This is a genomic window from Massilia sp. UYP32 (assembly GCF_050434365.1).
Classification (GTDB): Bacteria; Pseudomonadota; Gammaproteobacteria; order Burkholderiales; family Burkholderiaceae_D; genus Telluria; species Telluria timonae.
Genome location: NZ_JBNDIK010000003.1, coordinates 56,995 through 113,005, shown reverse-complemented (window position 1 = coordinate 113,005; position 56,011 = coordinate 56,995). Strand labels below are relative to the sequence as shown.

The 56,011-nt window shown below is 64.6% G+C and carries 52 protein-coding genes (2 of these 52 running past the window's edge); 15 read left to right on the top strand and 37 right to left on the bottom strand.

The window, feature by feature from the left end:
- The 11 genes from fliP to fliF all read right to left on the bottom strand — a co-directional run.
- Positions 1–281, bottom strand: partial view of a flagellar type III secretion system pore protein FliP gene (gene fliP / locus ABIB42_RS03360; protein ID WP_005665868.1) — the beginning only. It extends 457 nt beyond the left edge of the window; the window shows 281 of its 738 coding nt (coding positions 1–281); its start codon is at positions 279–281; the stop codon falls past the left edge of the window.
- Positions 271–1,068 carry a flagellar biosynthetic protein FliO gene (gene fliO, locus ABIB42_RS03355; protein WP_229520513.1) on the bottom strand — a complete coding sequence of 266 codons (798 nt, stop codon included), beginning with the start codon at positions 1,066–1,068 and terminating at the stop codon, positions 271–273. The genes fliP and fliO overlap by 11 nt, the downstream gene beginning before the upstream one ends.
- A gap of 83 nt (positions 1,069–1,151) precedes the next feature.
- Positions 1,152–1,595, bottom strand: a complete 444-nt coding sequence (gene fliN, locus ABIB42_RS03350) for a flagellar motor switch protein FliN (protein WP_005665870.1) — start codon at positions 1,593–1,595, stop codon at positions 1,152–1,154.
- A 61-nt stretch (positions 1,596–1,656) separates the two neighbouring features.
- Entirely contained in the window at positions 1,657–2,640 is a 984-nt protein-coding gene (gene fliM, locus ABIB42_RS03345) for a flagellar motor switch protein FliM (RefSeq protein WP_005665871.1), read from the bottom strand.
- 23 nt (positions 2,641–2,663) lie between these two features.
- The gene (gene fliL / locus ABIB42_RS03340) at positions 2,664–3,188 is read right to left on the bottom strand and encodes a flagellar basal body-associated protein FliL (RefSeq protein ID WP_219864980.1); all 525 of its coding nucleotides are present in this window, start codon (positions 3,186–3,188) and stop codon (positions 2,664–2,666) included.
- Positions 3,189–3,387: 199 nt separating this feature from the next.
- Positions 3,388–4,662, bottom strand: a complete 1,275-nt coding sequence (locus ABIB42_RS03335) for a flagellar hook-length control protein FliK (protein ID WP_219864979.1) — start codon at positions 4,660–4,662, stop codon at positions 3,388–3,390.
- Positions 4,663–4,669: 7 nt separating this feature from the next.
- Complete coding sequence (gene fliJ, locus ABIB42_RS03330) at positions 4,670–5,113, bottom strand: flagellar export protein FliJ (RefSeq protein ID WP_219864978.1); 444 nt, start codon at positions 5,111–5,113, stop codon at positions 4,670–4,672.
- A gap of 36 nt (positions 5,114–5,149) precedes the next feature.
- Positions 5,150–6,574, bottom strand: coding sequence for a flagellar protein export ATPase FliI (gene fliI / locus ABIB42_RS03325; RefSeq protein ID WP_184239149.1), 1,425 nt, complete (start codon positions 6,572–6,574; stop codon positions 5,150–5,152).
- Positions 6,574–7,314: a flagellar assembly protein FliH gene (locus ABIB42_RS03320; protein WP_005665877.1), complete on the bottom strand. Its 741-nt coding sequence runs from the start codon at positions 7,312–7,314 to the stop codon at positions 6,574–6,576. The genes fliI and ABIB42_RS03320 overlap by 1 nt, the downstream gene beginning before the upstream one ends.
- A complete protein-coding gene (fliG, locus tag ABIB42_RS03315) occupies positions 7,314–8,318 on the bottom strand; it encodes a flagellar motor switch protein FliG (protein WP_005665878.1) in 1,005 nt (334 codons plus the stop codon). Before fliG ends, ABIB42_RS03320 begins: the two co-directional genes overlap by 1 nt.
- The gene (fliF, locus tag ABIB42_RS03310; protein ID WP_219864977.1) at positions 8,311–10,011 is read right to left on the bottom strand and encodes a flagellar basal-body MS-ring/collar protein FliF; all 1,701 of its coding nucleotides are present in this window, start codon (positions 10,009–10,011) and stop codon (positions 8,311–8,313) included. Before fliF ends, fliG begins: the two co-directional genes overlap by 8 nt.
- A gap of 189 nt (positions 10,012–10,200) precedes the next feature.
- Between fliF and fliE the strand changes: the two genes are divergently transcribed.
- Positions 10,201–10,578: a flagellar hook-basal body complex protein FliE gene (gene fliE, locus ABIB42_RS03305; protein WP_005665880.1), complete on the top strand. Its 378-nt coding sequence runs from the start codon at positions 10,201–10,203 to the stop codon at positions 10,576–10,578.
- Positions 10,579–10,692: 114 nt separating this feature from the next.
- Here the strand turns inward: fliE and ABIB42_RS03300 are convergent, their stop codons facing one another.
- Together ABIB42_RS03300 and ABIB42_RS03295 are read right to left on the bottom strand one after the other, a co-directional pair.
- Entirely contained in the window at positions 10,693–10,920 is a 228-nt protein-coding gene (locus tag ABIB42_RS03300; protein WP_184239002.1) for a hypothetical protein, read from the bottom strand.
- A 62-nt stretch (positions 10,921–10,982) separates the two neighbouring features.
- Complete coding sequence (locus ABIB42_RS03295; protein ID WP_219864976.1) at positions 10,983–12,344, bottom strand: hypothetical protein; 1,362 nt, start codon at positions 12,342–12,344, stop codon at positions 10,983–10,985.
- Positions 12,345–12,652: 308 nt separating this feature from the next.
- Between ABIB42_RS03295 and ABIB42_RS03290 the strand changes: the two genes are divergently transcribed.
- Positions 12,653–14,164 carry a sigma 54-interacting transcriptional regulator gene (locus tag ABIB42_RS03290; RefSeq protein WP_429247894.1) on the top strand — a complete coding sequence of 504 codons (1,512 nt, stop codon included), beginning with the start codon at positions 12,653–12,655 and terminating at the stop codon, positions 14,162–14,164.
- Here the strand turns inward: ABIB42_RS03290 and ABIB42_RS03285 are convergent.
- The 3 genes from ABIB42_RS03285 to sugE all read right to left on the bottom strand — a co-directional run bounded on the left by ABIB42_RS03285 (position 14,138) and on the right by sugE (position 17,423).
- A complete protein-coding gene (locus tag ABIB42_RS03285) occupies positions 14,138–14,548 on the bottom strand; it encodes a hypothetical protein (RefSeq protein WP_219864974.1) in 411 nt (136 codons plus the stop codon). The two genes, ABIB42_RS03290 and ABIB42_RS03285, sit on opposite strands and share 27 nt — an antisense overlap.
- Before the next feature lie 50 nt (positions 14,549–14,598).
- Positions 14,599–16,710, bottom strand: coding sequence for a protein kinase domain-containing protein (locus tag ABIB42_RS03280; RefSeq protein WP_219864973.1), 2,112 nt, complete (start codon positions 16,708–16,710; stop codon positions 14,599–14,601).
- A gap of 392 nt (positions 16,711–17,102) precedes the next feature.
- Positions 17,103–17,423: a quaternary ammonium compound efflux SMR transporter SugE gene (gene sugE, locus ABIB42_RS03275; RefSeq protein WP_184238993.1), complete on the bottom strand. Its 321-nt coding sequence runs from the start codon at positions 17,421–17,423 to the stop codon at positions 17,103–17,105.
- Between the two features lie 106 nt (positions 17,424–17,529).
- Here sugE and ABIB42_RS03270 point away from each other — a divergent pair, with 106 nt between their 5' ends.
- On the top strand, positions 17,530–18,432 hold the full coding sequence (locus ABIB42_RS03270; RefSeq protein WP_005665889.1) for a LysR family transcriptional regulator: 903 nt from the start codon (positions 17,530–17,532) through the stop codon (positions 18,430–18,432).
- A 37-nt stretch (positions 18,433–18,469) separates the two neighbouring features.
- Here ABIB42_RS03270 and ABIB42_RS03265 read toward each other — a convergent pair whose 3' ends face one another.
- Complete coding sequence (locus ABIB42_RS03265; protein WP_005665891.1) at positions 18,470–18,919, bottom strand: RrF2 family transcriptional regulator; 450 nt, start codon at positions 18,917–18,919, stop codon at positions 18,470–18,472.
- 159 nt (positions 18,920–19,078) lie between these two features.
- Here ABIB42_RS03265 and ABIB42_RS03260 point away from each other — a divergent pair, with 159 nt between their 5' ends.
- A complete protein-coding gene (locus ABIB42_RS03260) occupies positions 19,079–19,705 on the top strand; it encodes a response regulator transcription factor (RefSeq protein WP_219864971.1) in 627 nt (208 codons plus the stop codon).
- 57 nt (positions 19,706–19,762) lie between these two features.
- On the opposite strand, the gene ABIB42_RS03255 is transcribed toward ABIB42_RS03260, so the two are convergent.
- From ABIB42_RS03255 to ABIB42_RS03195, 13 genes are all read right to left on the bottom strand, one after another.
- Positions 19,763–21,310, bottom strand: a complete 1,548-nt coding sequence (locus ABIB42_RS03255) for an HD domain-containing phosphohydrolase (RefSeq protein ID WP_429247925.1) — start codon at positions 21,308–21,310, stop codon at positions 19,763–19,765.
- Positions 21,311–21,392: 82 nt separating this feature from the next.
- Entirely contained in the window at positions 21,393–22,142 is a 750-nt protein-coding gene (locus tag ABIB42_RS03250) for a flagellar brake protein (protein WP_429247893.1), read from the bottom strand.
- Positions 22,135–22,494: an EscU/YscU/HrcU family type III secretion system export apparatus switch protein gene (locus ABIB42_RS03245; protein WP_429247892.1), complete on the bottom strand. Its 360-nt coding sequence runs from the start codon at positions 22,492–22,494 to the stop codon at positions 22,135–22,137. Before ABIB42_RS03245 ends, ABIB42_RS03250 begins: the two co-directional genes overlap by 8 nt.
- Positions 22,487–23,617: a flagellar hook-length control protein FliK gene (locus ABIB42_RS03240; RefSeq protein WP_005665899.1), complete on the bottom strand. Its 1,131-nt coding sequence runs from the start codon at positions 23,615–23,617 to the stop codon at positions 22,487–22,489. The genes ABIB42_RS03245 and ABIB42_RS03240 overlap by 8 nt, the downstream gene beginning before the upstream one ends.
- 15 nt (positions 23,618–23,632) lie before the next feature.
- On the bottom strand, positions 23,633–23,971 hold the full coding sequence (locus tag ABIB42_RS03235; protein ID WP_229409760.1) for a flagellar protein FliT: 339 nt from the start codon (positions 23,969–23,971) through the stop codon (positions 23,633–23,635).
- A gap of 5 nt (positions 23,972–23,976) precedes the next feature.
- Positions 23,977–24,429: a flagellar export chaperone FliS gene (gene fliS / locus ABIB42_RS03230; RefSeq protein WP_005665903.1), complete on the bottom strand. Its 453-nt coding sequence runs from the start codon at positions 24,427–24,429 to the stop codon at positions 23,977–23,979.
- A 22-nt stretch (positions 24,430–24,451) separates the two neighbouring features.
- Complete coding sequence (fliD, locus tag ABIB42_RS03225) at positions 24,452–27,091, bottom strand: flagellar filament capping protein FliD (RefSeq protein ID WP_219864968.1); 2,640 nt, start codon at positions 27,089–27,091, stop codon at positions 24,452–24,454.
- Positions 27,092–27,270: 179 nt separating this feature from the next.
- A complete protein-coding gene (locus ABIB42_RS03220; protein WP_005665907.1) occupies positions 27,271–27,618 on the bottom strand; it encodes a flagellar protein FlaG in 348 nt (115 codons plus the stop codon).
- Between the two features lie 85 nt (positions 27,619–27,703).
- Positions 27,704–29,155: a flagellin gene (locus ABIB42_RS03215; protein ID WP_005665909.1), complete on the bottom strand. Its 1,452-nt coding sequence runs from the start codon at positions 29,153–29,155 to the stop codon at positions 27,704–27,706.
- Positions 29,156–29,476: 321 nt separating this feature from the next.
- Positions 29,477–30,709 carry a flagellin lysine-N-methylase gene (gene fliB / locus ABIB42_RS03210; protein ID WP_005665911.1) on the bottom strand — a complete coding sequence of 411 codons (1,233 nt, stop codon included), beginning with the start codon at positions 30,707–30,709 and terminating at the stop codon, positions 29,477–29,479.
- A gap of 62 nt (positions 30,710–30,771) precedes the next feature.
- On the bottom strand, positions 30,772–32,400 hold the full coding sequence (locus ABIB42_RS03205; RefSeq protein WP_429247891.1) for a GGDEF domain-containing protein: 1,629 nt from the start codon (positions 32,398–32,400) through the stop codon (positions 30,772–30,774).
- A 134-nt stretch (positions 32,401–32,534) separates the two neighbouring features.
- Positions 32,535–33,182, bottom strand: coding sequence for a response regulator (locus ABIB42_RS03200; RefSeq protein ID WP_005665914.1), 648 nt, complete (start codon positions 33,180–33,182; stop codon positions 32,535–32,537).
- Positions 33,179–34,294: an ATP-binding protein gene (locus ABIB42_RS03195; protein ID WP_429247890.1), complete on the bottom strand. Its 1,116-nt coding sequence runs from the start codon at positions 34,292–34,294 to the stop codon at positions 33,179–33,181. Before ABIB42_RS03195 ends, ABIB42_RS03200 begins: the two co-directional genes overlap by 4 nt.
- Before the next feature lie 111 nt (positions 34,295–34,405).
- Here ABIB42_RS03195 and greB point away from each other — a divergent pair, with 111 nt between their 5' ends.
- Positions 34,406–34,972 carry a transcription elongation factor GreB gene (greB, locus tag ABIB42_RS03190; protein WP_184238970.1) on the top strand — a complete coding sequence of 189 codons (567 nt, stop codon included), beginning with the start codon at positions 34,406–34,408 and terminating at the stop codon, positions 34,970–34,972.
- Positions 34,973–35,000: 28 nt separating this feature from the next.
- Positions 35,001–35,591 (top strand): biliverdin-producing heme oxygenase, encoded by a 591-nt coding sequence (locus ABIB42_RS03185; protein WP_429247889.1) that lies wholly within the window; start codon positions 35,001–35,003, stop codon positions 35,589–35,591.
- Between the two features lie 156 nt (positions 35,592–35,747).
- On the opposite strand, the gene ABIB42_RS03180 is transcribed toward ABIB42_RS03185, so the two are convergent.
- From ABIB42_RS03180 to ABIB42_RS03165, 4 genes are all read right to left on the bottom strand, one after another.
- Positions 35,748–37,991, bottom strand: a complete 2,244-nt coding sequence (locus ABIB42_RS03180; RefSeq protein ID WP_005665921.1) for a RelA/SpoT family protein — start codon at positions 37,989–37,991, stop codon at positions 35,748–35,750.
- Positions 37,992–38,070: 79 nt separating this feature from the next.
- Positions 38,071–38,274: a DNA-directed RNA polymerase subunit omega gene (rpoZ, locus tag ABIB42_RS03175; RefSeq protein WP_005665923.1), complete on the bottom strand. Its 204-nt coding sequence runs from the start codon at positions 38,272–38,274 to the stop codon at positions 38,071–38,073.
- 82 nt (positions 38,275–38,356) lie between these two features.
- Positions 38,357–39,004, bottom strand: coding sequence for a guanylate kinase (gene gmk, locus ABIB42_RS03170; RefSeq protein WP_005665925.1), 648 nt, complete (start codon positions 39,002–39,004; stop codon positions 38,357–38,359).
- A gap of 163 nt (positions 39,005–39,167) precedes the next feature.
- Entirely contained in the window at positions 39,168–40,055 is an 888-nt protein-coding gene (locus ABIB42_RS03165; protein ID WP_005665927.1) for a YicC/YloC family endoribonuclease, read from the bottom strand.
- 94 nt (positions 40,056–40,149) lie between these two features.
- Here ABIB42_RS03165 and ABIB42_RS03160 point away from each other — a divergent pair, with 94 nt between their 5' ends.
- The 5 genes from ABIB42_RS03160 (at position 40,150) to hemW (ending at position 44,723) form a co-directional block, all read left to right on the top strand.
- Entirely contained in the window at positions 40,150–41,148 is a 999-nt protein-coding gene (locus ABIB42_RS03160; protein WP_184238963.1) for a serine/threonine-protein kinase, read from the top strand.
- A 2-nt stretch (positions 41,149–41,150) separates the two neighbouring features.
- Complete coding sequence (locus ABIB42_RS03155; RefSeq protein ID WP_219864964.1) at positions 41,151–42,077, top strand: PP2C family protein-serine/threonine phosphatase; 927 nt, start codon at positions 41,151–41,153, stop codon at positions 42,075–42,077.
- Between the two features lie 25 nt (positions 42,078–42,102).
- Positions 42,103–42,834 carry a ribonuclease PH gene (rph, locus tag ABIB42_RS03150; protein WP_005665932.1) on the top strand — a complete coding sequence of 244 codons (732 nt, stop codon included), beginning with the start codon at positions 42,103–42,105 and terminating at the stop codon, positions 42,832–42,834.
- A gap of 61 nt (positions 42,835–42,895) precedes the next feature.
- Positions 42,896–43,486: an RdgB/HAM1 family non-canonical purine NTP pyrophosphatase gene (rdgB, locus tag ABIB42_RS03145; RefSeq protein ID WP_005665933.1), complete on the top strand. Its 591-nt coding sequence runs from the start codon at positions 42,896–42,898 to the stop codon at positions 43,484–43,486.
- Between the two features lies 1 nt (position 43,487).
- On the top strand, positions 43,488–44,723 hold the full coding sequence (gene hemW / locus ABIB42_RS03140) for a radical SAM family heme chaperone HemW (RefSeq protein ID WP_312485378.1): 1,236 nt from the start codon (positions 43,488–43,490) through the stop codon (positions 44,721–44,723).
- A 3-nt stretch (positions 44,724–44,726) separates the two neighbouring features.
- Here the strand turns inward: hemW and ABIB42_RS03135 are convergent, their stop codons facing one another.
- On the bottom strand, positions 44,727–45,569 hold the full coding sequence (locus ABIB42_RS03135; RefSeq protein WP_219864962.1) for a hypothetical protein: 843 nt from the start codon (positions 45,567–45,569) through the stop codon (positions 44,727–44,729).
- 267 nt (positions 45,570–45,836) lie between these two features.
- Between ABIB42_RS03135 and ABIB42_RS03130 the strand changes: the two genes are divergently transcribed.
- From ABIB42_RS03130 to ABIB42_RS03115, 4 genes are read left to right on the top strand one after another with little or no spacing between them, the layout of a single operon-like run.
- A complete protein-coding gene (locus ABIB42_RS03130) occupies positions 45,837–48,581 on the top strand; it encodes a type VI secretion system Vgr family protein (protein ID WP_229520511.1) in 2,745 nt (914 codons plus the stop codon).
- Positions 48,582–48,604: 23 nt separating this feature from the next.
- Positions 48,605–50,344: an esterase/lipase family protein gene (locus tag ABIB42_RS03125; protein ID WP_219864961.1), complete on the top strand. Its 1,740-nt coding sequence runs from the start codon at positions 48,605–48,607 to the stop codon at positions 50,342–50,344.
- Positions 50,341–51,741, top strand: coding sequence for a T6SS immunity protein Tli4 family protein (locus tag ABIB42_RS03120; RefSeq protein WP_219864960.1), 1,401 nt, complete (start codon positions 50,341–50,343; stop codon positions 51,739–51,741). The genes ABIB42_RS03125 and ABIB42_RS03120 overlap by 4 nt, the downstream gene beginning before the upstream one ends.
- Positions 51,734–51,994 (top strand): PAAR domain-containing protein, encoded by a 261-nt coding sequence (locus ABIB42_RS03115; protein ID WP_081589879.1) that lies wholly within the window; start codon positions 51,734–51,736, stop codon positions 51,992–51,994. Before ABIB42_RS03120 ends, ABIB42_RS03115 begins: the two co-directional genes overlap by 8 nt.
- A gap of 113 nt (positions 51,995–52,107) precedes the next feature.
- On the opposite strand, the gene ABIB42_RS03110 is transcribed toward ABIB42_RS03115, so the two are convergent.
- Together ABIB42_RS03110 and ABIB42_RS03105 are read right to left on the bottom strand one after the other, a co-directional pair.
- Positions 52,108–53,556, bottom strand: a complete 1,449-nt coding sequence (locus ABIB42_RS03110) for an efflux transporter outer membrane subunit (RefSeq protein ID WP_005665946.1) — start codon at positions 53,554–53,556, stop codon at positions 52,108–52,110.
- Positions 53,553–56,011, bottom strand: partial view of an efflux RND transporter permease subunit gene (locus ABIB42_RS03105; protein WP_005665948.1) — the 3' portion only. The gene runs 700 nt beyond the window's last position; the window shows 2,459 of its 3,159 coding nt (coding positions 701–3,159); its start codon lies beyond the right edge, outside the window; the stop codon is at positions 53,553–53,555. The genes ABIB42_RS03110 and ABIB42_RS03105 overlap by 4 nt, the downstream gene beginning before the upstream one ends.

Genomic DNA, 56,011 nt, shown 5'->3' with positions numbered 1-56,011 from the left:
GCCAGCCCCACCATCACCTGGTTCGGCGGCGCGGTCTGGGTGCCCAGCGCCTGGCGCAGCAGCGACAGCACGATGATGATGCGGGTGAACGCCGTCATCATCAGCAGCGCGGCCGGCAGGAAGGTGAGTGAGGTCAGCAGCAGCAGGGTCTGGACCGGCAGCGAGTACGACGTGCCGCCGCCCGGCGCCGGGCTGCTCTGGAATGCCGGGATGCCGGGCTGGGCCGCCGCGATCAGCGGCAGGGCCAGTGCGCCGGCCAACAAAAGGTGTTTAGCTCGCATTGCGTTTGTCGATCGTCTTCTTGAGCCAGTCCGAGAAGTGAGTGGCCGGGAGTGCGCCGTGGGCGGCGGTCGGGGCCAGTTCGCCTTCCTGGCGCGGCATGGTATGCAGGGCGTTGACGCGGCCCGGCGCGGCGCCGACCACGATCCACTGGTCGCCGACTTCGACCACCATGATGCGTTCGCGACCGCCCAGGTTCAGGGCGCCGACCACGCGCAGGTTGGCGCTGCCGCCGCCCATCCTGGGACCGAAGCGTTTCATCATCCAGGCCAGGCCGGCCAGCAGGCCGAGCACCAGCGTCAAGGCCATGATGGTCTTGAGCAGGCCGCCCGCGCCGGGGCTGGCGGTGGACGAGGTGGGCATCGGGGCGGGCATCGACACACGCGGGGCTTCGCTCAGCGGCGCGGGGGACGTGGGCGACACGGGCGCAGTGGCGACCGGCGGGGTGGTATCGGTGGTCGCGGCGGCATCGCCCGGCAGCGGGGCGGTCGGCGGGGCTGTCGCGGTGGGCGTGGTCGCCGGGGCCGGCACGGCCGGCGCAGGTGGACGGCCGGTGGTAGTTTCGCCGGGACGGCGCGGGGTTTCGGCGTCCTCGTGGGCGGCCGGGGCCGGCGCGGTCGAGGTGCCGGCCATGCTGGCCGGCGTCGCCGGCTTCGAGGTGGTGTCGGTGGTTTGCTGGGCGAAGGCCAGGCAGGGGGCGAGCAATAACGAGGCGGTGAAGGCTCGTAGGGTGGGCGGCTTCGCCGCCCACGCGTCCAGCCAGCGCACGCACAGCCCCTTGTGTGGCAAGAAGACGTTCGTTGAACGCGTGGACGGCAAAGCCGTCCACCCCACGGCAGGGAAGTGATCAGAGGCAGGGGCGCGCGGCAGGGTCATTTATTCAGTTTGCGAATCCGTTCAGATGGCGTGATGATATCAGTGAGTCGGATCCCGAACTTGTCATTCACGACCACCACCTCGCCCTGGGCGATCAGGCAGCCGTTGACCAGCACGTCCATCGGCTCGCCGGCCAGGCCGTCCAGCTCGACCACCGAGCCCTGCGCCAGTTGCAGCAGGTTCTTGATGGCGATCTTGGTGCGGCCCAGTTCCACCGTCAATTGCACCGGGATGTCGAGAATGAAGTCGATGTCGTTCGGCGTCTCGTTGCGCGCGCCCTTGTTCGAGAAATCCTTGAACACGGCGGCAGCCGCGGCCGGGGCGGTCGCCTGCTGCTGTTGCTGGCGCTCGAGCGCCGCGGCTTCTGCCGCGGCCTGCTCGGCGATCGCCGCGCCCCAATCGTCGTCGATGTGGTCCTGGTCTTCCTGGTTGTCCGACATGGTGTTCTCCTGTATTGCTTCTTGCTTCGGCCGGCGCCCTGCGCCTGGCCAATCATATCGATTACTTGCTGAAGGTGTCGCTATTGGCGAGCAGCTTCTCGACCTTCAGCGCATATTGCCCGTTGTGCACGCCGTAACTGCAATCCATCACCGGCACGCCGTCGACCGTGGCTTGCAGCATGTCGGGCACCACGATCGGGATCACGTCGCCGATCTTCATGTTCAGGATCTCGTCGAAGTTCGCCTTGCCGTTGCCCAGCACCGCGACCAGCTCGACCTCGGCGACCTGGATCTGTTGCGTCAGCAGGCGCACCCAGCGCTTGTCGACTTCCAGCGCTTCGCCCTGGATGCTCGAGGTCAGCGCGTCGCGGATCGGCTCGATCATCGAGTAGGGCATGCAGAAGTGGATCTGGCCCGACACCGAGCCCAGCTCGACCGTGAAGGTGCAGGACACCACGACTTCGTTCGGGGTCGCGATGTTGGCGAACTGCGTGTTCATCTCGGAGCGGATGTACTCGAACTCGATCGGATACACCGGCTCCCACGACTTGCCGTAGGCCTCGAACACGATGTCGAGGATGCGCATGATGATGCGCTGCTCGGTCTGGGTAAAGTCGCGGCCCTCGACGCGGGTATGGAAGCGCCCGTCGCCGCCGAACAGGTTGTCCACCAACAGGAACACCAGGCCCGGATCGAACACCATCAGGGCGGTGCCGCGCAGCGGCTTCATGTGGATCAGGTTCAGGTTGGTCGGGACCACCAGGTTGCGGATGAACTCGCTGTACTTGGAGACCCGCACCGAGCCGACCGAGACCTCGGCGCTGCGGCGCAGGAAGTTGAACAGGCCGACCCGCAGATACCTGGCGAAACGCTCGTTGATGATCTCGAGCGTCGGCATGCGGCCGCGCACGATGCGCTCCTGCGTTGCCAGGTTATAGGTGCGTACCCCCGAGGTGTCTTCAGGCGTCGCAATGTCGTCCTGATCGCCGTTGACCCCTTTTAAGAGGGCATCGACTTCTTCCTGTGAGAGGAAATTATCGGCCATGTTTCTTCGTGTTTACTGAATGCTTACTGGATGATGAACGAAGTGAATAATACGTCGGACACTTCCTGTTCGTCGCCATGTTTCTCGAACGGCTCGGTGATCGCCGCCTGGATGTCGGACGCCAGTTGCTGCTTGCCCTCTACCGTATTGATTTCGGACGCTTTTTTGCTCGACAACAGGAGCAGCACGCGGTTGCGCACGATCGCCATATTGTCTTTTACCATGGTCGCCTGTTCGGCGCCGTCGACCTGCAGGGTGAACTGTACCTGCAAATACTGCTCGCCGTTCTCGGGCTGCAGATTGACGGTGAAGGCCTCGATCGGCACGTATTCCGGCTTGGAGTCCGGATCTTTCTTTTTCTTCTTCCTGGTTTCCTTGGCCGGGGCTTCTTCTTCGCCATGGGCGGCCGAGGACTGGCTGAAATACCAGCCGCCGCCGGCGCCCGCGCCAAGCACGAGGATCGCGGCGAGGATCATGATGATGAGCTTTTTCTTCGAGCCGGCCGGCGCCGCTGCTGCAGCCGCGTCCGCTTTCGGATCAGCCTTCATTTTCGGATTCGCTTTCAAAATAGGTCTTCAGTGCTGGTTAATGGGTACAACATTATGGCATTGTCGCGGAAAGATGCACCCGGGCAAGCCTAGAAAAGAGGGAGGAAGAGGCAGTAAATCCGGAATTGTTGCAGGCGCGCGATGACGGAATGGAAAAGGGCGGCCGTCGGGCCGCCCCTTGCGCGCCGTCCCGGCCGGATTACGCGAACAGGTCGACCATTCCGCGCTCGCCCAGGCCCACGGTGCGGGTGCGTGGCGCGACTTCGTTCACTGCGGGCTCGCCCTCGTTGCCGGCGCCAGCGCCGGCCAGGTTGCCATTGGCGCCCGTGCCGCCGGACGCACGGCGTTGGTCATCCTGTTGCTGCTGGCGTGCGCCGGCGTCGACCGTCGCGTTATTCAGGGCGATGCCGCTCTCGCTCATCATCTCGCGCAGGCGCGGGAGGGCGTTTTCCAGGGCCTGGCGCACTTCCAGCTGCTCGGCCGAGAAGGCCACGCTGGCCTGGTCGTTGCTCACGTTGAGCACGATCTGGACCGGGCCCAGGTCGGGCGGGTTCAGGGTCAGGGTGGCGGCCTGCTCCTTGCCGACCATGTAGACGATGCGCTGGCTGACCTGGTTGTCCCAGGCCTGGCTGCCCACCCGGGCCGGGATGCGGTCGCCCGGCACGGCGGCCGGGTTGCCGACCGCGTCCGCCATCTTGGCGGCCTGGGCCTGCAGCTGGGCCAGCGGGGCCGGGGCTTCCTCGACCGCCGTTGCCAGTTGCTGCTGGCTTTCGCGCAGCTGGGTCTGGAACTGGGCGGCATCCTGCTGACCTTCCGGCAGGGCGCCGGCCTGGACCTGGGGCGCGTTCGGGTCGACCGGGGCACGCTGCACGCCGGCGGCCAGCGAGACGCCTTTGCCGAGCTCGTCGGTGACGGCGGCGCCGGCCGCGGCGTCACCGGCCGCGCTGCCGGCCGCGCCGGTCATGTGCTCCAGCGCGCTTTCCAGCGCCTTCGATTGCAGGTCGCCGGCAGCGGCCGCGTCGAGCGGCACGGCAGCGGCGTCGGCGCTTGCGGGCCTGGTCAGGCTGGCCATGAAGGCCAGCATGTCGGTGACCGGCGTCGTGGCCGCGGCGGCGGCTTCGGCCGCGCCGGATTCTTCCGCGCCCTCGGCGGACGCGGTCTTCGCTTCGCCTTCGTGGCTGGCCGGCTTGACGCCGGACTTGGCCTGTTCGCGCACCGGCTCGCGGTTGGTGGGCTTGTCGGCGGCATTCGGTTTCGATTGCTGCTGCGCGGCCGGCTTCGGCTGCTGGGCAGCCGGGGTCGGCGCCTGCGGCTGCGGCGCCTGCTGGCGCGCCGCCAGTTCGCGCGACAGGGTGGCGCCGAAGGCGCCATTGTTGCGTGCGCTGTCGGCCAGCCGGTCCTGACTCGCACTGCGTGGCGCGCTGGCATTGGCGCCCGTGGTCTGGAACAGGAGATTCGTGGTCTGCGTCGTCATGATTCGCTCAGCGTTGTTTGTAGCGGGCGCCACGCGCCGCGTGGTCGTCCATCAGTTTCTGGTCGCGCTTGTTCTGCACCTTGAGCGCTTCGCTCGCGGCGCGTTCGTTCAGCGTGCGATACGACAAGCGCTTGCGTTCGCTTTCCTGCAAAGTCTTGCGCTCGGATTCCGCCTTGAATTGGGCATGCTTCAACACGTCGCGCTGGCCATTCAAGGCACTGTCCAGCTTGCCAATAAAGGCAACGAAGTTGTGGTACGCGAAAGGCGTGATGCCGGCCACCTGGGCGGCATCGAGCTTGCGCGCATATTCGTCGCGGTAGCCGACCAGCATTTCCAGCTTCTGTTCGGCTTCCTCGACCAGTTTGTTGGCCGCGCCCAGGCGCTTGGCGGCAGCATCGGAATCCTTCTGCGCCAGGTCGATCAGTGTTTCAAGTGCGGATAATTGGGCCATGGTGCAGCGATTTTAACGCTGGACAATTCTCGCCGATCAGTTGAATAGCGAGGAAAGTTGCCCCAAGCTCTGGGGAAGCGTGGCGTTGTCGTGGATTTCCTGGCACAGGAATTCTTCGATGGCCCCATGCTTCGCGATGGCCTGGTCGAGCACCGGATCGCTGCCGGCGGCATAGGCGCCGACATTGATCAGGTCGCGCGAGCGTTGATAGCGCGAATACAATTGTTTGAGCTTGCGCGCCGCCAGCTGGTGTTCGTGCGTCGTGATCGAGTGCATCGCGCGCGAAATCGACTGCTCGATGTCGATCGCCGGATAATGCCCGGCCTCGGCCAGGTGGCGGTTGAGCACGATGTGGCCGTCGAGAATACCGCGCGCCGCATCGGCGATCGGATCCTGCTGGTCATCGCCCTCGGACAGCACGGTATAGAAAGCCGTGATCGAGCCGCCGCCTTCCAGGCCGTTTCCGGCCCGTTCCACCAGCACCGGCAGCTTGGCGAACACCGATGGGGGATAACCCTTGGTGGCCGGCGGCTCGCCGATCGCCAGCGCGATCTCGCGCTGCGCCATCGCGTAGCGGGTCAGCGAATCCATGATCAGCATCACGTTCTTGCCCTGGTCGCGGAAATGTTCGGCGATCGCCGTGGCGTAGGCCGCCCCCTGCAGGCGCAGCAGCGGCGGCGAGTCGGCCGGGGCCGCCACGACGGCCGAGCGGGCGCGGCCTTCGGGGCCCAGGATCTGGTCGATGAATTCCTTGACCTCGCGGCCACGTTCGCCGATGAGTCCGACCACGATGACGTCGGCTTCGGTATACCGTGCGATCATCCCGAGCAGCACCGATTTGCCGACGCCGGTGCCCGCGAACAGGCCCAGGCGCTGGCCACGGCCCACGGTCAGCATCGCATTGATGGCGCGCACGCCGACGTCGAGCGTGTCCTTGATCGGCGCGCGGTCGAGCGGATTGACCGGCCGCGCATTGAGCGGTCCCACCTCGCTCGTGCCGAGCGGGCCGAGGCCGTCGAGCGGGCGGCCGGCGCCATCGACCACGCGGCCCAGCAGCTGCATGCCGACCGGCAGGTGGCGCGCGCGGTCTTGCGGACGCCGGCGCCCGTGCGGCACGGTGCCCGGCGGCGGCAGCACGCTCTCGACCGGGAAGACGCGCGAACCGGGCACCACGCCTTCGGTATCGCTTTGCGGCATCAGGAACAGGCGTTCGCCCTCGAAGCCGACCACTTCGGCCTCGATGAAGCCGCTGGCGGTGGGGATCGTGGCGGCGGCGCCGACCGCGAGGCGCAGGCCGACGCATTCCATCACCAGCCCGGCCACGCGCGTGACGCGGCCCGACACTTGCAGCGGATCGGCGAAGCTGACCAGGGTGTCGCAATCGCGCAGGAAGGATTTCCAGCGCCCGGTGTGCGGGTCGCCGCTGCCAGTGCCTTCCTGGTGGTGCTGGTGGTCGTCCATCAGTCGCCCAGCCATTCGACGTTGGCGCCCAGCGCGTGGGTCAGGCGGTTCCAGCGCGCCGCGGCTTGGGCGTCGATCTGGTTAGTAGCGGTCTCGACCTTGCAGCCGCCGCGCGCGATGGAACCGTTCTCGACGATGCGCCAGCCGCCCTTGCTCAATTCCTCGGCCATGCCATGGCGCACCAGTTCGGCATCCAGCGGGTTCAGGGTGAGCACGGCCGGCTGTTGCAGCACGGGCAACTGGTCGATGGCGTCGCGCACCACCGACAGGATCAGTTCGGGACGCACGTCGAAACCGGTGCGCACCATACCGCGCGCCAGGCGCAGGGCCAGTTCCAATACGTCGCGCGCGATGGTCTCGTCGGCCTGGGCGATGGCGTCGCCGAAGCTGGCGGCCACCTGGCGCAACTGCGCCAGCTCGGCCGCGGCTTCGCGCTGGCCGGCCTCAGCGCCTTCGGCGTAACCTTGTGCGCGGCCCTCGTGATGGCCCTGGGCGCGGCCTTCTTCCAGCCCTTGCGCGAAGCCTTCCTGGCGCGCCGCTTCGCGCATCGCTTCCAGTTCTTCGACGCTCGGCAGGGAAAATCCCGGCGGCAGGGCGGGCGTGGCGTCAGCAGAAGGGGAGGCGCTGGACGCGGCCGCGGCCTCGGCCGCGCGGCGTGCGAGCGTGCTGGGACGATCGTCGCCGAACGACGCCATTTCCCAGCGCTGGTAGGCGCTCTGCTGTTCTTTCGGTATTGCCATCAGACGAACGAATCCTCACCTTTTCCGCCCAGCACGATCTGGCCTTCGTCCGCCAGGCGGCGCACGATCTGCAGGATCTGCTTCTGCTGCGATTCTACTTCGGACAGGCGCACCGGACCCTTCGATTCCAGGTCTTCGCGCATCATTTCGCTGGCACGCTGCGACATATTCTTGAAGATCTTCTCGCGCAAGTCCTGCGAGGCGCCCTTGAGCGCGATGATCAGCATCTCGGACTGCACTTCACGCAACAGCAACTGGATGCCGCGGTCGTCGATGTCGATGATGTTGTCGAACACGAACATCTCGTCCATGATCTTCTGCGCCATGTCGTTGTCGTAGTTCTTGATATTGTCCATCACGGCTTGCTCTTGCTCGCCGCTCATGAAGTTCAGGATCTCGGCCGCGGTACGCACGCCGCCCAGCGAGGACTTCTTGATGTGTTCATTACCCGACAACAGCTTGGTCAGCACGTCGTTCAGCTCGCGCAGGGCGGCCGGCTGCACGCCGTCCAGCGTGGCGATGCGCAGCACGACGTCGTTGCGCAGTCGTTCGGTAAAGTTTGCCAGAATTTCGCAGGCCTGGTCGCGTTCGAGGTGGACCAGGATGGTGGCGATGATCTGCGGGTGCTCGTTGCGGATCAGCTCGGCCACCGAGACCGAGTCCATCCACTTCAGGCTCTCGATGCCCGAGGCGTCCTTGCCGCCGAGAATGCGGTTCAGCAAGACTGCCGCCTTGTCGTCGCCCAGCGCCTTGGTCAGCACCTGGCGGATGTACTCGTCCGAATCGAGGCCGACGGTCGAGTGCAGATTGGTCTCTTCGACGAACTCTTCGAGCACCGTGACCACCTGGCCGTGCTGCACCGCCTTCATCTGCGCCATCGCGGCGCCCAGCTTGAGCACTTCGCGCGGGCCGAGGAACTTCATCACCTCGGCCGCTTCGGCTTCACCCAGGGCCAGCATCAGGATTGCCGCCTTGTTCGTGCCGTCCTTGTCTTTATCACTCATTTGAACCCAACCATGCCTTGATGACGTTTGCGACGATGCGCGGATCTTCGTTTGCCAGGTCTTTCGCCAACTTCAGGTTGGCGCGGTAACCCATGTCCCGGCGAATCTTCTCTTCTTCCTCGAGGTCTTCCTCGTCTTCTTCGGCTTCCTCTTCGCCTTCCCCGCCTTCGGTCTTCTCGTCTTCCTTCGGCTCTTCCGGGATGGCGGTGGCTTCGTCGAACTTCTTGATCGCCGGACGCAGCAGCGGTCGCAGGAAGCGGTAGTACAGGAAGGCGATCACGGCGAACACGAAAGCGTAGCGGGCCAGGTCCTTGAACAGCGGCATATTCGCCGGGTCACGCCACCAGTCCGGTTCTACCACCGGATCGGCCGGCTTGTCCACACCGTCGAACGGTGCGTTGGTCACGTTCAGGGTGTCGCCGCGGGCCTGGCTGTAACCCATCGCCTGCTTGACCAGCTCGTTGATCTGGGCCACTTCGTTGGCCGCGAGCGGACGCACGGTGACCTTGCCGGTGGCCGGGTCGACGATGCGGCGGTAGTTCACCACCACGCCGACCGTCAGGCGCTTGATGCCGCCCATCGGACGCTGTTCGTAGCGGATGGTCTTGTCGACTTCGAAGTTGGTGGTTGAATTCTTGGTGCTCGGGCCGGTCGCGGCAGGCGCTTCGGCCGGCGGCTCGCCGTCGATCGGCGCGGTGTTCACGCCCGGCGGCTGGTTCGACAGCGCGCCCGGGATGCCCGACGGGCCGGCGCCGGCGCCTTGGGTTTCCGAGGTCTGCTGGCTGCGGATGGCCTGCGGCTCGGGCGGCGAGTTCGGCTTGTACATCTCGGCCGCGGTATCGACCTGGGCGAAGTCCACCTCGGCGGTCGCTTCGGCGCGCACATTGCCCTCGCCGACCAGTGGCTTGATGATCGATTCGACCTGCTTGATGATGTTCTGCTGGACCTGGTCGACGTATTTCAGCTGGGTCGGGTCCAGGGTCTTGCCGCCCGCGCCCTTGTTGGCCTGCTCGGACAGCAGGGTGCCGTTCTGGTCGACCACGGTCACGTTGCCGATGGTCAGTTCAGGCACGCTGGACGCGACCAGGTGCGAGATGGCGCTGACCTGGCCCTGGTCCAGGGCGCGGCCCGGCTGCAGGTTGAGCAGCACCGAGGCAGTCGGCTTTTGCTGGTCGCGCACGAACACGGACGGCTTCGGCAGCGCCAGGTGGACGCGCGCGGCGCTCACCGAGCCCAGCGACTGGATCGAACGCGCCAGCTCGCCTTCGAGCGAGCGCTGGTAATTGACCTGTTCCAGGAACTGGGACACGCCCAGCTTCTGGTTTTCCATCAGCTCGAAGCCGACATTGCCGCCCTTCGGCAGGCCTTGCGCGGCCAGCTTCAGGCGCAGGTCGTGGATCTGCTCGGCCGGCACCAGGATCGCGCTGCCGCCTTCGGAAAACTTGTACTGCACCCCCATCTGGTCGAGCGAGGCGGTGATGGCGCCACCGTCGCGGTCGCTGTAATTGGAGAACAGCACGCGATACTCGGGCGCCTGGCTCCACATCCAGACAGCGATCATCAGCGCCAGAATCAGCGCGATGCCGCCGCCGATGGCGACGCGCTTGCCCATGGTCGTCTGGAAAAACGACGGGGGCGCAGCCGGGGGCTGGCCCTGGGTGGTGTCGAGAAGGTCTTCCGCAGTTGCTGCCATGTTCGATGGATTCAGGTGAATGGGTGGGGACAGGCAGCATTATGGAGCCCTGGGGCAACATTCAAACCCCGAAATAGGGGGCGTTTACCGCTTTAACTCGTACGTGAAATGGGCGCCCGCGCTGCTATTCTGCTTTCCTGAGTGCATTTGTAGATGATTCTACAAGGCAATAACATGCAGGAGGGTAACATGAGTATTGGCGGTATCGGCGGCATCGACAGCAGCCGCATCCAGGCCATGATGGAGCAGTTGAAGGCGGCGGCCACCAAGCCGGAGTCGGCGGGACCGGTCGCCCCTGGTGGGCTCGGCAATGCCAGCGCGGTGGGCGGCAAGTCCGCGGTCAAGCTCGACTTCGCGGAAGCCTTGCACAATTCCCTGCAGGGCGTGAGCAACCGCTCGGCCGAGGCGCAGGCGCTGAGCCGGCGCTTCACCATGGGCGACGACACGGTCAGCCTGTCGGACACCATGGTCGCGATGCAGAAATCGAGCATCGCCTTCCAGGCGACGGTGCAGGTGCGTAACAAGCTGGTGTCGGCCTATCACGACATCATGAACATGCAGGTGTGATGCCGGCGGCGGGACGTCGAGCCAGGCCAGTCATGGCCGACCGTCCCATGGTGCCGGAGGCGCCGGGAGACTTCTGCGAGCAGGTCTCCGGGCGTCCTCCAGCGGTGCTGCTTCCTAGATCTGCTCGACGTTCCCGCCGGTGGGAACGCCCTGGCCGGACTTGTAGGCCCCCAGTTCCACGTCCCCGACGGGCACCCGGTTGGTGGTCGCATAAGCCACCTGGGCCGCCTGGGTGAAGGCGCCGCTCTCGACGTGCGACACGTGCGGCTGGGTCTGGCGCCGGTAGTAGGTGATTGCCGGCAGGGTGCCGGAACTGGTTTTCTGGGTCATGTAAAGAGGCATGTCATCTCCATAATGCCTGAAGAGCGAAGGGGTTGAAGGAAGCGCCGTGGCCGATGGCGTGCTCAGGCGCTTTTACCCATGGTGATCGGCACCACGGCGATGACCTTGGGCGAGTTGGTGTTGTCGGTGATGGTGATCGAGGTCTTGTCGGCGGACATCGTCACATCCTGGCTGAAGCTGCTGGCGCCTTGCGACATATTGGCCTGGGCGCTCCAGCAGAAGCCGCCGATGGAAATGCTGCTCGCGCTGTTCTGCGACATCTTCGAGAACAGCGCCTGGATGCTCTGGGTGTCCGACGTCAGGGTCACCGAGGGCTTGAGCACCACCAGCAGCTTGCCGGCGCGCAGGTTCAGAATGCCATCGGGGCCGAACAGCTGCTTGTTGGCCAGGGCCGAGGTCGGCGAAACCTGGTCGTAGAAGTCGGCCACGATGCTCGAATCGAACCAGGCCCCGGGGACGATCGAAAACAGCTGGGCAGCCTGCGCGGTATAGGTCATGGTCATGCCCTGGACCAGGCTCGTGTAATCCTGGGCGTCGCTCGATTGCGAATACGAGGTCGAGGCCGAACCGCCCCAGAAGAATGCGTCGTAGGTGCCGGACGCCGAGACGTCCAGGAAGCTGCTGACCACCAGGTTGCTGCTGTTGGAATCGTCGAGCTTGATGGTCATCGAGATCTGCGGCGGCGCGCTGCTGGCCAGCGTCTGGAGTGCGCTCACGTACCAGTCGTTGAGGCCGGGTGTGATGACATACGCCGGCTGCAGATTGCCGGATGGATCGGCGATGCCGTTGCCCGCCGCGGGGCTCAGCACCACCTTGGCCTGGGCGGCGGAAATGGTCTGGTAGTCCGGGCCGCCGACCTGCTCCAGGGCCTGGTTGTACAGGGTAACCTGGGCGGAGACCGCGTTCTGGGCACTGGTGATCACCTGGTTCCAGCCGTTCTGCTGATACCACTGGGTATAGGTGGACTGGGCCGACGGCGGCAGGCTGGACTGGGCCGTGTTGAAGGCGACCCAGGCGGTCATGCAATTGGTGGTCGTCGTCGACAGCGCCTTCTGGGCAGCGATGACCTTGGCCCCATAGCCGTCGGCGATCTGCTGCAGGGCCGGATTCCCGCCCTTGAGGGCGATGGCGAACAGGAAGGCCTTGTACTGGTCGTAGAAATTCATCGACGACGGCGCGTACGACGGCGACCATGCCGGCATGACGTTGGCCCAGTTCTCCAGCCCGCTTACCACGGTGCTGCCCGGCACCGGCGGGGTGCCGGCGGCAGCCGGCAGGCCGGTCACGTCCATGTACTGCCAGTCGGCGTTGGTGAGCCCGCCGGTAGGCATCAAGGTTTTCGGGTCGAGGCCGGCCCCGGCGCTCGACGAGTTCAGTCCCTGGACGAATTTTTGCCACATGATGCTTGCTTGATTGACAGCCATGATCGTTCTCCAGAAAGTTGCGAGGACTTCGTGTGTTCCCCAGTGGTTGGAATGGACCGGCGTCAAGCTGCCGGCCGGTGCGGCCGCCAGCGCGGTCCGCAGGCCATCTATCGCAAGGGGTGTGCCAGCGCCGTACGCAAGGCTGTCGCGCGCATGAAGAGGCGATTTCATGCGCGGCGCATGCGAACAGGGCGTTATGTGGCTGGTTTACCGCTTTCGGCATTGTCAAGGGAGTGTAAAATTGACTTCCTGTTTCCACGACATATACATCGCCAGGGACCCGGACATGGCCGCTGTGAGGACCGCGCATGCATGACCTCAATGACGCCCGTACGCTGACCGCGCCGTTGATGCACGCGGACGGCGCCGCCAGCCGTTTGCTGACCCTGACCATCCTCTGGCATCCGGACGCCGCCCGCATCGGCGAGCAGTGCATCGCCAGCGCGCCCGGCGGCGTGCTGGAACTGAGCCGCTACGCGCCGCTGTTCAGCCGTCCCGGCGCCGCAGGCCTGCCGCTCGGGCATGGCGCCATCTCGCGCGAGCCGCTGCGCATCGTGCGCGTCGACGACGGCGTCTCGCTGCAGGCGCCGCTGAGCCGCATGACCACCGAATTGAATGGCCGCGAGATCGGCGCCGGCGTGGCGCTGGACCATGCCGACCTCGAACGCGGCCAGGTAATCGCGCTGGGACGGACCGTGCTGCTGTGCCTGCACTGGAGTACGGTGCTGCCGAAAGCGAACGAGGTGCGCGGCCTGCACGGCGTCGGCAGCGCCGCCGTCATGCTGCGCGACCAGGTCCGCATGGTGGCCCGCAGCGATCTGCCGGTGCTGTTGCTGGGGGAAACCGGGACCGGCAAGGAAGTGGTGGCGCGCGCCATTCATGCGCTCGGCGCACGCGCCGACGCCAGGCTGGTGACGGTCAATATGGCGGCCCTGAACGAGTCGCTGGCCGCGGCTGAACTGTTCGGCGCGGTCAAGGGCGCCTACACCGGCGCCCAGGGCGAGCGCAAGGGGCTGTTCGGCGAAGCCAACGGGGCGACCCTGTTCCTCGATGAAATCGGCAACGCCCCCGCCTGCGTCCAGCCGATGCTGCTGCGAGTGCTGGAGGGCGGCGACTATCGGCCGCTGGGATCGGTGCAAGAACTGCGCTCGACCGCGCGCATCCTGGCGGCGACCGACCAGCGCCTGGACGGCTCGCACTTCAACCAGGCCTTGCTGCGCCGCCTGGAAGGCGTGGTCATCCAGTTGGCGCCGCTGCGCAGCCGGCGCGAGGACATCGGCGTGCTGATCCGGCAGCTGTATCCGGCCGACGATGGGCGCGTGGACCTGCCGTGTTCACTGGTGGCCGAACTGGCGTGCTACGACTGGCCGGGCAATGTGCGCCAGCTGGCGCGCGTCCTGCAGCGCGCCGCGCTGATGGTCAGGAGCGGCGTCACGCCGCGCTTCGACCAGCTGGTGCAAGAGCCGCCCGCGGCCGATGCCGGCAAGCTCGCGGGGGCGCGCGCGGCGCGCCGCAAGCCCTCCGCGCTGAGCGACGATGAACTGGTCGCGGCGCTGTCGCGCCACGGCTGGATCCTGCGTAGCACCGCCGAATCGCTCGGCATCTCCCGCCCCAGCCTGTACAAGCTGCTCGACCGGCACCCGTTGATCCGGCGCGCCGAGGGCATCGAGGCCGGGGAGATCGGCCGTGCCTGGGCGGGGGCGCAGGGCGACGTCGAGCGCTGCGCCGCGGCCCTCAAGACACTGGCCGCGCCGCTGCGCCGCCAGCTCAACAAACTGGGGCTGCTGGAGCGTTCAGGCGCGAATCGAACCGACCTGTAGCTCCGGATCGGGCACGAAATAGAACGAGGTGGTGCTGTCCGCGTGGGCCACGGTAAACGCGATGCTGAATCCCCACAGCCCGGTCGACGTGCCGACCTTGAGCTTCATCGTCTGGCTCAGGTCGATCAACGCGCCTTCCTCGAACGGCGCGCCCTTGGTCTGGTCGGACTGGGAGCCGGACAGCAACACCGATTGCACCACGGCGCCGCCGCTGTCGTCGGCCTCGGGCTGGATGGAGAAGGCGATGCTGTCGCTGGTGTGCACCTTGCAGGTGTCGATGTCGTCGGCGCCATCGAATTTCCAGCGGATCTGGCGGTCCGCCTTGCTGTAGTAGACCTGGAAGGTGTGGTCGGTGGTCGGAACTGGCTGACTGATTTCGCTCATGGTATCGCCTTTCTGGTGGAAGAAACGGACAGGATTGGGGCAAGGAGAGTTCACGGATGGCGGTAGCGCAGGTCGCGCCGCAGTGCCAGCAGGTCGGGCTCGGCGTCGATGAAGGCGGCGGGATATCCCAGCCGCCGGGCGCTGGCGATCGATTCCAGCGCCAGCTCGCGCTCACCCAGCAACTCACGCACCAGGCCGGCGCGGAACTGCACGTCGGCGCTGTCGGGCGCGAGCTCTGTGGCGCGCGCCGCCAGCTGCATGCCCGCGTCCCGGTCGCCGCTGCGGGCGGCGTACAACCCCATGCGCGAGACCAGGGTCGCATCGTGCGGCGCGCGCTGCAGGATGGGCGCGAGCAGGCGGCGCGCTTCGCCGTAGGCCTGGCGGGCCTCGGCCTCGCGTCCCGGAATCCAGAGCAGGGTATCGGCCAGGTTGGCCCAGTTGAGGTATTCGCCCGGCGCCCCGCGCACCGGCGACACCGCATGCTCGAAGGCGGCGGCGGCGCCGACGTAGTCTCCGCGCAGGAACAGCGCGTTGCCGAGGTTGGCGTACAGGGTGGCGCTCGGGCGCACCTGCAATCCCTGCTGCAGCACGCGCAGGGCCTCGTCGGCGCGGCCCTGGCGCAGGAGGGCGGCATTCAGGTTGGCATAGCCGGCGACCGCGTCGGGCTGCACGGCGATGCTGCGGCGGAAGGCCTGCTCGGCGCCGGCATGATCGCCGCGCTCGTAGAGCAGGCTGCCCAATTCGTCGAAGAACACGCGCTCGCGCGGAAAGCGGGCCTGGGCCAGCCGCAGCGTCTCGAACGCCTGCGCGTCGCGTCCGGCGTGGCGCAGCAGTTGGGCCTTGCCGTACCAGGCGAAGAAATCGGCCGGGTCGAGCTGCAGCGCGCGCTTGAAGGCCTGTCCGGCGCGTTCGTGCTGTCTCTGGCTGGCGAGCACCCAGCCGCGGGCGATGTGCGCCAGCGCCAGCTGATCGTTCAGCTTCATGGCTTGCTGGGCGCTGGCGTCGGCCTTGCGCAGCCAGACCTCGTCCTGGGTGTCGCCGCGGTAGCGCAGCGTCTGCACCAGCGCCATGCCGGCCGCCGCCGCCGCATGGCCGCCGTCGCCTGCCAGCACCGCGCTGAAGTGGCGCTCGGCCGCGTCCAGGCTGCCGGGACGGTCGAAATGCTTCAGGGCCGCCAGCCCCCGCTGCATCGCGAGCGCCGGCGAATCGACCGGCGCGGGCGCCGCCGGATGGACCGGCGCGGGCGCCGCCGGATGGACCGGCGCGCGCGCCGCGGATTCGGTCCCGAGCCGCCATATGCCGCCCGCCAGCACGAGCGCCAACAGCACCGCCGCCGGGCCCTGCCAGCGGCGGCGGCGCGGGGACGGCGGCGGATGCGGCGCTTGCAGGGACGCGATTTCGGCCAGCCGCTGCGCCACCTGCGCCATGCCGGGCAGCCGCTGCGCCGGCTGCTGCGCCGTCATGTCCCGGATCAGGGCCACCAGCGGCGCATCGATGGTCTCGGGATAGTGCCAGCTGGCCGAGCTCGACTGCATATGCGCGGCCGCCAGCGCCAGGCCGCTGAGGTGGCTGTGCGGGCGGGTTCTGGCCAGCAGTTCGTACAGCAGCACGCCGACGGCGTAGATGTCGCACAGTGCGTCGGCGCGGTGTCCGATCAGGCGTTCCGGCGCCATGTAGGCGATGGTCCCGACCGGCCCGGTCGAGTCGACCGCGCCGGTGGCCAGCTGGTCGCAGCGCGAGGCCAGGCCGAAGTCGAGTATCCGCACCTTCCCGGACGGCTCGATCATCAGGTTGGAGGGCTTCAGGTCGCCGTGCACCAGGCCTGCCGCGTGGGCATCCTGCATGGCGGCGGCGATCTGGCCGATCCAGTCGAGCGCCGTGGCGCGGGCGATGCGGCTTTTCTGGGCCAGCTGCCCGATGGTGCGGCCCTGCACCAGTTCCATCACGATCGACGCGCCGGACGCATCTTCTTCGATGGCATACACGGTGACGAAAGACGGGTGGTGCAGCGACGCCGCCATGCGCGCTTCATGCAGCGGGTCGGCGTGGGCGGCCGCATGGGCGGCGCGTTCGATGCGCTTGATCGCCACGCTGCGCTGCAGCTTGTTGTCCCAGGCCTCGTACACCTCGCCATAGCCCCCGGCGCCGAGGCGCGCGCCCAATTCGTAATGGCTGGGAAGCGCCGTGCTTGCCGGAAGCGCCTCCGCTGGCATTTCGCTGAAAGAGCAGAGCTTTGCGATCATGGAAAGTCGCGCATGGTTATCGGGTGGGGCGCCGGCGCACCTTATGCCAGGCGCCTGTCATGGCCGTTACAGCGATCTCGCGCGGTCAGCGGCAGGATGTTTTCTGCTACATGACCACCTGAAATTTCGGAACATCAAGATCAAGGTGCATAGTACGTAAAACCGGCTCCAGGGAAAATTTTGTCGGATTGACCGTTGATTTTTATCAAAAGCTGGCGATCCCAGCGCTCCCACAGCGTGCCGCCAGCGCCAGTTCCTGTGCTGGCGTAATACCGCCGGGTGCCATTGTGGTCCGGGATCGCCGGGCGTTTTCAGGCCGGCGTTGCCAGCTTCAGTCCGATGATGCCGGCCGCGATCAGGCCGATGCAGGCGATGCGCGCCAGGTTGGCCGACTCGCCGAACAGGACGATGCCCACCAGGGCGGTGCCGACCGCGCCGATGCCGGTCCAGATCGCATAGGCCGTTCCCAGCGGCAGCGTCTTCATCGCCTGCGACAGCAGGCCGAAACTGATCGCCATCGCCACCACGGTGCCGACCGTGGGCCACAGGCGGGTGAATCCTTCCGTGTACTTCAGGCCGACCGCCCAGCACACCTCGAACAACCCTGCCAGAAACAATACCAACCACACCATGATGCTCTCCTCGACTGGACGCGGCAGACGTTGCCGCTGATAAAAAGCGCATCTTATGTGAATCAGGGTGATGGAAAAAGTCAGCAGCTGTCAGTATGATTGATAGATGGCTTTCGATCTCGACCACTTGCGCATCCTGCTCGCCGCTGTCGATGGCGGCTCGTTCTCGGCCGCCGCGCGCGCGCTCGGGCGCGTCCCTTCGGCCATCAGCATGTCCATCGCCAACCTGGAAGCCGAACTCGGCCTGGAACTGTTCGACCGCAGCGGCCGCGAGCCGCGTCCCACCGACCACGCGCTGGCCTTGCTGCCGCAGGCGCGGCTGCTGGTCGAGCAATTGCGGCTGCTGAACCAGCACGCGCTGTCGCTGAGCCAGGACCTCGAGCCTTCGTTGACCCTGGTGCTGGTGCCCGAGCTGATGGCCGCCGCGCCCTGGCACGATGCGCTGCGGGTCCTGTCCGACGAGTTTCCCTTGCTGGAAGTGAATGTGCTGAGCGCCGCGCAAGCCGATGCCCTGGCGATGTTGCAGGATGGCCGCGCCGACCTGGCGCTGGTGTTCGAGCGCTACGGCATGGATCCGCGCGAAGGTTTCCAGGAAGTGGCCCAGGAAACCCTGGTGGCGGTGCTGGCGCCTGACCACCCCTTGCTGGCGCGCGTGCCGGCCGGCGCGATCCGCGACCAGCACCTGCTGGGCGAGCGCCAGATCGTGATGGCCGGCCGCCATGCCGACCAGGTCGACAAGCGCATCGCCATGTCGCGCCTGCAGTGGAAGACCGACAATCCGGTCGCCGCGCTGAGCCTGGTAACCGCGGGGCTGGGCTGGGCCTGGCTGCCCGCCGGCTTCGTGCGTGCGCCGCTGGCGGATGGCCAGCTGTTGCAAATCCCTTCCGCCAATTTCACCAACATCATGAAGTTGTTCGTCGACGTGGTGTGGGCGAACAGCCGTCCCCAGGGCCTGGCGGCACGCCGCTTCGTGACCCTGCTGAACGAGCGCCGCACGCATTCGTCCTGACGCGGTAGATGGAGGAAGCGCGGTCGACGCTGAAGGTTCAGGCGGCCTTGCGCCGGTGCACCGTGACCGGCATGTCGCGCGGACGCGGCTCGGGCAGCAGGGAAGCGAGGGTGTGACGGTCGAGTTCGGCCAGATAGGCGGCGGTGGCATTGCCCAGCACGCTCTTCAGGCCGCAAGCCTTGACCAGGCCGCACGGCGTGCCGTTGGGGTCGAAGCACTCGGCCATGTAGAAGTCGCTCTCGCTCATGCGTACGATGGCGCCGATATTGATGTCCTTCGGTTCGTGCGCCAGGCGAAAACCGCCGTTGCGGCCACGAATGGTTTCGATCGTGCCGTTGCGTGCGAGCTCGTTCACCACCTTCATCAGGTGGTTTTTAGAGATGCTGTGCAGGTCTGCGATCTCCTGGATCGTCACCAGGCGGCCGGGATTGCTGCCCAGGTGCAGCAGCGTGCGCAACGTGTAATCGGTGAAGGAGGTCAGACGCATGATCGCCCAAGTATAACGCATTCGCATGCCAGCCTATCGAAGCGCCGCCCGGCGCCTGCCGGCGCATTTTTTACATGGTTTAACTTGCCGGACTTAACTTGTCGTTCCAATATGAACGAACGGGTAGCGTGCCCGACGCAGCCAAATCAGGAGTACACCATGCCGACCATCCCATCCGCCGTTCATATCATCCACACCGATCCGGTGATGACCGCCGGCCTGCACGCCATCCTGGCCGACCGCCAGGAATGGCGCGTCAGCACCCACCCGAGCCAGCCGGAGGCGCGGCAGGCGGCGCGGGTGCTGGTCGCCGACTACGATACCGGCCTCGCGCTGGCGCGCCAGCCCGAGCACGCGGGCCTGCGCCGGCCCAGTGTCCTGATCGTCACCCAGCTCGACAAGGAATGGGAAGTGCGTCTCGCGATGGACGCGGGCGTGCATGGCTACGTGCTGCAGTCGTGCAGCCAGGACGAGCTGCTCGAGGCGGTCGCGTCGCTGGCCCAGGGCCAGCGCTACCTGAGCGAATCGGTGACGCGCAGCGTGGCCGATAGCCTCAGCCGCGAAACCCTGACCGGCCGCGAGACCGACGTGCTGCAATTGCTGGCCGAGGGCTGCTGCAACAAGTCGATTGCGCGCAGGCTGGGCATCGGCGTCGGCACCGTCAAGACCCATGTGAAGGGCGTGATGAGCAAGCTCGACGCCACCGCGCGCACCCATGCGGTGGTGGTCGCCACGCAGCGCGGCCTGATCCGTCCGGGCAGCGGCATCCGCAGCGCCTATAACTGATCGATCGGGATGCGGCCCTCGATGGTCCTGGGGCAAGCAAAAGAACACGACAGGCTCTTAGATGAGCCCGAGAGTCAGGGCCTTGAGCGTGGCGGCGGCGCGGGTCGAGCAATCGAGCTTGCGGAAGATGCTCTCGACGTGGGTGCGCACGGAGCCGGGGCTGATGCGCATGGCGCGCGCGGCCTCCTTGTTGCTCTCCCCGAGGCTGATGCGCTGCAAGACCTCGGCCTCGCGCGCCGACAGCGTGGCGCGCACCGGCGCGCCGGCGCTGCCGTTGGCGCCACCTGCGGCCCCCGCGCCCGCCGTTCCCGTTCCATGTGCCGGCGTGGTGCGAACGTCCGCCGCCGCGGCCAGCACGGCGTCGACTGTGGCGCGGTCGAAACGGCCGCCCGTCACCTGGGCCTCGAGCAGGGCGATAGCCGCCGCCGGCTCGTGGGCTGCGCGCCATGGGCGCGGCGAGCGCAGCGCCGTCCAGGCGGCGGCCACGCCCAGCAGGCGCTGCGGCGCGCCGAGGGCGCTCGCGTCCAGGCTGCGAAAGTAGCCGCTGCCGTCCAGCCGCTCGTAGACGTGCGAGGCCAGTTGCGCGTCCGGCCCCAGGCCGTCGATGCGGCTGCCGGCGCGCGCGGTCCAGTAGGGCGCCAGGCGCACCGCTTCCCAGTCGGCGGCGCTCAACCTGCCGCTGCGTTCCCACACCGTGTTGGTCACCGCCGCGCGCCCGATCCCGTGCAGCAGGGCGGCGCGCGCAACAAGGCGCTGCTGCGCCTCGGGCAGGCCCGCCAGCTGCGCCGCCTCCTGCGCCAGCAGCGCGACGCGGCGCGAATAGCCGGCCAGCCAGGGCAGCTTCAGTTCGATCATGTCGGCCACCAGGGTGAGCGGCGCCGACACCGGAAGAAAATCCGGCTGCGGCGATGGCGCTTCGGTGGACTCCAGCTCGTCGAGCCAGGCGCGCGCGTGCGGCGAAACGAGCGCCACCAGGCGCGCCGGATACTTGACGTCGCCCAGCTGCGCGATCATGTCCAGCGCGCGCTCGACGCCATGCACGCGCGCCAGGATCTCGAGGTCGCCGCCCAGCGCCGCGTAATACACCACGTTCGGCACTTCGTCGCCGCGCAGGCGGAGCGGAATGCCGCTGCCGTCATAGTGCTCCCACACGTGGCGCAAGCCGCTTTCGACCGCGGCCGGCAAGCCCATCATGGCGGCGATGTCGCCCGCGACTTCGCAGTGGACTTCGGCCAGCCCGGTGGTGTCGGAGAGGCGCGCCGCCTGCCGGGCATCGAGGGTGCTGCTCACCAGCGCGTGGCGCGCGCCGACGTCGTCGCCCAGCATCGCGGCGAAGCCGGCCGCGTTGGCGGTGCAGCCCGACCAGCGCAGCAGCGCCACCATGCGCGCATGCTCGCAGGCGGCGGCGTTGGCGCCGGCCGCCGCCGCCACGCGCGCGGCCAGGCGCGCGGCGCGCTCCGAACCGTCGATCGGCTGGCCCATGCTCAGGTCGCCGACGATGGCGAGCAGCCCCATGGCCTGGGACAGGGTTGCGGTGTCGTGGCCGTGCAGGGCAGCCGCGGGAAGCGACAGGGAGGGGGCGGATGCGCGCGCGGCCGGGTCCATCGATCGTCGTTTAATGGGGGGCATGTCCGATGCGGCGCCGGCGCCTGTTACACGGCGCCGGCGCCGCAGGCCGCCTGAAGGTTCAGGCCAGACCGGCGAGCTTGGCGTTGCGCTCGCGTTCGAGCTTGGTGATATAGCGCTGCACGGCCGCCAGGCCGCCGCGCGAGATGTCGACGAACTGGCAGCCCAGGCGGCGGCTGGTCTTGTGGTTCAGGAGGGTGAGGTCGAGCGAGTTGCGGATCTCGAGCGAGGTCGCGATCGGGCCGATCTCGGGCAGTTCGATGCGGCAGCCCTCGATCACGCGGCCGACGCTGGCGCCCAGCTGGAGCTTGTTGTCGAGCAGGGCGACGCCGCCGACGCTGATGTCGTGCAGCGGGAACACGCCCATGCCGCCGCCGGCGTCCAGCGGCACCGGCACCAGCGCGCGCACCGGATTGCTGACCGGGGTCGGCATGCGGTAGTACTCGCGCCGCTGCAGGCGGATCAGGGTAGGCGGGATGTCGGCGCGCAGGGCGGGCTCGCCGCGCCAGGTGGTGGGGCCCAAGCCGTCGGCGCCGAACAGGATGCGGATCTTGTCGAGCGTGGTTTCGCATTTCACGCGGCCGGCGGCCACGATGCGGTCGTTCTGGGCGCGGTCCACCGAGCGGTCCAGCACCACGGCGCCGCTGTCCTCGTCGACCGCCAGGATCGCGGTGACGCAGACGTCTGCCTCGCCCTTGATCAGCATGCGAATCAGCTGGTTCTTTTCTCCGATCTGGCGCAGCAGCGCCACGATCTCGCGGCGGGATCCGACTTCGTAGTCGTGCCAGTCTTCCAGTTCTGCTTCAATCATCGCTTGCATCTGTCCTTGCCGCTAATTCCGTTGGGAGGTGGGGCGTCGGATCGGGCGCGGGAGGCAACAGCCCACCATGTTGTCGAGCCGACTCTATATGATATAGCCATGCCAACAGTTCCGCAATTGCCCGATACAGGGCGGGCGGAATCTCGCGGTCGAGATCGACCTGCATCAGCAGCGACACCAGCTCCTTCGATTCGTGCACGAACACGCCGGCATCCTGGGCGCGCCGGATGATCTGCTCGGCGACCATGCCGGAACCCTTGGCCACCACGGTTGGCGCGCGCTCGCCTGCCCCGTAGGCCAGCGCCACGGCGTTCTGGCGCCGCCTGTCGGCCGATTCAGGCATCGCCCGCATCCTTCGCATCCGGCTTGCCGGCGCGCGCGCGCGCATCGAAGCCGGCCAGCGGCGTGCCCACCGCATCGAGGGCGCTCGCCAGTTCCGGCATGTGCTCGCGCAGCAGGCCGGCGGTGGCGTCGTCGGCCGCCGCGAACTGCACCTGCAGGCTTCCGTTCACCATGCGCAGCTGCGCCTCGAGTTCGCCCAGCTGCGGAAAGCGCAGGCGCAGGCGCGAGTGCCAGATGGCCTGCTCGCCGCCGCCATCGCCATGGGCCTCGCGCTGCACGTCCCATTCCATCGGCTGGCCCGGCCACAGCTGGCCCTTCCAGGCCAGGTGCGATTGCTCCTGGGCCGCCAGCTGCATGCTGATGAATTGCGCAGTCGCGGGATCCTGCGCATTTGGGCGTGCGCCGCCCTGCGCAGCCTGCTGCTGCGGCTCGTTCGCCAGTTCGGACAGGGGCAGGGCGCCACGCGCCCATTCGGCCACGTGCGATTCGTAGAACAGGCCGCTCTTGCCGAACGCCTGCTGCAGGCCGGCGGCAAGCAGGGCCGGATCGGTGCCGGGGCCGGGCGCCAGCGGCGCGCGGCCGACGATGCTCGAGAGCTGGCTGTCGGCCTTCTGGGCCGCGGCCAGCACGCCGGCCAGGGCCTGGGCGGTGGGACTCAAGGTGGTGTTCTTCGCCTCGGTGCCGCCGGCGAACGCTTGCGCGCCGAGCGCGGCGCCGGATGCCAGCAGGGCGCCGGCGCGGCCGACGGCGGCGCCTTCGCGGTACGACAGCGGCGCATGCGCGCCGTCGGCGTCTTCTTGCGGCGCGGGGCCGGCTTCGGCAAAGGCGGTCGTTGTTTGCGATCCGACCTGGAAGGTGGGGCGCGGATGCAGGCCGACCAGGGTCATCGGCACGTCGGCGCCGACCTGGGCGCCGGGAGGCAGCTGCATGCGGGCCTGGGTGTCGGCGAACTTGACGACGAAGGTGCCATCCAGCAGCCGGGCCTGGACCGCGCCGTGGATGGCCTTGCCCAGCAGCGGCGCGATCTCGCGCGCGAACGCCTGCTGGCGCGGATCGGCGGCCTGCTCGGCCGGCCGGGCCGCAGTGACAGGCGTGACGCTGCCGACGAGTTCACGCGGCAGCATCCAGCCCTCCCATCATCAGACGCCGTAGGCGCGCACGACGCGGCGTTCGGTCGAGGTGCTCTTCATCAGCGACGACAGGTGCGCCATCCATGGCGTGGTGAGGTCGCGGATCTGGCGGTCGGTGTCGAGCATGCGGCGGATCGCGTTGACCTTGCGCAGGCGCTCCTGGCCGCCCAGCGGCGCGCCGCCTTCATTCGCTTTCAACCGATTCGCATGGCGCGCGCATTCCTGCTCCAGTTCGGCCAGGCGGTCCCACTCGTTGGCGCTGGCCGCATCGAGCATGCGCTCGGTGATGCCGACCATGGTTTCATAGGTGGTCACGACTTCCTGTCCGCTCATCGTCATCGTCGTCATCTCTCTCAGGCGCTCATCAGGGTAGGGGCTTTCTGGATCGCGGGCGGCATCGGCTCGGCCGCGGCCTGCTGCTCGCCGATCTGGACCCAGGCTTCGCGCAGGTTCGCCATCAGGCCGTGAATCTCTTCGACGATGGCGGCGTCGTTCTTGATGTTCGCTTCCAGCAGGCGGCGGCTCATGTAGTCGTACAGGGCGTCGAGATTGGCGGCGATTTCGCCGCCGGCCTTCTTGTCGAGCGAGGCGCGCAGGCCGTTGTCGATGATCGTGATGGCCTTCGAGATCGAGGCGCCCTTGGTGGCGATGTTCGACGACTTGATGCCGTTGATCGCGCTGAGCAGGGCGACGATCACGCCGTCGTACAGCATGACCACCAGCTTGTGCGGCGAGGCCGAAGCGACGCCGGTTTCCAGGCCGACCGTGGCATAAGCGCCGACGCCGCGTTTAGGGGTTCCAAACATGTGATTCTCCAGTGATGCTCAATTAACCCCAGTTGGCCGACAGGGTCGCCAGCTGCTGGGTAAGATAGTTAGAGGTCGACTGCATCGAGGCCAGCATGGCGTCGAGCGCGACGAACTGCGCGCGGTAGCGCTTTTCCATGCTTTCCAGGCGCGTCTCGAAGCGCGAACGCTGTTCGGCAACCGACTTGATCGAGGCGTTCAGGCCGTCGGTCTTGCTCTTGAGCAGACTGTCCTTGCCGACGAAGCCGGTCGCCAGGTTGTTGAGCTGGTAGGCGAAGCCCTGCGAAAAGGTGACCGAGCCGCGGTCGCCCACCAGGCCGCCGGTGATCGACACCTGGATGCCTTCGGCAGACGAGCCGGGCGCTGCGGTCAGCGATTGACCATTGCCGGTGGCGGCGACGCCGCCGATGGTGCCTTCGACGTCCTTGCCCTTGGTCGGGGTCGCGCCGCCGAAGATGCTGTCGACCGGGCTGCCGCTGACGCCGGCGATCGAGATATTCGACACATCGCCGTACTTGCTCGACGACAGCGTCAGGCGGCCATCGTCGCCGACCGAGGCCTCGACCGTGTCGCCGGCGCCGGCGAAGGTGGAGTTGCCGTTGATCGCGGAGCGGATCAGCGCGGCCAGGTCGTCGTTGCTGTAGGTGCCGGCCTGGAGCTTGATTTCCTGCGTCTTGCTTTCGGTGACCGGGTCGGTCTGGTTCAGCGTGACGCGCCAGACGGTGTTCGGGGCGATCGTGGTCGAGCCGGTGAGGGCGGCGCTGCTGACCAGGTTGCCCTGGGTCGCCAGGCTGGTGATGCTGATCGCATACGTGCCCGGCTTGGTGGCTGCGCTCGACTTGTCGAACTTGATTATGTTGTCGGTGGTCGAGCCCATTGCCGCGAACAGGCCGCCGAAGTCGGCCGCGTTCTCGGTGATCGCTTTGTTGAGCTTGGTCGAATCCACCTTCAGGCTGCCGTCCTGCTGGAAACCGATGCCAATCTGCGTCAGCGAGTTCAGCTTGCCGCCGGTGCCTTCCATCACGGCGCTGATCTGGCGCCGCAACTGGCTCTGGATCGAACGCACGCTGGCGTCGCCCTGCAGGATCCCGCCCGTGCCGGTTTCGGCGTTGTAGCTGGTAAGGCCGGTAATCGTCTTGTTCAGGTCGTTGTATGCCTTGACGAAGTCGTTCACCGCAGTGGTGATCGCCGCCGTATCCTTGGACACGGTGAGCGTCGTGCTGCCGAGCGAGGTGACGTCCAGCGTTACACCCTGGATCGCATCCGTGACAGTGGTGCTGTCGCTCTTGATCTCGATGCCGTTCATGTTCAGCTTCGTGCTCTGGGCGCCGGCCGTCTGCGTCAGGTTCTGCACGCCCGCCGGGTCGTAGCCGAGCATGGCGGCAATGGCTGGATCGCCCGCATCGCCGTCCTCGCCGGCGACGCTGATCTTCATCGTCGTTGCCTCGCCGGTCTTGTTCGAGGTCAGCACAAGGTGGTAGGGCTTGGCGCTGCCATCCGACACGATGGTCGCCGTGACACCCATGTCGGCCTTGTTGATGGCGTCGCGGATGCCCTGCAGCGACTGGTCGCCCGCTTCCAGGGTGATGGTCTTGCTGTTGATGGCGCCGTTGAGCGAGAAAGCGGAGTCCAAATGGGAGCCGACGCTGCCCGCGGTAAAGCCGGCGGCAGCCGGGTTGGTGCCGCCGACCACGATCTGGTTGCCGTCGTTCGAGCGCAGGGTGACGCCGGCCGTCGCACTGAAAGTCGAACCCGCATTGGCATCGGCAGGGTCCTTGCCGATGCCGCCGCGCACGGTCCCGGTCACGGTCTCCGTGATGTCGATGGTCGAGCCGTCGGACGCGGTGAACTGCAGCGTGCCGTCTTCGGCGCTGCCGCTGACGGTGATGTTGGCGGCCGCCAGCGCATTGCGGGTGCCGGCGCTGGCCAGGGCGGTATCGAGGTCGGTCGCGGTCAGTGGCGCACTGCTGCTGTTCAGGCTGGCCAGCTGCACGCCGCCGACCGACAGCGCATAGCTGGCGCCGTTGTCCATGCTGACCTGGCCGAAGTTGTCGAACAGGCCGCTCTGGGTGGTGGTGGTGCCGGCGGTGGCGACGACGCCGGTCTTGTCGCTCTGTGCATTGATGGCCTCGGCCAGGGCGCGCGCGCTGCGCGTGGTCGGACCGGTGCTGATCGCGATCCCGTTCAGGCTCAGGGAGCCGTTGCCGATGCCGCCGCCTGCGGCGCCTGCGCCCAGCGCAGCGCCGGTGGCGCCGAACGTGCCGCCGGTGACGGTGCCGAACTGGAAGGTCAGGGTGGTCGGGGTGCCGGAACCGATGGTGGCGGTGGTGGTGGCAAAACCGCTGGTCTTCAGGCTCTGGGCCTGGGCCAATTGGGTCACGTTGACCTTGTAGCGGCCCGGCACGGCGCCGTTGCCGGCGGTGCCGGAAAGGATGTCCTTGTTGGCGGAGGAAGCGCTCAATCCCTGGAAGGTGGCCGGCTGGTTCAGCGACGTCAACGCGCCCTGGAACACGCCGACGGCAGCGCTGACCTGATTGAGGGCCGCCGCGCGGGCCTGGAATGCCGCCGTCTTCTTGTCATAGTTGGCAAGAGGCGCGGACTCGGCCTGCATCAGCTGGCTGACGATGGTGTTGATGTCTAGCGAGGTTGAACTGACGGCCACTTGTTTCTCCCGTGAAAGCGATATCGTATGTGATTATCGACAGAAACAAAGCGGACTTAAGAGCGGTAAATGCGGCTTTATTTTGATTTTGCTGAACAGCATCCGGTAACCGGCGCGGTATGCCGATGAAAAAAGCGCCACATCCTCGCGGATGTGGCGCTTCATGGCGGCGCTGGCGGTCAGGCGGTTTGCCGGATCAGCAATCCCTGCATCTTGTCGATCGACTTGGCCATTTCCAGGGCTTCTTCGGTGGGGATCTGGCGAACCACCTCCTTGGTGCTCTGGTCGATGAGCTTGACGACGACTTGCTTGCTATCCTCGTCGATCTCGAATTCCAGGCTTTGGGCCGAAGGCGGCATGGCCTCGTTGAGCTTCTTGACGGCGGCCGACACTTCTTCCTTGCCCGGTGCGGAGGCTGGCGCGTCGGGGGCCTGCTGGCGCCCCACGACCGCAGCTTGCCCGGCCACCGCGGCTGGACGTTCATCCAGCTTCGGTGCGGGCGACGAACCCATTGATTGGATCTGCATGTCGATTCCCCTAGTAAAAATTCCCCGGCTGAATTTCTTCAGCCGAGGAACCGCTTACTTCGCGTTGTCGTTACTGCCTGGGCGATCAGCCACGCAGCAGCGACAGGACGCCGTTCGGCAGCGAGTTGGCCTGGGCCAGCATCGAGGTGCCAGCCTGCTGCAGAATCTGACCACGGGTCATGTTCGCGGTTTCGGCAGCGAAGTCGGTGTCGACGATGCGGCTGCGCGATGCCGACAGGTTTTCGGTCGACGAACCCAGGTTCGAGATCGCCGATTCGAAACGCGACTGCAGTGCGCCGTATTCAGCGCGCTTGCTGTTGACCGAGGCTAGCGCTGCGTCAGCAGTCTTGATCGCCAGCTGGGCGCCGTCAAAGGTACTGATGTCGAGGTCAGCCACCGATTTCAGAGCCGATGCACCACTGGTAGTGCCGGCAGCCAGACCCCAGCCACTTGCATCCGTCACCGAGAAGCTCTTTTCCGAGTCCATGGTGATGGTTCCCTTGGCGGTAGCAGCGCCGCCGGCAGCTGCCATGGTTGCCGCGCCAACAGAGGTGCCATCGGTTTTGTAAGTGTCCAGGGTTGCGGTCTGGCCAACGGTGGTGTTGGTCAGCTGGATGTCATTGCCTTCCGCATGGGTCAGCTTGACGCCACCGGATTCGTCGTACGACGCGGTAACGCCGGTTTTGGCCGATTGCGCATTGAAGGCACTGATGGCTGCGGCATAGCCGTTCGCGTCCTGCTTGCCGACCGAGAACGAAATGGTGACCGCGTCGGTGGTGTTGTCGCCTTTCAGCGTGAACGTGTACGACTTGTCTGCCGTGGTAGCCTTGAGCAGTGCTTCGGTCTTTGCGGTGGCGGTCACGCCGGTGTCGCCGCTCAGCTTGTTGATACCTGCTGCAGTGGTCTTGGCCGTTTCGCCAGCACCGACGGTGTGGGTCTTGGAACCTTCCGAGCCATTGATCACCAAGGCGCCGCCGGTCAGGGCAGTGGTGCCAGCCGCTTTTGCATTGTTCTCCAGGCGGTTGTTGCCGTAGGTCGTAGTGTTGAAGTTCGCGCCCGTCATCGAGATCAGCTGGCCTGCGTTGGCGCCGACCTGGAAGTTCGCGGTACCCATCGAACCGTCCATCAGCTTCTGGCCGTTGAATTCGGTGGTGTTGGCGATACGGTTCAGTTCCGAGGTCAGTTGGGTGACTTCGGTCTGCAGGGCCTTGCGGTCGCTGGCCGAGTTCGACGAGTTCGACGATTGCACTGCCAGCTCGCGGATACGCTGCAGGATGTCGCCCGAGCTTGCCAGGGCGCCTTCTGCGGTTTGGGCCATCGACACGCCATCGTTGGCGTTGCGGGTGGCTTGGGTCATGCCCTTGATCTGCGACTGCATGCGATCGGAGATCGCGAGGCCGGCGGCGTCGTCCTTGGCGCTATTGATGCGCAGACCCGACGACAGGCGCTGGATCGAGGTGTTCAGGGAAGCTTGCGAGGACGACAGGTTACGCTGCGAGTTGAGGGATGCAACGTTGGTATTGATGACGGATGCCATGGTGTCTACTCCAGAGACGTGGTCTTTCAGGGTGCAGCGACCTTGCTGCTGTGTACTTTGGTCCGTCGCGCTGTTCCGCGACGTTCAAACCGCTGTTGTTGCTGGTAACGGTGCCCTATGGAAAAAGTTTAGGGCCACGTTTGAAAAAATTGAGAGTTTTCAAGCACATCGGCCAAGCATGGCGTCTCTTGGCGGCAATTGAATGAGGAACTTTAGGGATAAAAAAGTTTTTTTTGCAGGCTAAATTTGTTTCCGCAACTGGCCGGGCAGGGCTGAGCTCAGCTGATTTGTTGTCGCGCTTGCAGTGACCGATGGTCCGGATCAGGTCCGGAGTAATGTATATAGCTTGCTCATTTCCGCCCATCCGCTTTCGAACAAGGAATCCTTGACGCGATTGGAGTAGGCGGGATCATGCTGGAACCGGCGACACTGCATCTGCGCCGTCGCCGCCAAGGTGGCTAACGGTGGCACGTCGCCTGCCGTATTGCACTGCACGGCCAGCAGCGTGCGAAGCAGGCCAAAGCGCGCGATCAGGCGCAAGTAGCTTTCATAGGGATTGTTGCCGTTGAATGGAACAAGCTGGCTAAACATCTCATTCACAACATAATTCTCAAGAAACCATGGGGCCTCCAACAGCGCTTCATCCAGGCGTTCCAGACCATGCCGGTAGGCCGTGACCAACCGCTCAGCGCTGACCTGGCCATACACATCAGCTCCAAATTTGGACGCGATCTGTTCGATCATGCTCTTTTGGAAAGGCGATACGGTATCGAATCCTTTGGCAGCCCACAGTGTGGCAAAAACCATTGCTTGGGCTTCGTGATTTGGCTGGATGCTATTCAGCGTTGCTAATAGCTCGCCGTTTTCGATCAAGTGCACAAAATCGTTGATCAAGGCAGGGATAGTGGCCTGCTCGTTTCTGATGCAGAGATGGGTCAAGGCATCGCAGAACGTGCCAAGTATCGCAAGGCGCTGCCACAAGGCGAGTTCGCGCGTACGCATCAGGTTCAGGCAGAAAATCCGGGTTTCGACCATCAACTCGGGTGTCACACCGGCGCATTGGCTTACCTCGAGGAGCGCGGAGCCACGCAGATGGACCGGTGTCTCAACGAATTCGAATGCATCCTCAGCCAGCAATGCCAGACGCGCTGCCTCGGGGCACGACAAGGTAATCGTCTGCTCAACCTGGCCGTGGAGCCTGCGGTTAGTTCGAGGATAGGAATGGCATACATTGGGCAAATAGGATTCGCCCAGGTTCGACTGCACCGAGCACATGCCATCAGCGAGCGCAGGACACTGCTTGAGTTCACCAACCGGTCTGATGACAGCATAGCCGCCGTTCGATGTCATTTCATCCAGGCGCACGGTATTGGCGACCATGTTTTCGAGTGCGGGGACTGATTCCTTACGGTAGGCCTTGTACGTTTTCTTGTCTACCTGAACAATCCAGCCAGAACAGCACGTATCTTCGCAGCTCGGTCCAATGCAGCGGAAGCGCTCCACGAAGCGCGGCATGAGGGCGGACAGGGTCTGGGTGCGATGCAGGATGGGCATGGTCTGGACAGTCGATCTGGTTGGACATAACACCGCGTAGTGTATGCCAAGCAAGTCTTCCCTCAATCCGCGATCACCACCCGATTCTTCCCGCTATTCTTGGCTTGGTACATCGCCTTGTCGGCGCGCGCCATCAGCGACGCCTGCTCTTCGTTGGGCACCCGGAGCGCCACCCCGCACGAGAACGTGATGAGCATCTTCTCGTTATCGTGCAAGAAAAAGTGCTTGGTCAGCTCGCGCTGCACCCGCACCATCGCCGCCGCCGCCGCCTCGACCGTGGTCTCCGGCAGCAGGATCAGGAATTCCTCGCCGCCGAAGCGGGCGATCACGTCCATCGAGCGCAGCGTCTCGCGCACCACCTTCACCAGGTGCTTGAGCGCGGCGTCGCCCGCCATATGGCCATAGGTGTCGTTCAGGCGCTTGAAATTGTCGAGGTCGAGCAGGGCCACGCACAGCGGCGTCTTTCTGCGGTCGGCGCGCGCGCTCTCGCGCTCGAACACGTCGTCCAGGCCGCGTCGGTTGAGGCTGCCGGTGAGCTGGTCTTCGCGCACCAGTTCGCTCATATGCTGGAGCTCGGCTTCCAGCTCGCGAATGCGCTGCTCGGCCTCCTGCACCTCTTTATGCGCGCTGACCATGCGGTCGCGCGAGGCCAGCGCCTCGTCCTGGGCGCTGCGCATCTCGCGCAGCACTTCGTCGAGCACGCCGTTGATCTCGTTCACGTCGGTGGCCTTGCCGATGCGTTCCGAGAAGCCGCCCAGCCTGGCGTGGTAGTCGCTGGTGGCGGCGGCGGCCGAGCCGAGGCGGTCGATGAAGGTCATCATCATGTTCTTCATCGCCCCGCGCACGTCGTCGATGCCGTGCTTGAGGTGGCCCTGCTTGATGATCACGTCCTTCAGGCCGCGGGTGGCGTCTTCCAGCGCGCGCGTGTCGAGCGGGCCCTTGATCAGTTCCTGCACCACCAGCACCTGGCCGCGCATGTAGTTGTCGTCGTCGAGCAGGCCCTCGATATTGTCGAGCAGCAGGCGGAACAGGCGCAGCAGCAGGTCCTGCCGTTCGGCGCCGTCGTCCTTGCGCAATTCGATCTGGAAGCACAATTGCTTCAGGCGCGCCGCGATGTCCTGCAGTTCGGACTCGCCGACGGCGGTCTTGACCGCCGCGCCGAGCGCTTCGGCCTCGGCCGACAGTTCGGCGTCGCCGCTCAGCAGCGAGGCGCAGGCGAAGGACAGGGTGCGCGCCAGCATCTCGCGCAGCAGGACGGTGTCCGGTTCCTCGTCGCCCAGGGCCATCACCGGGGTGTTGCGGCGCAAATGACGCTCAGACATTTGTCCCAGCGCCTGGGTATAGCCGGTCCAGTCTTCCAGCTTGACCGCGCGCGTCATCCGGCGGCCGTACTCCGACAGCTCGCCCGGCGTCTCGGCCATGCGGCGCGCGAAGCCGGCCAGGACCTCGATCGCGCCCGAGTCCGGCGCCGGCGCGGGAGCTGCTGCCGGCGGCGCCGGCGGAATGCCGGCGATCTCGTCATAGATGGCGCGGTAATTGTCCGGCGTCGGCGCGATGCGGCGCGTGGCGAGGCGGCGGAACGCCTCGCGTGCGATTTCAGCGGGATTCGCAGCAGGATTCGCAGCGGGATTCGCAGCAGGATTGGCTGGCTGGTTCACGGCGGGCGCGGCGGGAGTGGACGAGATGGACATGGATTACTGCGCAATGACGAATTCGCGGGATTGGCGACATGATAATCAGCTTTTTTGCCATGCATCAATTAAAAAACAGTAACATAGTCCTTGAGCGCACCGGTTGCCGCCGCAGCGCAACGAAAATGTCACATTCAGTCCACCAAACCGTTACGGATGGCGTAGGTCGTCAGCTCGGCGCTGGTCTTGAGTTTCATTTTGACCAATAAACGAGCGCGGTATTCGCTGATGGTCTTGACCGACAGCGACAGCTCGCGCGCGATCTCGCTGACCGTCATGCCGGAGGCGATCATGGTCAGGGTCTGGTACTCGCGGTCGGACAGGCCTTCGTGCACCGCCGCCTCGTGGTCGGCGCCGATCGAGCTGGCCAGGGTCTGGGCCAGCGCCGCGCTCACGTATTTCTGGCCGCCCGCCACCTGGCGGATCGCCGTCACCAGCTCGCGCGGCGCGCTCTGCTTGGTGAGATAACCGGACGCGCCGGCCTTCAGCGCGCGGATCGCGTACTGGTCTTCGCGGTGCATCGACAGCATCAGCACCGCCAGCTCGGGCCGGTCTTTCTTTATTTGCTTGAGCACGTCGATGCCGTTGCGGTCGGGCAGCGAGATATCGAGCAGCATCACGTTGGCCTTGGACTTGCCCACCAGCCGGGCGGCGTCGACGCCGTTCTCGGCCTCGCCGGCGACATTGATGTCGCGCTGCTCGGCCAGGATCTGCTTCAGGCCCTCGCGCACGATGGCATGGTCGTCGGCGATGAAAACGCGGATGTTTACTTTGTCGGTCATTCTTCTTCTTGCGCTGCCTTGTGGGCCGCCGCCTGCTGCGCGGCAGGCCTGGATGCCAGCCTGGTCTTGATGGTCACCATCGTGCCACCTCCGGGCGCGGACGACAAGGCCAGCGTGCCGCCCAGCGCGCTGGCGCGCTCGCTCATGCCGCGCAGGCCGAACGATTGCGGCTTGAGGCGGTCGGCGGGCTGGACGCCGCGGCCGTTGTCGCAGATCGACAGGGTGAGCAGGTTGCGCTGGCGCCGCAGCGACACCGTGACCCGGGTCGCATTGGCATGCTTGGCGATGTTCGTGAGCGCTTCCTGGAAGATGCGAAACAGCGCGCTCGCATGGTCGGGCTCGAGCTCCAGGTCCTCATCGTCTCGATGCGGACAGCGCATGATGACGGCGATCCCCATCTGCTTCTCGAATTCGCGCGCCTGCCACTCCAGTGCGGCGACGATGCCGAGGTCGAGCGTGCTCGGGCGCAGGTCGAGCGAGATGCGGTGCACCGCCTCGATGGTGCGGTCGACCAGGCCGTCGACGTAGTTCGCCTTGTCGTGCAGGTCCGGCTGGTCTGGCGGCAGGCGCGCCGACAGCATGGCCAGCGCCATCTTGATCGCCGTGAGGTTGCCGCCCAGGTCGTCGTGGATCTCGCGCGCGATGCGGGTGCGCTCGTCTTCCTTGGCCTGCTCGATATGCGCGGTCAGCTCGGCCAGGCGCTCGCGCGAACGGTGCGATTCTTCCTGCTCCTGCTTGCTTGCCGTGATATTGGTCATGATGCCATCCCACTGTACCGCGCCGTCCTCGCGGGTATGCGGGGTGGCGCGCAGGTTGATCCACTTGACGTCGTTCCAGGCCGGGATGCGGATCCGTCCTTCCCAGTTCCAGGCCGCCAGGGCGGCGGCCGACTGCCGCATCGCCTCGTGGTAGGCGCGCCGGTCTTCCGGCAGGATCAGGCTTTCGAACAGCGCGGGATCGGCCTGCAGCTCGCCGGGCGCCAGGCCGAGCAGCGCGCTGCAGCCTTCGTTCAGGCAGGGGAAGCTGGTGCTGCCGTCGGGGTGCAGGACGAACTGGTAGACCAGGCCGGAGGTGGGAGGATGTTCGGTATGGAAAGGAGAGGGCAGGCTCATTGTTTTGTCTCGTCGCTTCTTTTGCGTGCACTGCTTTGGCTTGTCTGCATCATACGATAAAAGCGCGCGAATCCTGGCGCAGGCGACGCCAAGTCTCGTTACAATAAGGTCATGAATAAGGCATTTGTAAAAGAGTCCGATAACGACGACGACGAAGAAGCGTTGGCCCTGGCGCAGGCGATTCCTGCCGGCGCCAAGAATTACATCACCCCGGCCGGCTACCAGCGCATCAAGGACGAGCTGCTGCAGCTGATCGACGTCGACCGGCCCGAGGTGGTGCGCATCGTGCACTGGGCTGCGTCGAACGGCGACCGTTCCGAGAACGGCGACTACATCTACGGCAAGCGCCGCCTGCGCGAGATCGACCGCCGCATCCGCTTTCTCACCAAGCGCATGGATTCGGCCTTCGTGGTCGACCCGACTGTTCACTACGGCAACGACCAGGTCTTTTTCGGGGCCACGGTGAGCTACATCAACAAGGCCGGCGAAGAGCACACCGTCACCATCGTCGGCGTGGACGAGCTCGATCCTTTGAAGGGCAAGATCAGCTGGGTGTCGCCGGTGGCGCGCGCGCTGACCAAGTGCCGCGAGGGCGACGTGGTGCCGCTGCAGACCCCGCTCGGCATGGACGAATTGGAGATTATCTCGGTCGATTATCCCGAACCCGTGGCCGACTGAGTTCCGGGTTGGCTGCTAAGATGAGGTCATGAACCGACCTCACGACCCGGCGTCCGACCTGGACGCCCTGGCCGCGCTGCGCGCCGCCACTTCCGCACGCCACGAACGGCTCGACAGCGGCTTGCCGTTGTCCGGTCCTGCCCCCGACGTGCGCGACTATGCCACGCACCTGACGATGGTGCGCGACTGGCTGGCGCCGCTGCAGGGCTGGCTGGACGGCTTCGCCGACGGTCCGCAGACGGTGTTGCCGGCGCTCGGGCGGCTGGCGCTGATCGACGCCGATCTGAATGAGCCGGGCATGCCGCCGCTGTGCGCGCCGTCAAACCCGCGTGCCTGGCCGCAGGATGCCAGCGCCGCCTACCGCTGGGGCGTGGCCTACGTGATCGAAGGATCCCAGCTGGGCGGGAAGGTATTGTACGGAAAGCTCTCGGAACGGCTGGCGCCGCATCCATTGCGCTACCTGCGCGGGGCCGACGAAGGCCCGGGGCCGCGCTGGCGCGTGTTCATGCTGGCGCTGAAAGAACACGTGAAGTCGCCGGACGAGATTGCCGACGCGTGCGCGGGGGCGTGTGCGGCGTTTGATAGCATCCTGGCGCTGAGTATCGACAAGAAAGCCTGATCGGCTGACCACAGCTCGCACCCCGCAGCCCGCACCTTCAGCACGTCGTTCCCGCGAAGGCGGGAACCCAAGGTTGCATGCTGAGTGGCGCTGCTGGATCTAACTCCAAGCGTAAAACTTAGGTTCCCGCCTGCGCGGGAACGACGGCGGGCAAGCTTACGACCGCTCCCGCTCCACGCGATTGACCCCCGCCACCCGGCGCAAGTTGCGAATCAGCTGCGCCAGATGCACCCGATCCTTGATCTGGATCGTGAAGCGCAGCTGCGTCATGCTGTGCTCGTCATCCTCGTCCATGCCGACATAGGTGATGTTGGCGTCCGACTCGCCGATCTCGGCGGCCACGCGGGCGAGAATGCCTTTTTCGTTGTTGATCAACAGGCGGATGCGGCAGTCGAAGCGGCGGTTGAGCTCGTCACCCCACTGCACCGCGATCCAGCGGTCCGGTTCCTTGGCGCGGATGCGCTTGGCCGGCAGGCAGTCGCAGGTGTGGACCACCAGCGCCTGGTCGCGCCGCAGCTGGCCGGTGATCTGGTCGCCCGGGATCGGCAGGCAGCAGGGCGCCAGTTGCACCGCCACGCCTTCGCTGCCATAGATCGTGACCGGCGCGATCTCGCTGGCGGGCAGGGGTTTACTCGACGGCAGCAGTTCGGGGTCGCCCTCCATCAGGCCGAAGATATGGCGCGCCACCAGGGCCGGCATGCGCTTGCCGATGCCGATGTCGGCATACATTTCTTCCATCGACTTGGCCGAGGTTTCGGCCAGCAGGCGCTCGATGACGGCGTCCGACAGGTCTGGCTTGATATTGCGTACGGCCAGCGCCTGGGCCAGCAATTCCTGCCCCAGGTCGACCGATTCGTTGACGTCGATCGCGCGCAGGTGGTGACGGATCGCCGAGCGCGCCTTGCCGGTGCGCACAAAAGTGAGCCAGGTCGGGCTTGGGCGCGATTCCGGGTCGGTGATGATCTCGACGATGTCGCCGTTGTGCAGCTCGGTGCGCAGCGGCTGGTCTTCGTTGTTGATCTTGACGCCCACCGTGTGGTCGCCGATGCCGGTGTGGATCGAGTAGGCGAAATCCAGGGCCGTGGCGCCGCGCGGCAGGGCGATGATCTTCGACTTGGGCGTAAACACATACACCGAATCCGGGAACAGGTCGACTTTCACGTGTTCGAGGAACTCAGCCGAGTCGCCGGTCTGCTGCTGGATGTCGAGCAGCGACTGCAGCCAGGCATGGGTGCGCTGTTGCAGGTCGGACATGTTCGAGTCGCCCGTCTTGTACAGCCAGTGCGCCGCCACGCCGCTCTCGGCGGTGCGGTGCATCTCTTGCGTGCGGATCTGGAACTCGACCGGCGTGCCGTAGGGGCCGATCAGGGTGGTGTGCAGCGACTGGTAGCCGTTGATCTTGCCGATCGCGATATAGTCCTTGAACTTGCCGGGCATCGGCTTGTACAGGGCGTGCAGGGTGCCGAGCGCCACATAACAGTTGGGCACGCTGTCGACGACGACGCGGAAGCCATACACGTCGAGCACCTGCGAGAACGACAGGTGCTTGTTGCGCATCTTTTTATAGATGCCGTACAGCGTCTTTTCGCGGCCATAGACTTCGAACTGCAGGCCGCTGGTCGCGAGCTGGTTCTTGACCGCCTCGAGGATCTTCTTGACCACTTCGCGGCGGTTGCCGCGCGCGGCCTTGATCGCCTTCGACAGCGTCTGGTAGCGCAGCGGATACAGGTGCGAGAACGAGAGGTCTTGCAGCTCGCGGTAGATATTGTTCAGGCCGAGGCGGTGGGCGATGGGGACGTACACTTCCATCGTCTCGCCGGCGATGCGGCGCTTCTTGGCCGGCACCATGACGCCCAGGGTGCGCATATTGTGCAGGCGGTCGGCCAGCTTGATCAGGATCACGCGCACGTCGGACGCCATCGCCAGCAGCATCTTGCGGAAATTTTCCGCCTGCGCTTCGAGCTGGCTCTGGAATTCGATCTTTTCGAGCTTGGACAGGCCGTCGACGAGGTTGGCGACCTGGGCGCCGAAACGCTCGATCAGTTCGTCTTTCTTGACGTCCTGGTCTTCGATCACGTCGTGCAACAGGGCGGCCATGATGGCTTGCGCATCGAGCTTCCACTCGGCGCAGATCTCGGCGACGGCGATCGGATGGGAGATATAGGGCTCGCCCGACTTGCGGACCTGGCCCAGGTGCATCTCGTCGGAGAAGCGGTAGGCTTCCTTGACCTTCTTGAGTTCGGCGGGCGTGAGGTATTCGGACAGCATCGTGATCAGCTGCGTGACCGATGCGACGCCGGGAGCGACGGGCTCGAGGTAATCGGGAGGACGATTGTCGGCACGCCGCTCGCGTGGAGCAGCAGGGTTGCGTGTATTGGTCGAATCTGGGGACAGGTTCATTACGTTAAATCGTCAAGCCGTAGTGATCACAGAATAACAGAAGACGGGATAACGCTAATCCAGGCAACCCCGAAGGGAATTACATCGGCACTTTTTTCAGCATTTCCAGGCCAACCTTGCCGGCGGCGATTTCGCGCAGGGCGACGACGGTCGGCTTGTCTTTCGCTTCGACCTTCGGGGTGTGGCCTTGCAGCAACTGACGAGCACGGTAGGTAGCGGCCAGGGTCAGCTGGAAGCGGTTCGGGACGTTCTTGAGGCAGTCTTCGATGGTAATGCGGGCCATGTGTGTGCTCCTGATATGCGAAAAAATTCAGTTCAAAACGGGTAACGACAACGGTGAAAAGCGCGCCTGAATGGCGCGCTGATCACGATTGAGGTTGATGCGCGTGGATTCCCAGCTGGGCAAACAGCGTAGCGTTGCGGGCGGCCTGTTGGGCGAACCGGCAACGTGTCGCTTTGACAATCGCCTGCAGTTCGGCCAGGGCGACGTTAAACTCTTCGTTGATGATAGCATATTCGAACTCCGGAGCGTGAGCCATCTCGCCGCCGGCCGCCAGCAGGCGGCGCGTGATGATGTGCGGCTCGTCCGTGCCACGCTTGTGCAGGCGCTCTTCCAGCGCCTCGATCGACGGCGGCAAGATGAAGATGCCGGCCGCGTCCGGGAACAGTTTCTTCACCTGGCGCGCGCCCTGCCAGTCGATCTCGAGCAGGATGTCGGTGCCGTTCTTCATCTCTTGTTCGACGGTCAGGCGGCTCGTGCCGTAGTAATTGCCGTGCACCTCGGCCCATTCCAGGAATTCGCCGCGTTCGGCGCGGGTGACGAAATCCTCGGCGGTAGTGAAGTGGTAATGCTCGCCATCCAGCTCGCCCGGACGCGGCTTGCGGGTCGTGGTCGAGATCGACAGCTTGATGCCGGGTTCCTGCGCCAGCAGGGCGTTGACCAGGCTCGATTTGCCGGCGCCGGACGGGGCGGCGACGATGAACAGGCTGCCGGAGAAGGCGTGTGGGAGCATGGTAAATCCTTTGTCAATACGTTGGTGCGGCGCGGGCCGCGGTAGTTCATGTAAACGCTGAACGCGTCGGCGGCGTAGCCGCCAACCCCACGTAGGGTTGACGGGTTTCCCGTCAACGCGTTCAACCGGCCCTGGATCAGCCGAAAAATCTTTTACTGCCGGATCACTCCAGATTCTGCACCTGCTCCCGCATCTGCTCGATGAGGAGCTTGAGTTCCATCGACGCATCCGCCAGCTCCTTGACCGAGGCCTTGGCGCCCAGCGTGTTCGCTTCACGGTTCAGTTCCTGCATCATGAAGTCGAGGCGCTTGCCGACCTGGCCGCCTTTTTTCAGGATGTGGCGGGTCTCGTTCAGGTGGGCCGACAGGCGCGACAGCTCTTCGGAGACGTCGATCCGGATGCCGTACAGCGTCACTTCTTGCCGGATCCGCTCCAGCACTTCCTGGCGCGTGAGCGTCGACGGATTGCCGTGGCCGGCCAGGCCCAGGGCGTCCTGCATGCGCTCGACCGCCTTGTGCTGGAATTGCGAAATGACTTGCGGGATCAGCGGCGTGATGCGCTTGACGATGGCTTCCATCGATTCGATGCGCGATTGCAGCATCGATTCGAGCGCCGCGCCTTCGCGCTTGCGGCTGTCGACGAAAGCGGCGATGGTGGTGGCGGTGAGGGCGGCCACATCAAGCTGGAGCGACTCCTGGCCGATCGTCGATTCTTCGATGACGCCGGGCCAGCGCAGCAGCTCGGCCACCGTCATCGGGGATGCCTGGGCAAAGTGACGCGTGACTTCGCCCTGCAGGCGGGCGAGGTCGGCCAGCAGTTCCTGGTTCAGCGCCGAGGAGCCGCCGCTGACCTTGCGGCCGAACGACAGGCGCACCTCGACCTTGCCGCGCGTGATCGCGGCCATGATCGCCGAACGCAGGTCGGGTTCCAGCGCGCGCAATTCGTCATTGATGCGGAACTGGAGATCGAGGAAGCGCGAATTGACGCTCTTGATTTCGATCGTGAGGGTTCCTGCAGCGCCTTCGCTGGTGGCGACCGCATAACCTGTCATGCTTGAAATGCTCAATGGGATCCCCGGTTTTTATTCTTTACAAAGCCGACATTTATCCACACAATCGCCCTGTTTAGCAAGGAAACCCACTTGGATGGCTGCACAGAATAACGCTCCCCTGCCCGATGGGCTGGACATTGCCGGATACCGCATTGTAAAGAAAATTGCGTCCGGTGGGTTCAGTATTGTTTACCTTGCCTATGACGGCGAGGGCAATGCGGTCGCCATCAAGGAGTATTTGCCGAGCGCGCTCGCGCTGCGCCAGCCGGGCGAACTGGTGCCCGTCGTCGCCAAGCCCCACCTGGCCGTGTTCCGTATCGGCCTCAAGTGCTTTTTCGAAGAGGGCAGGGCGCTCGCGCGCATCGTGCACCCGAATGTGGTGCGCGTGCTGAACTTCTTCCGCGCCCACGACACCGTCTACATGGTGATGGCTTACGAATCCGGGCACTCGCTGCAGGAACACATCGCGCGCGCCGCCGCCAAGGGCAGCCGCCTGGGCGAGGGGTTCGTGCGCCAGGTATTTACGGGCGTCTGCGCCGGCCTGCGCGAGGTGCACGCCAACAAGCTGCTGCACCTCGACCTCAAGCCCGCCAACATCTACCTGCGCACCGACGGCTCCCCCTTGCTGCTCGACTTCGGCGCCGCGCGCCAGACCCTGCACAGCGATGCGCCGATGCTGGCGCCGATGTACACGCCGGGCTTCGCCGCGCCCGAGCTGTCCGCGCGCGGCGCCAGCCTCGGACCGTGGACCGATATCTACAGCCTGGGCGCCGCCATGCTGGCCTGCATGAGCGCCACGACGCCGCAGTCGGTCGAGGCCCGGCGCGCCGGCGACCGGCTGCTCGAGCAGCTGGATACATTGGTGGGACGTTATTCGCCCGAGCTGATCGACCTCGTGCAATCTTGCCTGGCGCTCGATCCGCTCGCGCGTCCGCAGAGCGTGTTCGCGATCCAGAAAGCGCTGCAGGCCGCACCGGCGGCGCCGCGCGCGGTGGCGTCCGCATCGGTGTCCCCATCGGCGCCGGCACAGGCGCGCGGCGGCTGGCGCGGACTCGTCGACCGTCTCGGCGCCTTCGGGCGCGGCCAGGGGTAATCATGCAATTCTCCGTCTACCAGCAAAGCCATATCGGCGGCCGCAAGGTCAACCAGGACCGCATGGGCTACTGCTTCACGCGCGACTCGCTGCTGCTCCTGCTGGCCGACGGCATGGGCGGGCACATGAACGGCGAGATCGCCGCGACCATCGCGCTGCAGACGGTGTCGATGATGTTCCGCATGCAGGCGCGTCCCTACGTCAAACGCCCCGAGCGCTTCCTGGAAGAAGCGCTGCTGCAGGCCCACCACGACATCCAGGCCTATGCCGCCACCCACGGCCTGCCCGAGATGCCGCGCACGACCGTCGTCGCCTGCCTGGTGCAGCACAACTGCGCGGTATGGGCCCATGCCGGCGACTCGCGCCTGTACTGGGTGCGGCGCAACCAGGTGCTGGCGCGCACGCGCGACCATTCGCATTTCGAATACCTGGTCGACCGCGGGCGCGCCGATCCGAGCGAGCGCGCGACCCACCCCGACCGCAACAAGCTGTACAACTGCCTGGGCGCCTCGAGCGCGCCGAAGATCGAGCTGTCGCACCAGGTCAGCCTGCAGCCGGGCGACGTGCTGCTACTGTGCTCCGACGGCCTGTGGTCGATGCTGCCCGAGGCCGAGATCGTGCACCGCCTGGCGACCGGCAGCGTGGTGCAGGCCGTGCCCGCGATGGTGCAGACCGCGGCCGCCGTCGGCGGCGCCCAGGCCGACAACACGACCGCGCTGGCCATCGCCTGGCAGGGCGCCGACACCGCGCAGGCCGGCCTGCCCAATGTGATCTCGACCCAGCTGCTGGGCGAGGACATGGTCAGGTCGACCATCGTCGGGGCCGAGGCCGCCCCGGGTGGCGCGGACGCCTTCGGCGACGACGACATCGAAAAAGCGATCGCCGAGATCCGTGCGGCGATCGAGAAGTCATCCCAGGTCATCAAGTAAACAAGCAAACAAGAAAGCAACCATCATGACATTTGAACAGCGCCCCAGCGGCCGCGCGGTCGACCAGCTGCGTCCCGTCTCCATCACCCGCAACTACACGCGCCACGCCGAAGGCTCGGTGCTGATCGAGTTCGGCGACACCAGGGTGATCTGCACCGCCAGCATCGAAGAGAAGGTGCCGGGCTTCTTGAAGGGCAAGGGCCAGGGCTGGCTGACCGCCGAATACGGCATGCTGCCGCGCTCGACCCATAGCCGCATGGACCGCGAAGCCGCGCGCGGCAAGCAGAGCGGCCGCACCCAGGAAATCCAGCGCCTGATCGGCCGCTCGCTGCGCGCCGCCTTCGACCTGGAAGCCTTCGGCGAGCGCACGCTGCACCTCGATTGCGACGTGATCCAGGCCGACGGCGGCACCCGCACGGCAAGCATCACCGGCGCCATGGTGGCGGCCCATGACGCCTTCGGCAAGCTGGTGGCGGCCGGCCTGATTCCGGCGATCCCCGTGCGCCACTTCGTGGCGGCGGTATCGGTAGGCGTGTATCGCGGCGAGCCGGTGCTCGACCTCGACTATCCGGAAGATTCGGATTGCGATACCGACATGAACGTGGTGATGACCGAGGCCGGCCACTTCATCGAAGTGCAGGGCACGGCCGAAGGCGCGGCGTTCGACCGCGCCGGCATGAACCGCCTGCTGGACCTGGCGCAGCAGGGCATCGCCGACCTGATCCACCTGCAGAAGCAGGCCTTGCGGCTCCTGTGACCTGCATGGGGTGTGTGAAGCCGGTAAAATAGCCGGCTTATCCAATCCAACCCGCATAACCATGACCCAACGCCTGATCCTCGCCTCCAATAACGCCGGCAAGCTGAAGGAGTTCGCCCAGCTGCTCGGCCCCATCGGTTTCGAACTGCACCCGCAGGGCGAATTCGACGTGCCGGAGGCGGAAGAGCCGTTCGGCACCTTCGTCGAGAACGCGCTGGCCAAGGCGCGCCACGCGTCGCGCCTGACCGGCCTGCCGGCGCTGGCCGACGACTCGGGCGTGTGCGTGAATGCGCTCGGCGGCGCGCCGGGCGTGTATTCGGCGCGATTTGCCGGCGAGCCGAAATCGGACGCCCGCAACAACCAGAAGCTCGTCGCCGACCTGGCAGGGCTTGCCGACAAATCGGCCTATTACTATTGCGTGCTGGTCTATGTGCGCCATCCGGACGATCCGCAGCCGGTGATCGCCGACGGCCGTTGGAATGGCGAGATCATCGCCAATCCGCGCGGCGAGAACGGCTTCGGCTACGATCCGCATTTCCTGATCCCGTCGCTCGGCAAGACCACCGCCGAGCTGGCGCCGGAACAGAAGAACGCACTGTCCCACCGCGGCCAGGCGCTGCGCGCGCTGGTCGAGAAACTGAAGTCCGCCTGACATGATCCCGATTAAAGTCGCCGCCCCCGGGCCGAGCGAGCCGCGTTCGCCGGCCAGCGCCGCGCTGCAATACCTGCAGCCGGGCGCGCTCAACCTCTCCGCCTTGCCGCCGCTGTCGCTGTACGTGCACTGGCCCTGGTGCGTGCGCAAATGCCCGTACTGCGACTTCAATTCGCACGAGGCGAAGGGAGAGTTGCCCGAGCAGGCCTACCTGGACGCGCTGCGCCTCGACCTGGAGCAATCGCTGCCGCTGATCTGGGGCCGCAAGATCCACACCGTCTTCATCGGCGGCGGCACGCCGAGCCTGATGTCGGCCGCCGGCCTGGACCGCCTGATGTCCGACCTGCGCACCCTGCTGCCGCTGGAGCTGGACGCCGAGATCACGATGGAAGCCAATCCCGGCACCTTCGAGGCCGAGCGCTTCAAGAGCTACCGCGCGAGCGGCATCAACCGGCTGTCGATCGGCATCCAGAGCTTCAATCCGGCGCACCTGAAGGCGCTGGGCCGCATCCATGATGGTGACGAAGCGTTGCGCGCGGTCGAGATCGCGAAGAACACCTTCGAGAACTTCAACCTCGACCTGATGTACGCGCTGCCGTCGCAGACCCTGGAAGAGGCACGGCGCGACCTGGAAACGGCGCTGTCGTTCGCGCCGCCGCACCTGTCGCTGTACCACCTGACGATGGAACCGAACACGGTATTCGCCAAGTATCCGCCGGCGCTGCCGGACGACGACCTGAGCGCCGACATGCAGGACATGATCGCCGAGGTGACGGGCGCCGCGGGCTACGAACACTACGAAGTCTCGGCCTATGCCCAGCCGGGCCGGCGCGCGCGCCACAACCTGAACTACTGGAAGTTCGGCGACTACCTCGGCATCGGCGCCGGCGCACACTCGAAGCTCTCGTTCCCGCACCGCGTGCTGCGCCAGGCGCGCTTCAAGCAGCCGGCGTCGTTCATCGAGGCCGCCAAGCGCGGCAATCCGGTGCAGGAAGAACACGAGATCGGCCGCGCCGACATGGGTTTCGAATTCATGCTTAACGCGCTGCGCCTGACCGGCGGCTTCGATCCGAACCTGTTCGGCGAACGCACCGGCATGAACATCGGCGCCATCACGAAGGCGCTGAACGAGGCCGAGGCGAAAGGGCTGATCTACCGCGACCACAAGCTGATCAAGCCGACCGAGCTGGGGCAGCGCTTCCTGAACGACCTGCAAGAGATGTTCCTGGCCGAGTAAGACCTAGATTTCAACCGCGCCGGCCAGCGCCTCCAGGGTGCGGGAGAGACCACCGACGATGCGCGCCATGCCGTCGTAGTCGTTGCGATCCTGCGTCCGGTTTTGCTCCTGGTCGGGCTCAGCCCCGGCGTGGAAATAAGGGAAGCGCAGGAAGCCGGCATCGGTGATCACCAGCGCAGGCCCGTCTTCCGGCCCGCTGCCATGCCCCGACAGGGTGAGTCCCATCACGTGGGCCGGCGCCGCCAGTCCTTGCCGGGCTTGCATCGGATCGTTGCGCAAGGCGGCCAGCGCCTGGCGCACCTGGGTCGACGATTCGCGCGTTCCAATGAAGGCCATGAAGTTGCCGCCATCGCGGCGCGCGGCGATGGCGCGCCGGTCCGCTCCTGCGGCAGGTTCATCATTCACGAAAAAGACGAAGCGGACTTCGGTGCCGTAGGCGGGATGCAGCGTCCTGGCCGCGCGCGCCAGTTCGAGCACGGCGGCGGCGCCGGCGATCCCCGCAGGGGCATCCTGGTCGAGGTGGGCGCCGACGATGAAGGTGCGGGCGGGGCGCTCGCCGGGCGCCAGCCTGGACACCGCCACCTCGATGCTGCGGCCCGGATGCGCCGCGTCGCCGCCTTGCCGTACGTGAGGGGAGTAACCGTAGCGCCGCAACGAGGTTTCGACATGGCGCAGCGCGCTGTATGGCTTGGCCGACGCGGCGGACGCCAGCGCCTGGGTGTGCATCTGCAGGCGCATCGCCAGCGGCGGCACACTCGACCTGGTGTCGAGGGTCACCAGGGCCAGCACGATCGCCAGCAGGATCGCGAGGATGACTTTCCAGTGTGAGTTGAAAAAATTGCGCATGGCGTCACACTGCGCCGCGGGGCGCATCGTCGACAGTCGATGGAGCCAGTGTATCCAAATCGCTGGCCGCACGCCCCGCCGCACTGGCAATTCCGCGTTACAACTTGGACAAGACGGAACGTGCCGGTTTTCGTTGTCCCACGCGCAGGCGCGCCCGGCTGCGGTGCCAGTGGAGAGTTGCGCACCATCAACCTCGTGGAAAGGTGCCATGGCTATGATCGGGTTTGCTCATAGGCATTAGCGAACTGCTCACATGAGGTGGATACCGTGATTATCGATAAGTTTGCCGCCGCTGCTGGTAGTTTGACCGACATGAACCGCGCCATACGGCTGCGTCTGTCCACCCCAAGCGGTATCGTCGACGATCTGCTGCTGGTGAAATATGTCAGCGGGGTCGAGACGATCTGCGGGGGGATTGAATATGCGCTGCAGTGCGTGTCACTTCAGGCGGGCATGGAGCTCAAGCGCTTCATCGCCAATCCGGTCGAACTTCAATTCGTGACAGACTCGGGCAAGCTTCGTACCGTATGCGGGATCATCGGTGGCGTGATCGAAGGGCAGAGCGACGGCGGGCTTGCAACTTACCAGTTGATGATTCGGGACGCTGTTTCGCTGCTCGAGCAAACCTGCAATACACGGGTTTTCCGCAATCGCAACGAGATCGACATCACCGAAACCATCTTGCGCGAGTGGCGCCAGGCCAATCCGATCGCGGCGGCCGCATTTCGTTTCGAGTGGGGCGGGTTGAAGCAGTATCCACCACGCGAGTTTACGATGCAGTACAACGAATCCAACGCTGCTTTCTTGCGGCGTCTCTGGAAGCGTCGGGGTATCGCATGGTTCATCAAGGCGGGCGCCTCGAATGAACGAGGAAGCAGCGATGTCCCGGTCCATACGCTGGTCCTTTTCGATAGTCCTAACGCGCTGGAGCAGAATCCGGCCGGTGCGGCGCGCTACCACCGTGATCACGGTACCGAGCAACGCGACAGTATCACCTCCTGGCATGCGGTACGTAACCTGACGGCTGGGCGTGTCAATCGCCATAGCTGGGATTACGCTCAGACGTGGTCCATGACTAGCCAGGAAACGAGTCTCGTCGATCAGGGAGCGATGGGGAATCAGTTCGCTGCCAGTCTCGATGAGTACCTGATCGATTCGCCACATGCTGGTGACAATGGCGACGACTATCGGAGCCTTGGCGTGCTGCGCATGCAACGCAAGGAATACGAGGCCAAGTTCTTCCAGGGAGAAAGCGGCGATCGGGACATGCGGGTTGGGCAGTGGCGTCGCATCGATGGGCATCCGGAGATCGATACCCATCCAGCTGATCAACGGGAATTCGTCTGCACCGAGCTGCGGGTGGAAGCCGAAAACAACTTGCCGAAAACGCTCGACGAAAAGGCCGGGCGTCTGTTCGCCCTGAACCGCTGGAGCGGCGATCGCGCCGCCTTGATGCATGCCAGTGCTGAACGCGGCGTGCGTTACACGAACCGATTTACGTGTGTGCGGCGGGGGATCCCGATCGTTCCCGCCTACGATCCGCGCATCGAGCTTCCGCGAACCGAGGCGCAGACCGCTATCGTGGTCGGACCTGTGAATCAAGAGATCCACTGCGACGAGCGTGGTCGGATCAAGGTCCGATTCCCTGCGTGCCGGCCGGAAGACCATGCGCATGCGGATGGCGCTGGCGCTTCCGGCAGTGATCGTGATTCGGCCTGGTTGCGCGTTGCTTCAGGGTGGGCGGGTAACGGATATGGGGCTATCTCCCTGCCGCGCGTCGGCGACGAGGTCGTCGTCGTGTTCTTGGGCGGCGATCCGGACAAACCCCTCATCATCGGGAACGTCCATGGCGCTCGAACGCCGTCACCTTCGTTCAGCCGCAATAGCGTTCTTCCCGGCGACAAGCACCTTTCTGGAATCGTGAGCAAGGAAGGGCAAGGGATGCGGGCCAATCAGCTTCGCATGGACGATACGCCGGGGCAGATCAGTGCGCAGCTTGGGAGCGAACACGCGCATAGCCAGCTGAATCTCGGTTATCTCACGCAGCCAAGGCGTGACGGTTCGGCCGAGCCGCGTGGTGAAGGTGCAGAACTGCGTACTGACGCAGCGTTGTCCTTGCGGGGCGGGCAAGGGATTCTTATCAGTGCGGATGCGTCACTGCGCGCTGTGGGGCGGTTGCTCGATCGCGATGGATTGGCTGGCCTCGCAGAGGCGTTGTCGACTATACAGACGCAATTGGCAGAGCTGGCCGAGACGCATGAGACGGATGCAGTCGAAGGAGAATCGCTGGCGCAGCTTAAGTCGCATCTTGAGCAATGGGAGGATGGCAGCAACGCAGCGGGCAAATCGGCGTCGGGAGAGTGCGGGAAGCCGATTGTCGCTATCGAAGCGCCGGCCGGAGTGCTGCTGGGTAGTCAGGCGGGCGTGGCGATTGGGGCGCAGAGCCATATCGATCTGGTCAGCGTTCGAAATACGCAGGTTTCGGCCGGACGCAAGTTGATCCTTCATGCCCTGCAGGGAATCAGTTTGTTTGCGCATTCACTGGGGGCCAAGTTGGTTGCGGGAAGCGGAAAGGTTGAAATCGAGGCGCAGGATGAGAACGTGGAGATCACATCGGCGAAACGTATCGTCCTTTCCGCCACCGAAGAAATCGTCTTGCAATCCCCGAAGGTGACGGTTGTGACCCAAGGTGCGCAAGTGGCACTCGGGGATGGCGCAATTACGCATCAATGCACTGGCAGTTTCACAGTCAAATCTTCGAAAACCGAGTTTCCAGGTGCTGGTGACGGAGGTTCGCTTTCCATGCGCATGCCGAAGAGCATGGTTGAACATGACCAGCGCGTGCGGTTGGCGGATCTATCGACTGGTGAGCCGCTTGGCAATCAGCGTTATCGGGTGACATTAGAAGATGGACAGGTCATTGAAGGGCGTACCACCGCCGACGGGATGACGGAGAATTTTAAAACTGATATCCCGTTCGGTGGTTACACTATCGAAGCACTCGATGACTGAATGCTTTGGCGAGGAGGTGCGATATGAATTCTTCTTTCAGGCCTTATGGATACAAGCTTCCAGTGAATCCGAAAAACAGGCAAGGAAACGTTTCTCACGGCTTCGTTACACCACGACAAGATCGAACTCCACAAGTAAAATGTACTTTACCTAGGAAGGTGCTGCCTATTATTTTTATCCCCGGAATTATGGGGTCAAATCTGCGCTTAAGGATGGATCGGCAAGAGAAAATAGGGCAGGATCACAATATATCGTGGCGCCCCGATAATTCCTCTGTCACGATTCAACAATATGATGACAGTCCTGCAGAGCGGCAACTGCGCCTCGATCCGGAAGTTACTGAGGTAGATACATATGATCCGGTAAAAAACAAAACCGGGAATCGAAGCGAAAGCTCTGATCAGAGAAACGAGGCGGTGCGTTATTCATGGGGCTATGGCGGATGGAGGCGACTTGACGGTCCTCTACTACAGGGAGATCCTCCTGGTGCAAAAAATGGTCGAACTCAAGACCAGAAGGCCCGGGAGCGGGGCTGGGGTGAGGTGTATTTCGGTAGCTATCAGTCTATTCTGGCGGTTTGCGAAAACAAGCTGAATTCAGCATTTTCGAACGGAAATATTGAAACGTATTTAAGCAAGCATATCGTTAATGTTGATCCTGCCAAATGGGGGGCGCATAAAAAATCATCAATGACCGCAATCGATGTGGGTGCCATCCGGGTTGCTGTTAGAGGGTGCTGGTTTCCTGTTCACGCCATGGGGTATAACTGGCTTAGGAGTAATAGAATATCTGGTGTTGATATCGCAAGAAGAATTAATAGTCTTATAGATGATTATCAAAAGCAGGGATTTCGGTGTGAGAAAGTAGTCTTGGTAACCCATTCCATGGGTGGATTAGTGGCCCGCGCCGCAATTCATCCTAAGATAGGAAAAATCAATGACAAAGTACTTGGTGTCATACACGGGGTCATGCCCGCTGTCGGAGCGGGCGCTGCATATAAACGTATGCGCTGCGGTGTTGAGAGTACGTGGTACAGCCTTCCAACTACCATAGGCGCGGCAATCCTAGGAAATAATGGAAAGGATGTTACTGCCGTCCTCGCGGGTGCTCCAGGAGTGCTGCAATTACTTCCCAGTCGACTTTATGGAAAGCACTGGTTGGAGTTTAGAAAGAATGACGAGATGGTAAAGAGCTGGCCCGAAGAATGTCCCTATGAGGAGATATATAAGAAAAGAGGAAAATGGTATGGTCTATTTCGCGAAGAGTGGATTAACCCGGCTGGTTTGAATACGGCTGGAATTTCGCAAACTCTCCGTCATTTGGACGAGGCTAAGAAATTTCATGAACACATCGAAAATACATACCATGAAAATAGCTACGCTCATTATGGTGCGGATGCCGAAAGGAAAGCATGGCATAAAGTTGTATGGCGAGCAGATGATACAGCGGTTTTTCGTGATGCTGAAGCATTGAGCATCGTCGAAGATGACCAGAAGGGAGAATTGAAACTGCTAGATAAGACGATAGCCGAGAAATCTCCCGACAAGGTATTCGATGCTGATATGCAGGCTGCCGCAGAACCGGGAGACCAAACTGTCCCGCTACACTCAGGCGATGCTCAGCTTAGGAGCGGAAAATTCAAGGGAATTTTCAGACAGTCTGGGTATGAGCACCAGGCAAGCTATGACGATAAGGCAGTGATAGATGCTACCTTGTACAGCTTATTAAAAATCATATCTACAATGAGATGGTCTGAAAAATGAAAAAACTTTCGTTATCCCCAAATTCGTGGGTGACTGCAACGATTTTTTCATTAGTCATTGCTTCCGGGGTGAGCTACGGATTTTCTATATTCGCTGGAGAATTGATGAGTAAGTCACATGGCCGCATTGGTGAAATGTTTGAAAAGACTCGTCTCGTATGCTTCGGACGATTTGTCATTGCCGTGCCGGATGGCGCGATCATGGTGCATGGGCCGGCAGAGTTAAATGGCAGTTTCAGTGTTTATCGAGATCAGGCTGATAGGCTTGCGGAATTTGCCTCGTCTCGGCTTGGCGAAGCAAAAGAGGAAAAGGATTATATTCCAGAAGATCAAGTCCAGGATTTTCCATTGGTCGGAAAAATAAGAGATGGAGTGTTGCCTGGTCAGAAATTGGTATTTGGGGCGAAAAGTTCGATCGGCTATACTATCCATTCTTACATGCCGATAGGAAGAGATTTGTTTATTCTGGAGAGAGGAAATGTGGCAGAGGCAGAGGAAGCAGTTCGAGAGATGAATCGGTTTGCTACGCAACTGCGCCCGCGTGATGATTACGAAATTCCAGTTGGACAGGGATTTTGTGTCGATGGAGGATTTGTCGATATTCAGCCAGAATATGAAAACACTGCTTTTGGTCTTCGTTTCAAAGAGTTCCCGGATGTCCGTTTTTCGATACAGACGCTAAAAAATCGTGATTATTTGCAGGAAAGCAGCAGTCCCTCGGCCATGCGTAAGAGTGCCAGGGAGCGCGCTAGTGTTATTCAGCTCGCAAGCTTCTTCGCACGCATCACAACACTGCGCGAAGGTCGTCGTCAACTTGACGGCTGGGAAGGTGAAGAAATTCTGACCAGAAGACCGGAATACAAAGACGATACCGACGCGCACGAATTTAGGTTCTTCAGTGTGGGCCAGCGTCACGACGCCCTGCACCCGCTACTGGATATTCGCATGGATACTGGCGTAAAGGAAAACGCCAAGGCAAGTGTCAGGCCGAGCCTTACCGACGAGGCGGCATTGGCATTGTGGGACAAGCTCCTCCCGACTATCCGTGTGCGCCGGCCAAGCGACGCCACGCCGCCGCCTGCACCGCCGCCCACGGTATCGCTTGAAAGTGTAAGGAAGTCTGGAGATATATGTCCTCAATCGGGTTGGTGGGAATGCCTGGAAAAGCGGAAAATTGAGGGAGAAAGGCGTCGACTCTTCACGGCAGGCGACAAGTTGCCACCTGTGTTGGCTGATGGCGGTGCGAGTTTATGGAATACGCTGATCGGTAACACGCACCAAATAGCAACGGTGGAGTGGAAGTTAGTCGAATATGACCTGCCATCTGTATTCTCGGTCGAGACAAAAGGCGCTGGAATTCCACAAGCAGGCAACGATGCGAAGGTAGACGATGCCTAACGTGATTCGCTTGAACGACCCCACCAGTCACGGCGGAAAAGTAAGCAAAGTCGCCGCTACGCACTTCACTGTCGGCGGTCTTGCCGTGGCGTGTGTCGGCGACACATGTACTTGCCCTGTACATGGTCCAGTCACTATTGTGGAAGGAGAGGCAAAACACACCATTGGCGGTCTTCCCGTCGCTTATGAAGGCCACAAGACCAGCTGTGGTGCGACGCTGGTATCAACAGTGAACAACTTCAACCACAAGTGATCAGGAGCGGATTTCCGTAGCGATGTCAGATCAAACGGTATTCTTCTTTATCGCTGCCCCCAAAAAAAACCGGGCCACATGGGCCCGGTCCGTATGACAGCACTTTCAGCAGCTTAGCGCGCCGCCACCGGCGTGGCGCCGTCGGCCGGCGCCGCCGGCTCCGTCCATCCGCCACCCAGCACGCGATACAAGGTCACCTGATTCTGCAAGCGCAGCAGATTCGCCTGCACCGACAACTGCTGCGACTGGAACAGCGAACGCTGCGCATCGAGCAGGTCGAGGTAGCTGGCCGCGCCGCTGCGGTAACGCAGGTCGGACAGGTTGAAGCGGTCGGCTTCGGCCTCGGTCACCGCGGCTTGCGCGCGCAGCTGTTCGCTGAAGGTCGCCTGGCCGGCCAGCGCGTCCGCCACTTCGCGGAACGCGGTCTGGATCGATTGCTCGTACTGCGCCACCGCGATGTCGCGCTGGGCCCTGGCGCTGCCCAGCGTGGCGCTGTTGCGGCCGTAGTCGAAGATCGGCAGGATCGCCTGCGGCGCGAAGGTCCAGCCCCAGGTGCCGCTGTCGAACAGGCCCGACAGCTCGTTGCTGGCGCTGCCGGCGGTGCCGGTCAGCGTGATGCGCGGGAAGAAGTTCGCGCGCGCCGCGCCGATGTTGGCGTTGGCCGCGATCAGCTGCTGCTCGGCCGAACGGATGTCCGGACGGTTGGTCAGCAGGTCGGACGGCAGGCCGGCCGGGATGTCGGGCAGCTCGGTCTTGGCCAGCGTGGCGCCGGCGCTCACGTCGGCCGGCAGCGGGCCGCCGACCAGCAGCGTCAGCAGGTTGATGTCCTGGGCCCGCAGGCGCTGCTGCTGGGCCAGGGTGGCGCGGGCCGTCTCGACCAGCGAACGCGATTGCTGCAGTTCCAGGCGCGAGGCCACGCCGTTCTCGAAGCGCAGCTGGGTCAGCTTGTCCGATTCCAGGCGCGTGTTCAGCGTGTCTTGCGTGATGCGCAGCAGCTCTTCGTCGGCCAGCAGTTGCAGCCAGGCGCTGGCCACCGACGAAATCAGGCTGATCTGGGTGGCCTTGCGCGCCTCCTCGGTCGCCAGGTATTGCGCCAGCGCCGCTTCGGACAGGTTGCGCACCCGGCCGAACAGGTCGAGCTCGAAGGCCGAGACCGACAGGCCCGACTGGTACACGCTTTCGATCGGCTGGTCTTCGCCGGTGGTCTGGCGGTTGCCGCTGATGCCCAGGCCCACGCTCGGCAGGCGGTCGGCGCGGGTGATGCGGTATTGCGCACGCGCCTGTTCGATATTGGCGATCGCCACGCGCAGGTCACGGTTGTTCACCAGGGCCGCGTCGATCAGCGAACGCAGGCGGGCGTCGGTGAAGAACGACTGCCAGGCCACCGTGGCCGGGGCGGCGTTCAGCACCGGGCTGGTCGACTCGGTCGCCGCCTTCGGGGTTTCCGGGAAGGCCGCAGCCACCGGGGCCGCCGGACGTTCATAGTCCGGCGCCAGCGAGATGCAGCCTGCCAGCGTCATCGCCAGTGCCAGCGGCGTCGCCAGTTTGATGTGCTTGATCATGGTTTGCTTCCTTCTTCTACATGCTTCTGATGTTGAGTCGCGTACATCTTCTGCTGGCGGTCGCTGCCCTTGAAGAGCGTGCGGACCACCACGAAGAAGACCGGCACGAAGATCACGCCCAGCACGGTCGCGGTGATCATGCCGCCCATCACGCCGGTGCCGATGGCGCGCTGCGATGCCGAACCGGCGCCGCCTGCGATGACCAGCGGCAGCACGCCGAGGATGAAGGCCAGCGAGGTCATGATGATCGGGCGGAAGCGCAGGTGCGCCGCTTCCAGCGCCGCCTCGTACGGCGTCTTGCCCTCGGCCTGCAGGTCCTTGGCGAATTCGACGATCAGAATCGCATTCTTCGCCGCCAGGCCGATGATGGTGATCAGGCCGACCTTGAAGTACACGTCGTTCGGCAAGCCGCGCATATTGGCCGCGATCAGCGAGCCGAGCACGCCCAGCGGCACCACCAGCATCACCGAGACCGGGATCGTCCAGCTTTCATACAGCGCGGCCAGGGCCAGGAACACCGCCAGCAGCGAGAAGGCGATCAGGATGCCCGCGGTCGAGCCGGACAGGATTTCCTCACGCGACTGGCCGGTCCATTCGAAGGCGAAGCCGGCCGGCAGCTGGGCTGCCAGGCGCTGCATCTCTTCCAGCGCATCGCCGCTCGAATAACCCGGAGCCGGTTCGCCGGTGAGTTTCATCGCCGGATAGCCGTTGTAGCGGTTGGTCTGCATCGGGCCGGTGGTCCATTCGGTGGTCGCGAACGACGACAGCGGCACCGGCTGGCCCTGGGTGTTCAGGGCGTTGATGCGCAGCAGGTCGTCCGGCTGCATGCGCTGCGGCGCATCGGCCTGCACGATCACGCGCTGCAGGCGGCCGGCGTTCGGGAAGTCGTTCACATACGACGAACCCAGCGAGGTCGACAGCGCGGTATTGATCGCGCCGAAGGTCACGCCCAGGGCTTGCGCCTTGTCGCGGTCGATGTTCAGCTTGAGCTGCGGCGCGTCTTCCAGGCCTTCCGGACGCATGCCGGTCAGGACCTTGCTCTGCATGGCCATGCCCAGCATCTGGTTACGCGCGGCCAGCAGTGCCGCGTGGCCGTTGCCGCCACGATCCTGCAGGCGGAACGAGAAGCCGGTGCCGGTGCCCAGTTCCGGGATCGGCGGCGGGCTCACCACGAAGATGAACGAGTCGCGCACCGCGCCCATGTGGCCGGTGATGCGGCCGGCGAACGATTGCGCGTCCTGGCCTTGCTCCTTGCGCTCGTCCCACGGCTTCATCGGAATGAACGCGAGACCCATGTTCTGGCCCTGGCCCGAGAACGAGAAGCCGGTCACGGCCACGATGTTGGCGGTCTCGGGCTGCTTCATCACGAACTCTTCCAGCGAACGCAGCACGGTGCCGGTACGCTCGGCGGTGGCGCCTGGCGGCAGCTGGATGTTGGCGATCACATAGCCCTGGTCTTCGTTCGGCAGGAAGGCGTTCGGCATGCGGGTGAACATCAGGGCGACGATGGCGACCAGCAGCGCGAACACGACCATCCAGCGGCCGGCGCGCTTGAGGATGGCGCCGACGAAGCCTTCATATTTCTTGGCGCCGGCCGTGAAATTGCGGTTGAACCAGCCGAAGAAACCCTTTTTGTCCATATGATGGCCGGCTTCGACGGGTTTCAGCAGGTGCGCGCACAGCGCCGGGGTCAGGGTCAGCGCCAGGAAGGCCGAGAAGCCGATCGAGGTCACCATCACGACCGAGAACTGGCGGTAGATGTTGCCGACCGCGCCGGCGAAGAAGGCCAGCGGCACGAACACGGCGATCAGGACCACGGTCACGCCGATGATGGCGCCCGAGATCTGGCCCATCGCCTTGCGCGTCGCTTCCAGTGGGGGAAGACCTTCCTCGCTCATGATGCGCTCGACGTTCTCCACCACCACGATCGCATCGTCGACCACGATACCGATCACCAGCACCATGCCGAACATGGTCAGCACGTTGATCGAGAAGCCCAGCGCCAGCAGGCAGGCGAACGAACCCAGCAGGGCAATCGGCACCACGATGGTCGGGATCAGGGTGTAGCGGATGTTCTGCAGGAACAGGTACATCACCAGGAACACCAGCACGATCGCTTCGAACAGGGTGTGCACCACTTGCTCGATCGAGATGTCGATGAAGGTGGTCGAGTCGTAAGGAATCGAGTACTTCATGCCTTTCGGGAAGTACTTCTGCAGCTCCGCCATGCGCGCCTTGATCAGCTCCGCCGTTTCAAGGGCGTTGCCCGACGGCGCCAGCTGCACGCCGATACCGGCCGACGGCTTGCCGTTCAGGCGCGCGGTGGTGGCATAGGCCTGGCCGCCGATTTCGATGCGCGCCACGTCCTTCAGGCGCACGGTCGAGCCGTCCGGATTCGCGCGCAGCACGATGTTGCCGAACTGTTCGACGTTCGACAGCTGGCCGGTGACGATCA

Bases quoted from the DNA above. Each gene is read 5' to 3' on its own strand.
- fliN (WP_005665870.1), bottom strand. From the start codon at position 1,595: ATGTCGGACAACCAGGAAGACCAGGACCACATCGACGACGATTGGGGC.
- fliM (WP_005665871.1), bottom strand. From the start codon at position 2,640: ATGGCCGATAATTTCCTCTCACAGGAAGAAGTCGATGCCCTCTTAAAA.
- fliL (WP_219864980.1), bottom strand. From the start codon at position 3,188: ATGAAGGCTGATCCGAAAGCGGACGCGGCTGCAGCAGCGGCGCCGGCC.
- ABIB42_RS03335 (WP_219864979.1), bottom strand. From the start codon at position 4,662: ATGACGACGCAGACCACGAATCTCCTGTTCCAGACCACGGGCGCCAAT.
- fliJ (WP_219864978.1), bottom strand. From the start codon at position 5,113: ATGGCCCAATTATCCGCACTTGAAACACTGATCGACCTGGCGCAGAAG.
- fliI (WP_184239149.1), bottom strand. From the start codon at position 6,574: ATGGACGACCACCAGCACCACCAGGAAGGCACTGGCAGCGGCGACCCG.
- ABIB42_RS03320 (WP_005665877.1), bottom strand. From the start codon at position 7,314: ATGGCAATACCGAAAGAACAGCAGAGCGCCTACCAGCGCTGGGAAATG.
- fliG (WP_005665878.1), bottom strand. From the start codon at position 8,318: ATGAGTGATAAAGACAAGGACGGCACGAACAAGGCGGCAATCCTGATG.
- fliF (WP_219864977.1), bottom strand. From the start codon at position 10,011: ATGGCAGCAACTGCGGAAGACCTTCTCGACACCACCCAGGGCCAGCCC.
- fliE (WP_005665880.1), top strand. From the start codon at position 10,201: ATGAGTATTGGCGGTATCGGCGGCATCGACAGCAGCCGCATCCAGGCC.
- ABIB42_RS03300 (WP_184239002.1), bottom strand. From the start codon at position 10,920: ATGCCTCTTTACATGACCCAGAAAACCAGTTCCGGCACCCTGCCGGCA.
- ABIB42_RS03295 (WP_219864976.1), bottom strand. From the start codon at position 12,344: ATGGCTGTCAATCAAGCAAGCATCATGTGGCAAAAATTCGTCCAGGGA.
- ABIB42_RS03290 (WP_429247894.1), top strand. From the start codon at position 12,653: ATGCATGACCTCAATGACGCCCGTACGCTGACCGCGCCGTTGATGCAC.
- ABIB42_RS03285 (WP_219864974.1), bottom strand. From the start codon at position 14,548: ATGAGCGAAATCAGTCAGCCAGTTCCGACCACCGACCACACCTTCCAG.
- sugE (WP_184238993.1), bottom strand. From the start codon at position 17,423: ATGGTGTGGTTGGTATTGTTTCTGGCAGGGTTGTTCGAGGTGTGCTGG.
- ABIB42_RS03270 (WP_005665889.1), top strand. From the start codon at position 17,530: ATGGCTTTCGATCTCGACCACTTGCGCATCCTGCTCGCCGCTGTCGAT.
- ABIB42_RS03265 (WP_005665891.1), bottom strand. From the start codon at position 18,919: ATGCGTCTGACCTCCTTCACCGATTACACGTTGCGCACGCTGCTGCAC.
- ABIB42_RS03260 (WP_219864971.1), top strand. From the start codon at position 19,079: ATGCCGACCATCCCATCCGCCGTTCATATCATCCACACCGATCCGGTG.
- ABIB42_RS03255 (WP_429247925.1), bottom strand. From the start codon at position 21,310: ATGGACCCGGCCGCGCGCGCATCCGCCCCCTCCCTGTCGCTTCCCGCG.
- ABIB42_RS03250 (WP_429247893.1), bottom strand. From the start codon at position 22,142: ATGATTGAAGCAGAACTGGAAGACTGGCACGACTACGAAGTCGGATCC.
- ABIB42_RS03245 (WP_429247892.1), bottom strand. From the start codon at position 22,494: ATGCCTGAATCGGCCGACAGGCGGCGCCAGAACGCCGTGGCGCTGGCC.
- ABIB42_RS03240 (WP_005665899.1), bottom strand. From the start codon at position 23,617: ATGCTGCCGCGTGAACTCGTCGGCAGCGTCACGCCTGTCACTGCGGCC.
- ABIB42_RS03235 (WP_229409760.1), bottom strand. From the start codon at position 23,971: ATGACGACGATGACGATGAGCGGACAGGAAGTCGTGACCACCTATGAA.
- fliS (WP_005665903.1), bottom strand. From the start codon at position 24,429: ATGTTTGGAACCCCTAAACGCGGCGTCGGCGCTTATGCCACGGTCGGC.
- ABIB42_RS03220 (WP_005665907.1), bottom strand. From the start codon at position 27,618: ATGCAGATCCAATCAATGGGTTCGTCGCCCGCACCGAAGCTGGATGAA.
- ABIB42_RS03215 (WP_005665909.1), bottom strand. From the start codon at position 29,155: ATGGCATCCGTCATCAATACCAACGTTGCATCCCTCAACTCGCAGCGT.
- fliB (WP_005665911.1), bottom strand. From the start codon at position 30,709: ATGCCCATCCTGCATCGCACCCAGACCCTGTCCGCCCTCATGCCGCGC.
- ABIB42_RS03205 (WP_429247891.1), bottom strand. From the start codon at position 32,400: ATGTCCATCTCGTCCACTCCCGCCGCGCCCGCCGTGAACCAGCCAGCC.
- ABIB42_RS03200 (WP_005665914.1), bottom strand. From the start codon at position 33,182: ATGACCGACAAAGTAAACATCCGCGTTTTCATCGCCGACGACCATGCC.
- ABIB42_RS03195 (WP_429247890.1), bottom strand. From the start codon at position 34,294: ATGAGCCTGCCCTCTCCTTTCCATACCGAACATCCTCCCACCTCCGGC.
- greB (WP_184238970.1), top strand. From the start codon at position 34,406: ATGAATAAGGCATTTGTAAAAGAGTCCGATAACGACGACGACGAAGAA.
- ABIB42_RS03185 (WP_429247889.1), top strand. From the start codon at position 35,001: ATGAACCGACCTCACGACCCGGCGTCCGACCTGGACGCCCTGGCCGCG.
- ABIB42_RS03180 (WP_005665921.1), bottom strand. From the start codon at position 37,991: ATGAACCTGTCCCCAGATTCGACCAATACACGCAACCCTGCTGCTCCA.
- rpoZ (WP_005665923.1), bottom strand. From the start codon at position 38,274: ATGGCCCGCATTACCATCGAAGACTGCCTCAAGAACGTCCCGAACCGC.
- gmk (WP_005665925.1), bottom strand. From the start codon at position 39,004: ATGCTCCCACACGCCTTCTCCGGCAGCCTGTTCATCGTCGCCGCCCCG.
- ABIB42_RS03165 (WP_005665927.1), bottom strand. From the start codon at position 40,055: ATGACAGGTTATGCGGTCGCCACCAGCGAAGGCGCTGCAGGAACCCTC.
- ABIB42_RS03160 (WP_184238963.1), top strand. From the start codon at position 40,150: ATGGCTGCACAGAATAACGCTCCCCTGCCCGATGGGCTGGACATTGCC.
- ABIB42_RS03155 (WP_219864964.1), top strand. From the start codon at position 41,151: ATGCAATTCTCCGTCTACCAGCAAAGCCATATCGGCGGCCGCAAGGTC.
- rph (WP_005665932.1), top strand. From the start codon at position 42,103: ATGACATTTGAACAGCGCCCCAGCGGCCGCGCGGTCGACCAGCTGCGT.
- rdgB (WP_005665933.1), top strand. From the start codon at position 42,896: ATGACCCAACGCCTGATCCTCGCCTCCAATAACGCCGGCAAGCTGAAG.
- hemW (WP_312485378.1), top strand. From the start codon at position 43,488: ATGATCCCGATTAAAGTCGCCGCCCCCGGGCCGAGCGAGCCGCGTTCG.
- ABIB42_RS03135 (WP_219864962.1), bottom strand. From the start codon at position 45,569: ATGCGCAATTTTTTCAACTCACACTGGAAAGTCATCCTCGCGATCCTG.
- ABIB42_RS03125 (WP_219864961.1), top strand. From the start codon at position 48,605: ATGAATTCTTCTTTCAGGCCTTATGGATACAAGCTTCCAGTGAATCCG.
- ABIB42_RS03120 (WP_219864960.1), top strand. From the start codon at position 50,341: ATGAAAAAACTTTCGTTATCCCCAAATTCGTGGGTGACTGCAACGATT.
- ABIB42_RS03115 (WP_081589879.1), top strand. From the start codon at position 51,734: ATGCCTAACGTGATTCGCTTGAACGACCCCACCAGTCACGGCGGAAAA.
- ABIB42_RS03110 (WP_005665946.1), bottom strand. From the start codon at position 53,556: ATGATCAAGCACATCAAACTGGCGACGCCGCTGGCACTGGCGATGACG.